This window comes from Pseudomonas sp. GW822-FHT03F08 (assembly GCF_058801265.1).
The window spans coordinates 1-55,617 of record NZ_JBXANC010000003.1 but is presented as its reverse complement, the minus strand read 5'-3'; the positions used below and the strand labels follow the sequence as shown (position 1 = coordinate 55,617).

Below are 55,617 nucleotides of genomic sequence, written 5' to 3'. Positions count from 1 at the left end.
CTGCATTCGCAGGTCAGGGCGTGGTGATGGAAACCTTCCAGATGTCGCAGACCCGCGGTTTCAAGACCGGCGGTACCGTGCACATCGTGATCAACAACCAGGTTGGTTTCACCATCAGCAACCCGCTGGACTCGCGCTCCACCGAGTACGCGACCGACGTTGCGAAAATGATCCAGGCGCCGATCCTCCATGTGAATGGTGATGATCCGGAAGCCGTATTGTTCGTGACCCAGCTGGCCATCGACTACCGCATGCAGTTCAAGCGTGACGTGGTGATCGACCTGGTCTGCTACCGTCGTCGCGGCCACAACGAAGCCGACGAGCCAAGCGGCACCCAGCCTCTGATGTATCAGCAGATCACCAAGCAGCGCACCACCCGTGAGCTGTACGCTGATCGTCTGACCCAGGGCGGTGTGCTCGACGTTGAGCGTGTTCAGGCGAAAGTCGACGAATACCGCAACGCGCTGGACAACGGTCTGCACGTAGTGAAATCGCTGGTCAAAGAGCCGAACAAAGAGCTGTTCGTGGACTGGCGTCCGTATCTGGGCCACGCCTGGACTGCGCGTCACGACACTCGCTTCGATCTGAAGACCCTGCAGGAACTGTCCGCCAAGCTGCTGGAAATTCCGGAAGGCTTCGTGGTTCAGCGCCAGGTTGCGAAGATCTACGAAGACCGTCAGAAGATGCAAGCCGGCGGCCTGCCGATCAACTGGGGTTACGCCGAAACCATGGCGTACGCGACCCTGGCGTTCGAAGGTCACCCGATTCGCATGACCGGTCAGGACATCGGCCGCGGTACGTTCTCGCACCGTCACGCTGTTCTGCACAACCAGAAAGATGCCGGCACCTACATTCCGTTGCAGAACCTGTACGACGGTCAGCCGCGCTTCGACCTGTACGATTCGTTCCTGTCGGAAGAAGCCGTACTGGCGTTCGAATACGGTTACTCGACCACCACGCCAAACGCGCTGGTGATCTGGGAAGCCCAGTTCGGCGACTTCGCCAACGGTGCGCAGGTTGTTATCGACCAGTTCATCACCAGCGGCGAGCACAAGTGGGGCCGTCTCTGCGGTCTGACCATGCTGCTGCCGCACGGCTACGAAGGTCAGGGCCCTGAGCACTCCTCGGCACGTCTTGAGCGTTACCTGCAGCTGTGCGCCGAGCACAACATTCAGGTGTGCATGCCGACCACGCCGGCCCAGATCTACCACTTGCTGCGTCGTCAGGTGATTCGCCCGCTGCGCAAGCCACTGGTAGTGCTGACTCCGAAGTCGCTGCTGCGTCACAAACTGGCAATCTCGACGCTGGAAGATCTGGCCGAAGGTTCGTTCCAGACCGTTATCCCGGAAGTCGATGCACTGGACCCGAAAAAGGTCGAGCGCGTTGTTCTGTGCAGCGGCAAGGTCTACTACGACCTGCTGGAAAAACGCCGTGCCGAAGGCCGCGAAGATATCGCCATCGTGCGTATCGAGCAGCTGTACCCATTCCCTGAGGACGACTTGAAAGAAGTCCTGGCTCCTTACACCAACGCCAAAGCGGCTGTCTGGTGCCAGGAAGAGCCGATGAACCAGGGCGCCTGGTACTGCAGTCAGCACCACCTGCGTCGCAGCATCAGCAACCTCAACAAATCTCTCGTACTTGAGTACGCGGGCCGTGAGGCTTCTGCTGCACCAGCATGTGGTTACGCATCGATGCACGCCGAGCAGCAGGAAAAACTGCTGCAAGACGCGTTTACCGTTTAACGCCTTCGCGCACCTGAAACCGAATTTAAGGAACCACAGACAATGGCTATCGAGATCAAAGCCCCCACTTTCCCGGAATCGGTTGCCGATGGCACCGTTGCCACCTGGCACAAGCAACCGGGCGACGCCGTCAAGCGTGACGAACTGATCGTCGACATCGAAACCGACAAGGTTGTCCTGGAAGTGCTGGCTACTGCCGACGGCGTGCTGGGCGCAATCGTCAAGGGCGAGGGCGACACCGTCCTGTCCGACGAAGTCCTGGGCTCCATCGTTGAAGGCGGCGCTGCTGCTGCCGCTCCGGCTGCCGCTGCTGCACCGGCCGCTGCTGCCGCTGCTCCAGCTGCCGGCGCTGATGAAGACGCTATCGCTGCTCCTGCCGCTCGCAAGCTGGCCGAAGAGAACGGCATCAACCTGGCTTCCGTAAAAGGCACTGGCAAAGACGGCCGTGTGACCAAGGAAGACGTGGTTGCCGCTGTTGAAGCCAAGAAAGCCGCTCCGGCTGCTGCACCGAAGGCTGCTGCTCCGGCCGCTGCCGCTCCTGTGTTCGCTGCTGGCGACCGCGTCGAGAAGCGCGTTCCGATGACCCGCGTTCGCGCTACCGTGGCCAAGCGTCTGGTAGAAGCTCAGTCGAACATGGCGATGCTGACCACTTTCAACGAAGTCGACATGACCGAAGTCATGGCGCTGCGTTCGAAGTACAAGGACCTGTTCGAGAAGTCCCACAACGGCGTACGCCTGGGCTTCATGTCGTTCTTCGTGAAGGCTGCCACCGAAGCGCTGAAACGCTTCCCGGCTGTCAACGCTTCGATCGACGGCGGCGACATCGTTTACCACGGCTACGCCGACGTTGGTGTTGCTGTTTCCAGCGACCGCGGTCTGGTGGTTCCGGTTCTGCGTAACGCCGAACTGATGAGCCTGGCTGAAATCGAAGGCGGCATCGCCACTTTCGGCAAGAAAGCCCGTGACGGCAAACTGTCGATGGACGAGATGACCGGCGGTACCTTCACCATCACCAACGGTGGTACCTTCGGTTCGATGATGTCGACTCCGATCGTCAACCCGCCGCAGGCAGCGATTCTGGGCATGCACAACATCATCCAGCGTCCGATGGCCATCAACGGTCAGGTCGTTATTCGTCCGATGATGTACCTGGCACTGTCCTACGATCACCGTCTGATCGATGGCAAAGAAGCTGTGACTTTCCTGGTGACCATCAAGAACCTGCTGGAAGATCCGGCTCGTCTGTTGCTGGATATCTGATAGAAGCAGTCACGCGCTGCAAGCTTCAAGCTGCAAGAGAACGCAGCCTGGCTTGCAGCGCGCGGCTTGAAGCTTTTCGCTAAAGAGGATTTTTTGAATGTCGCAGAAATTTGACGTAGTAGTGATCGGTGCGGGCCCTGGCGGCTACGTGGCTGCCATCAAGGCCGCGCAACTCGGTCTGAGCACTGCCTGCATCGAGAAGTACACCGATGCTGAAGGCAAGCAAGCCCTGGGCGGCACCTGCCTGAACGTAGGCTGCATTCCTTCCAAGGCGCTGCTGGACAGCTCCTGGAAATACAAGGAAGCGAAAGAAAGCTTCAACGTCCACGGTATCTCGACCGGCGAAGTCAAAATGGACGTCGCTGCGATGGTTGGCCGCAAGGCTGGCATCGTCAAGAACCTGACCGGCGGTGTTGCCACCCTGTTCAAGGCCAACGGCGTTACTTCGATCCAGGGCCACGGCAAACTGCTGGCCGGCAAGAAAGTCGAAGTCACCAAGCCAGACGGCTCGGTTGAAGTCATCGAAGCCGAAAACGTCATCCTGGCTCCAGGTTCGCGTCCGATCGACATTCCACCGGCTCCGGTCGATCAGAAAGTCATCGTTGATTCGACTGGCGCTCTGGAATTCCAATCCGTTCCCAAGCGTCTGGGCGTGATCGGCGCTGGCGTGATCGGTCTGGAACTGGGTTCGGTCTGGTCGCGTCTGGGTGCAGAAGTGACTGTCCTGGAAGCCCTGGACACCTTCCTGATGGCAGCGGACACCGCTGTTTCCAAGGAAGCGCTGAAAACCCTGACCAAACAAGGTCTGGACATCAAACTGGGCGCTCGCGTGACCGGCTCGAAAGTGAACGGCGACGAAGTCGTTGTGAACTACACCGATGCCAACGGCGAACAGACCATCACTTTCGACAAGCTGATCGTAGCCGTTGGTCGCCGTCCGGTGACCACTGATCTGCTGGCTGCCGACAGCGGCGTGACCCTGGACGAGCGCGGTTTCGTGCACGTTGACGATCACTGCGCTACCACCGTACCGGGCGTATTCGCCATCGGTGACGTGGTTCGCGGCATGATGCTGGCTCACAAAGCCTCGGAAGAGGGCATCATGGTTGTCGAGCGCATCAAGGGCCACAAGGCTCAGATGAACTATGACCTGATCCCTTCGGTTATTTATACTCACCCGGAAATCGCATGGGTGGGTAAAACCGAGCAGGCCTTGAAAGCTGAAGGCGTTGAAGTTAACGTCGGCACCTTCCCGTTCGCAGCATCCGGCCGTGCCATGGCCGCCAACGATACCGGTGGTTTCGTCAAGGTCATCGCCGATGCCAAGACTGACCGCGTATTGGGCGTGCACGTGATTGGCCCGAGCGCTGCAGAACTGGTTCAGCAGGGCGCGATCGGTATGGAATTCGGCACCAGCGCTGAAGACCTGGGCATGATGGTTTTCTCCCATCCGACCCTGTCTGAAGCCTTGCACGAAGCAGCTCTGGCAGTGAATGGCGGCGCCATCCACATTGCCAACCGCAAGAAGCGTTAAGACACAATAAGAAACCACGGCGGTACGGCCCGTCGTGAGCCTTGCGTGCAAGACTCACCGCGGAATGTCCGCTGGACGCAGCCTTGCGTAGCTGCACCGGGTATCCGGAAAGGCTACGCAAGCAGCAGTCACAGGTGGCGCGGCACTCATCAAGAGCGCAGCGCCGAATGCGCAGTACCTAACGAAGACGGTAAAAAGCATGAATCTTCACGAGTATCAGGGTAAGCAGCTGTTCGCTGAATACGGCCTGCCAGTTTCCACTGGTTTCGCAGTAGACACCCCGGAAGCAGCAGCAGAAGCTTGCGACAAAATCGGCGGCAGCGAGTGGGTTGTCAAAGCCCAGGTCCACGCCGGTGGTCGCGGTAAAGCGGGCGGCGTAAAGCTGGTTCGCAGCAAAGAAGACGCCAAAGCCTTCGCACAGCAGTGGCTGGGCAAGCGTCTGGTGACTTACCAGACTGACGCCAATGGCCAGCCAGTCACCAAGATCCTGGTTGAATCGTGCACTGATATCGCTAAAGAGCTGTACCTGGGCGCTGTCGTTGACCGTTCGAGCCGTCGCATCGTGTTCATGGCTTCCACCGAAGGTGGCGTGGACATCGAGAAAATCGCTCACGACACTCCAGAAAAAATTCTGAAAGCCACTATCGATCCACTGGTTGGCGCTCAGCCATTCCAGGGTCGCGAGCTGGCATTCCAGCTGGGTCTGGAAGGCAAGCAGGTTGCTCAGTTCGCCAAGATCTTCGTAGGTCTGGCCAAGCTGTTCAAGGATCACGACCTGGCTCTGCTGGAAGTGAACCCGCTGGTGATCAAGGCTGACGGCGATCTGCACTGCCTGGACGCCAAGATCAACATCGACGCCAACGCAATGTACCGTCAGCCTAAGCTGAAGACTTTCCACGATCCGTCGCAGGACGATCCGCGCGAAGCGCACGCTGCCAAGTTCGAACTGAACTACGTAGCGCTGGAAGGCAACATCGGCTGCATGGTAAACGGTGCCGGCCTGGCCATGGGTACCATGGACATCGTCAACCTGCACGGCGGCAAGCCAGCCAACTTCCTCGACGTAGGTGGTGGTGCTACCAAAGAACGCGTTACCGAAGCATTCAAAATCATTCTGTCCGACACCAACGTCGCTGCAGTACTGGTTAACATCTTCGGCGGCATCGTTCGTTGCGACATGATTGCCGAAGGCATCATCGGTGCAGTGAAAGAAGTCGGCGTGAAAATCCCGGTTGTTGTTCGTCTTGAAGGCAACAACGCTGAACTGGGCGCTAAAGTACTGGCAGAAAGCGGTTTGAACATCATCGCTGCTACCAGCCTGACCGACGCTGCTCAACAAGTCGTTAAAGCTGCGGAGGGCAAGTAATGAGCGTCCTGATCAATAAAGACACCAAAGTTATCTGCCAGGGTATTACCGGTTCGCAAGGTAGCTTCCACACCCAGCAAGCCATCGAATACGGCACCAAGATGGTTGGCGGCGTAACTCCAGGCAAAGGCGGCACCGAGCACCTGGGCCTGCCAGTGTTCAACACCGTGAAAGACGCCGTAGCTGCCACTGGCGCCACCGCCAGCGTGATCTACGTTCCGGCTCCTTTCTGCAAGGACTCGATCCTGGAAGCAGCTTTCGGCGGCATCAAGCTGATCGTCTGCATCACCGAAGGCATTCCTACCCTGGACATGCTGGACGCTAAAGTTAAGTGCGACGAGCTGGGTGTCATCCTGATCGGCCCTAACTGCCCAGGCGTGATCACCCCAGGCGAATGCAAGATCGGCATCATGCCAGGTCACATTCACTTGCCAGGCAAGGTCGGTATCGTTTCCCGTTCCGGCACCCTGACCTACGAAGCTGTTAAGCAGACTACTGACGCCGGTTTCGGTCAGTCGACTTGCGTCGGCATCGGTGGTGACCCGATCCCGGGTTCGAACTTCATCGACATCCTGAAGCTGTTCCAGGAAGACCCGAAGACCGAGGCGATCGTGATGATCGGCGAGATCGGCGGTTCGGCTGAAGAAGAAGCGGCTGCCTACATCAAGGCTCACGTGACCAAGCCGGTTGTTTCCTACATCGCTGGTGTGACTGCTCCTCCGGGCAAGCGCATGGGCCATGCTGGCGCAATCATCTCCGGCGGCAAAGGCACTGCAGACGAGAAATTCGCTGCTCTGCAAGACGCAGGCGTGAAAACCGTGCGTTCGCTGGCGGACATCGGCAAGGCCCTGGCCGAGCTGACTGGTTGGGCTGTCAAGTAAGCCTCGCGCTTAGCTGACGCTTTACCAAACAAAGGCCACCTTCGGGTGGCCTTTGTCGTTTCTGATGTTTGTTTGACGATAGCGATTTATAGGCTCTCGCCCAATAACATGCAAAAACGCGACACAGACACGTCGCGTATCGGATAGTTCGCCCTCAAACAGTGCGTTTGTCAGACAAATTCGTTAGGCTAGCAGCCATTTTTGCGTCTGCCGCCCACAAGGCATGCAACGCGCTAAACGGGTCAGTCCCATACGGATTGACAGCATTTCCCTAACCCCACAGGGAAATCCCCCTCTAAATTCCGATTCAGTAGTGTGGTATTTCCTTAATGAAAGTTTTGAAAGGTCAGGACATCCTGGCACTTGGTTTTATGACATTCGCCCTGTTCGTCGGGGCCGGCAACATCATCTTCCCGCCTATCGTCGGTTTGCAGTCCGGACCCAACGTCTGGATGGCGGCGCTGGGCTTCCTGATCACGGCGGTCGGTCTGCCGGTGATCACCGTCGTGGCGCTGGCCAAGGTCGGCGGAGCGATGGATTCCCTGAGCAGTCCGATCGGCAAGATTGCCGGTGGCGTGCTGGCAGCAGCGTGCTACCTAGCGGTCGGTCCGTTGTTCGCAACGCCGCGTACCGCGACCGTGTCGTTCGAAGTAGGCCTGGCGCCGCTGACTGGCGAAAGCCCGCTGGCGCTGTTCCTCTACAGCTCGGTGTACTTCCTGCTGGTGTTTTTCATCTCGCTCTACCCGGGCCGTTTGCTGGACACCGTAGGGCGCTTCCTTGCGCCGCTGAAGATCATCGCCCTGGCGGTACTCGGCATCGCTGCGTTTGCGCTGCCGGCGGGTGATATCGGCGTGGCCACTCCGGAATACGTCGCGGCACCGTTCTCCCAGGGCTTCATCAATGGTTACCTGACCATGGATACCCTCGGCGCTCTGGTGTTCGGCATCGTCATCGTCAACGCGATCCGCTCCCGTGGCGTCGAGTCGCCTGCGCTGATCACCCGTTACGCAATCATCGCCGGGTTGATTGCCGGCGTCGGTCTGGCGCTGGTGTATGTCAGCCTGTTCCGTCTGGGTTCCGGCAGCCATGAAGTGGCCGCTGGCGCTACCAATGGCGCGGCGGTGCTGCACGCTTACGTGCAACACACCTTCGGTTCGCTGGGTAGCGGTTTCCTTGCGGTGCTGATCTCGCTGGCCTGCCTGGTGACGGCGGTCGGTCTGACCTGCGCCTGTGCCGAGTACTTCAGCCGCGTGTTGCCACTGTCCTACAAGACACTGGTGATCATCCTGGCTGCATTCTCGCTGCTGGTGTCCAACCTGGGCCTGACCAAGCTGATCGCGTTCTCGATCCCGGTACTGACCGCGATCTACCCGCCGTGCATCGTGCTGGTGGCCCTGAGCTTCTGCGCTGCGTTCTGGCATGAACAGAGCCGCATCATGGGCCCGGTGATGTTAGTGTCGTTCGTGTTCGGCACCATCGACGCCTTGAAGGGCGCCGGTCTGGCTGACTGGTTGCCGTCGCAACTGGCCCACCTGCCGCTGAGCGAGCAGGGTCTGGCGTGGCTGGTGCCGTGCGTGATGACCCTGGTAGTTGCCGTGGTTTGCGACCGCCTGCTGGGCAAGCGCGCCGAAGCCCTGGCTTAAGATTGCCCGGCCGCCACAAGCGGCTTCCGAGCGATTAAACAGAAATGCCCCGTATCAATCGATACGGGGCATTTTTTATGGGCGTGAAGCAGTGTCTTTTTCCCTGAGCTAACGTCGAAGGGTTGCCGAAATCTTCATCACAGGGAATTGCATGTCATTCATCCAAGCCAATCAGATCCACTTGCTTGCCGCGCTCTGGTTCGTCATCTGCTGGGGCGGTTACACCCGTTATGCCACCTGGAAGGGTCGCGACACTGCGTGCCTGGCCAGCGTGTTGCACCTGTACCGCGAAGACTGGATGCGCCGCATGCTGCTGCGTGACAACCGCATCGCCGACACCAGCGTGATCGGCAACCTTGAGCGCAACGCCTCGTTCTTCGCGTCCAGCACCCTGATCATCCTGGCGGGCATTCTCACCGTGCTCGGTGCATCGGAGCGTGCGGTGTCGTTGCTGGCGGATATTCCGATGGTGCAGCAGGCTTCCCAGGGCATGTCGGAGATCAAGTTGCTGTGCCTGGCGCTGGTGTTCGTCTACGCCTTCTTCACGTTCAGCTGGTGCATGCGCCAGTACAACTTCGCGGCGATCCTGATCGGCTCGGCGCCGATGATCGGCGAGCGGCACGTGTCCGAGCAGGAGCGCAAGGCGTTCGCTTCGCGGGCGGCGCGGGTGATTTCGATGGCGGCCAACCAGTTCAACTTCGGTCTGCGCTCCTATTACTTCGGCATCAGCATGCTGGCGTGGTTCGTCAGCCCGTGGCTGTTCATGCTGATGAGTGCAGGCGTGGTGCTGGTGTTGTATCGCCGCGAGTTTCATTCCGACGTGCTCGATGTAATGGTCTATACCCCTACAGAGGCGCCATTGCCCGACACGATCAAAGAGGCTGCTTGATGAGTATTCCGTTCTGGTGTGTGTTTATCAGTGCGTTGTTGATCTACGTGGCACGCATGCCGGTGGGCAAGGCCATGAAAGAGCAGGGCGGTTACAACAACCACTTGCCGCGTCAGCAGCAGGCGCAACTCACCGGTTACGGGGCTCGCGCACTGGCAGCGCATCAGAACAGCATCGAAGCGTTCATCTTGTTTGCTGTGGGTGTGTTGATGGCGCATACCACGCAGACGGCGGGATGGCTGATCGATACGTTAGCGATCATCTTCGTGATCGCACGGATTCTCTACTTGTGGTTTTACCTGGCCGATATCCCGAAGCTGCGCAGCCTGGTCTGGCTGATCGGCTTAGTGTGTTCATTGTTGCTGATGATTAGTCCGACTTTTAGAACTGTCTTGCTCTAATTCGGTATTAGCAAAAAATGACAGGCAAAAGAAAACCCGCACTTGGCGGGTTTTCTTTTTTGCCATCGAGAAGCGGCTTATTGCTTCTTGGCCGCTTCGTCTGCAGCGGCTGCGTTCGATTCGGCCTGATCTTTGGCGGCTTCGGCGTTTTCTTTCGCCGCGTCGTTCACTTTATCCTGAGCTTCATTCATTTTCTGCTGAGCTTGTTCAGCATGTTGGTTGGCATCTTGAGCTTTGTCCTCGGATTTTTTATCGCAGGCTGCGAGACCGAGGGAAGCGGTCAACATCAAGGCAATAGCTAAAGTCTTACGCATGGGGTGTTTCTCCTTATGGAAAATAACTACTGGCCTTAAGAACGCAGCCCCGAGGGTTAAGTTCCTCATTTCTCACAGATATATAAGTTTGTTTTGCAATGGAACTTTTGCTGTTCTTTCCACTACCGGGAACAGTGACTAACAAGAGTAATTATCAAATGGCCGAAAACCCTGTTTTTGAGCGCGCGACCCGCTTTCTTTCGGCCCTGCGCCACTGCCAGGTGCTGGGCTTGAAAGTGCACAGCGCCAGCAGCGAAGGCCTGACCGTGGTCTTGCCGTACAGCCCGCAGATCGTTGGCAATCCGCTGACCGGCGTGGTCCACGGCGGGGCGATCACGTCGCTGATGGACACCGCGTGTGGCATGGCCACCCTGTGCGTGCTGCCGGAATTCGAAGTCTGCCCGACCCTGGATTTGCGCATTGACTACATGCATGCCGCCGAACCGCATAAAGATGTCTATGGCTTCGCCCAGTGCTACCGAGTGACCACCGATGTGATCTTCGCCCGGGGCTTCGCCTATCAGGATGATCCCGAACATCCCATCGCCCACGTCGTCGGCACGTTCATGCGCATGGGCAAGGGCCTCAAAGGCACAAAAGGCTTTGGTGGCGCGATCAAGGGAGACAGCCAATGAACGATGATTTCAAGCAGCAACTGCAGGAGGCTCACGCGAAGGCTGACTACGCGCCACTGCTGAAGCTGATTCCCTATGCCGGGCTGATCGGTGTCGAGTGTTCGCGAGTCGGTGATGACCTGCTGTTCAAGTTGCCGGCCAACAAGGACAACATTGGTAACCCTTTATTGCCGGCGATCCACGGCGGGGTGATTGCCGGATTCATGGAGCTGTCCGCCGCCCTGCATCTGCTGATTTTCACCGGTGCGCCCGGTGTGCCGAAGATCATCGACTTTTCCCTCGATTACCTGCGGGCCGGGCAGTTTCGCGATACCTGGGCCAGGTGCCAGGTCTGTCGTCAGGGGCGGCGGGTGGCCAACGTCGCGGTCACGGCCTGGCAAAGCACCGAGAGCGAGCCGATTGCGACTGCCCGCGCCCACTTCAAAATCGACGAGCCCTTGAAATCCTGAACGCCGCCCCCAACTCAGTGAACAACCCGCCGCAGACCATTTGGGTCGCGGCCAATGCCATCTGATTGGAGTTTGATGACCATGAGTGTGGAAACTCAAAAGGAAACCCTGGGCTTCCAGACCGAGGTGAAGCAACTGCTGCACCTCATGATCCATTCGCTGTATTCCAACAAGGAAATCTTCCTTCGCGAATTGATCTCGAACGCCTCCGACGCCGTCGACAAGTTGCGCTTCGAAGCCCTGGCCAAGCCTGAGTTGCTCGAAGGTGGCGCTGAACTGAAAATCCGTGTGAGCTTCGACAAGGACGCCAAGACCGTCACCCTCGAAGACAACGGTATCGGCATGAACCGTGACGATGTGATCACCCACCTGGGGACCATCGCCAAATCCGGCACCGCCGATTTCATGAAGAATCTCTCGGGCGATCAGAAAAAGGATTCGCACCTGATCGGCCAGTTCGGTGTGGGCTTCTACTCGGCCTTCATCGTTGCTGACAAAGTTGACGTGTACAGCCGTCGCGCCGGCACCGCTGCCAGCGAAGGTGTGCACTGGTCGTCGAAAGGCGAGGGCGAATTCGAAGTCGCCACCATCGACAAACCAGAACGCGGCACCCGCATCGTCCTGCACCTGAAATCCGGTGAAGACGAGTTCGCCGATGGCTGGCGTCTGCGCAACATCATCAAGAAGTACTCCGACCACATCGCGCTGCCGATCGAGCTGCCGAAAGAAGTGGCCGCTGCCGAAGGCGAAGAGAAGCCTGAAGTTGAATGGGAAACCGTCAACCGCGCCAGCGCCCTGTGGACCCGTCCTCGCACCGAAGTGAAGGATGAGGAATACCAGGAGTTCTACAAGCACATCGCCCATGACTTCGAAAACCCGCTGGCCTGGAGCCACAACAAGGTCGAAGGCAAGCTTGAGTACAGCTCGCTGCTGTACGTGCCGGCCCGCGCTCCGTTCGATCTGTACCAGCGTGAAGCGTCGAAAGGCCTGAAGCTGTACGTACAGCGCGTGTTCGTGATGGATCAGGCCGAGTCGTTCCTGCCGCTGTACCTGCGCTTTATCAAGGGTGTGGTTGACTCCAACGACCTGTCGCTGAACGTGTCGCGGGAAATCCTGCAGAAAGACCCGATCATCGACTCGATGAAGTCGGCGCTGACCAAGCGCGTGCTGGACATGCTGGAAAAACTGGCGAAGAACGAGCCTGAGCAATACAAGGGCTTCTGGAAAAACTTCGGTCAGGTCATGAAAGAAGGCCCGGCAGAAGATTTCGCCAACAAGGAAAAAATTGCCGGTCTGCTGCGTTTCGCATCGACCAACGGCACCGACGGCGAGCAGATCGTGGGTCTGGCCGACTACCTGGCCCGCGCCAAGGAAGGTCAGGACAAGATCTATTACCTCACCGGCGAAACCTACGCGCAGGTCAAGAACAGCCCGCACCTGGAAGTCTTCCGCAAGAAAGGCATCGAAGTGCTGCTGCTGACCGACCGCATCGACGAGTGGCTGATGAGCTACCTGAGCGAGTTCGACGGCAAGAGCTTTGTCGACGTCGCCCGTGGTGACCTGGACCTGGGCAACCTGGACTCGGAAGAGGACAAGAAGGCCGCAGAAGAAGTCGCCAAGTCGAAGGAAGGTCTGGTTGAGCGTCTGAAAACCGCGCTGGGCGAGTCCGTTGCCGAAGTCCGCGTTTCCCATCGCCTGACCGATTCGCCGGCCATTCTGGCTATCGGTGAGCAGGATCTGGGTCTGCAAATGCGTCAGATCCTCGAGGCCAGCGGGCAGAAGGTGCCGGATTCGAAGCCGATCTTCGAATTCAACCCGAGCCACCCGCTGATCGCGAAACTCGACAACGAGACCAGCGAAGAGCGTTTTGGCGACCTGTCGCACATCCTCTTCGACCAGGCCGCCCTGGCGGCTGGCGACAGCTTGAAAGACCCGGCCGCTTACGTGAGCCGTCTGAACAAGCTGCTGGTTGAGCTGTCCGCTTGATCAAACTGTAGAAAAACCCGCTTCGGCGGGTTTTTTCATTCTGGTGTTCAACCAATCAGGAGTCAGAAATGAGCCAAGTCACTGTACGTTCCGTGGTCTATCAGATTGACGGCCAGCCTTATGAGGGTCGTCTGGCGTTCGACGCCGAGCACAAAGGTGCGCGTCCGGGGCTGTTGATGGCGCCGAACTGGATGGGTGTCAGCGCTGGCGCTGAAGAGATCGCCAAATCGGTGGCGGCCAAGGGCTACGTGGTGCTGATCGCCGACGTGTACGGGCAAGCGGTGCGTCCGCAGAACGGCGACCAGGCTGGCGCGGCGATGATGCCGCTGAAAAATGACCGTGCACTGCTGCGCAAGCGTATGCAGGCTGCGTTCGAACAATTGCAGAAGCAGGGCGAAGCGGCGGTTGATACCTCGAAACTGGCGGTGTTCGGTTTCTGCTTCGGCGGTTGCTGTGCGCTGGACCTGGCCCGCACCGGTGCGGCGCTCAAGGCTGCGGTATCGTTCCACGGCACGCTGGATTCGCCGAACCCGGCGGATGCGAAAAACATCAAGGGCTCGGTGCTGGTGCTGCACGGCGCTTCTGATCCGCTGGTGCCGAAAGAGCAACTGCCGGCATTTGAAGACGAGATGAATGCGGCTGGCGTGGACTGGCAATTGCTGAGCTACGGCGGTGCGGTGCACTCGTTCACCGATCCGCACGCCAATGTGCCGGGCATGATGATGTACGACGCGAAAACCGCTGCGCGGGCGTTCAAGTCGATGCATGACTTGCTGGAAGAAGTGTTCAAGGGCTGATTCGGTTGAAAGCACTCCCACGCCTGGCGTGGGAGTGTTCGTTTACAGCGGTGTCGGCTCGTTGCGCGATTTCGGCAGCTCGATCCGCTCGACTTCCCCCGGTACCGTCGGCCAATCCCCGGCCGCCCACTTGCGCCGGGCCTCATCGATCACCGCCGGATCGCTCGCGACAAAATTCCAGTTGATCCGCCGTGGCCCATCCAGTGGCGCGCCGCCGAACAGTACGGCATGACTGTCGCTCTCGGCGAACAGGCTCATCTCTTCCCCGGCCGGCAACACCACCAGCGCATGGGGCTCGACCGCTTCGCCATTCAATTGCACATCACCGCTCAACACATACAGCGCCCGCTCTTCATGTTCGGTCGGGATCAGCAAGGTGGTCGCGGTTTGCATCTTCAATTCGGCATACAGCGTCGGAGAAAGTACCGGCACCGGCGATTCCAGACAAAAGCCTGACCCGGCAATCATGCGGATCTGCACGCCGAGGTTATCGCTCACCGGCAATGTCGACGCCGGGTGATGGCTGTAATGCCCGGGACCTTGTTCGTGATCCTTGGGCGAGGCGAGCCAGATTTGCAGCCCGTGCATCCTGAAGCTTTGTTCCCACAGCGGTTCGGGCGTGCGCTCGACATGGGCGATCGCGCTGCCCGCCGTCATCCAGCTGACATCGCCAGCGCTGACGACTTGATCGGAGCCGAGGCTGTCCTTGTGCTGGATCTGCCCCTCGAACAGATAGGTCAGGGTCGACAGGCCGATGTGCGGATGCTGTCGGATGTTCATCCCTTTGCCTGCGGGATAAACCGTTTCAAGCATGTGGTCGAAAAACACGAAGGGCCCGACGCTGCGGCATTTGGCTGACGGCAGCGGGCGCAGGATCGGCTGGCCTTCGACGTCTTCGGCGCGCGGGCGGATGATCAGGGGTTGGGTGTCCATGGTCCATTCCAGGCTGAGCGGGTGATGCATGGAGCATAACCCGCCGGTGTCGTGGTGGTGATTACTGGCTGTCGAAGCCTTGTGGGGCGTGGGTTTCGATGGTGACTTCGCTGGTGGTCATCAGTTTATGAATCGGGCAGCGATCCGCCACTCGCAACAGCTCTTCGCGTTGTGCGTCGGTGAGCACGCCTTTAAGTGTCAGGGTGACGTGCAGGGCGTATTTGCCTTTCTGCTCCTGGCTGTTGTCGCGTTTGACCTCGACACCGACACCGGTGAGCGGGATGTCTTTTTTCTTCGCGTACAGCTTCAGCGTCAGGGCCTTGCAGGCGCCGAGGGCGGCGTCGAAGTAATCGTGTGGCTCCGGCGCCGAGCCTTCGCCACCGGCAGTCGTCGGGACATCGGCAAACAGTTCGTGCTCATCGATCTGTACGGTGTGACGGAAACCTTCGGCGGAGATGGTATTGACGGTGACGGTCATGTGAACCTCGCAAGCAGTAGGAAAAGTCATTCGATCAAATAAGACCTTGCAGGTATAGAGCATTCCCGCAGGGGCGCGTTCCACTTTCTTGCGGGTGCGCGGCAGGGCGACAGGTTATGCCGCTGAGTCGAAGATTACTTGTGTCGGTGTTTCACTTGCGGGGTTGTTTCAAGATTTTCCAATAACTTCCCATTGATCTTGCAGCGAACGGCGTTCAAGTCCGGCCAATCGACGCTGAATCGTTAATGCCAAGGGTTCGAAGTATTAAGGCCTTTTGATATCACGTTTTGGTCTTACGCAAATTTTCGCCGGGCCGATACCTTCTAAAGCAGCCAGCTGCAGGGTTGATGCAGCGCTTTTGGAAGGAACCAGAGCAATGAGTATCCGTAGTCTCAATATTGCCCCCCGTGCGGGGCTGGGCTTCGGCCTGTTGGCGCTAATGGTGTTCGGCCTTGGCGCATTCGCCTTGCTGCAAATGTCGAACATGCGCGCTCAGTCCGATGAGGTCGACAACAACTGGCTGCCGAGCGTGATGGCGGTGGGTGAAATGAGTCAGGACATGCTACGCCTGCGCGCCCTGACCATGCGCCTGTTGCTCAATCGCGATCCTCAGGCGCTCGATCAGAATGTCGCCAAGCTCAACGAGTTGCGCGGTGTGTTGAGCGAAGCCCAGCAGCGTTACGACGTATTGATCGTGTTGCCCGAGGAGCGGGCGCTGTTCGACCGCTTCAAGGTGGCCGAACACAAGTATCTGGAGCTTCAGGCCCAGGTGATGGCGCTGTCGGCCCAGAATCGGGTGGAAGAGGCGGCGAGCATTCTCAATGCGCAGATGAGTCCGTTGGCCGATGACATCGCGGTCACCCTGAAAGAACTGGTGGAGCTGAACAAGCACAATGCCAACCTCGCCACAGAGGCGGCGCGGCTGGTGTTCATCAATTCGCGGGTCTGGGTCGGGGTAATGATCGGCATCACTGCGCTGATCACCATTGGCCTCGCGCTGCTGTTGACCCGCAGTATCGTGGTGCCGCTCTCGCAATCGCTGGGGGTTGCCGAAGTGGTGGCCGGCGGCGATCTGACCGGTGACATCAGCATCATCGGCAAGGATGAGCCGGCGCGGCTGCTGCACGCGCTCAAGAGCATGCAGCACAGCCTGCGCGACACCATCCGGCAGATCTCGGAGTCTTCCAGTCAATTGGCCTCGGCGTCGGAAGAGCTGAGCTGCGTCACTGAAGATGCCACGCGAGGGCTGCATCAGCAGAGCCTGGAGATCGAGCAGGCTGCAACGGCAGTGAATCAGATGACCGCTGCGGTGGAGGAGGTCGCCAGCAACGCCGTGGCGACCTCCGAGGCGTCGCGCGAGTCGGACCGCATCGCCCAGCATGGCCGTGAGCAAGTGCAGCAGACCGTGTCGTCCATCGAGTTGCTGGCGGACGATGTCACTGCCAACGCCACGCAGGTGGAGGATCTGGCGCAGAAGGTCTACAGCATCAGCAAAGTGCTGGAGGTGATCCGCTCGATTGCCGAGCAGACCAATCTCCTGGCATTGAACGCGGCGATCGAAGCGGCCCGCGCCGGTGACGCCGGGCGTGGTTTCGCGGTGGTGGCCGACGAAGTCCGGGCGTTGGCCCATCGCACCCAGCAATCGACCCAGGAAATCGAGCAGATGATCGGCGGTATCCAGCAGGGCACCGATTCGGCGGTCAGTTCGATGCAGCAGAGCAATGTCCGCGCGCGCTCGACCCTCGATCTGGCGAAAGCTGCCGGGGTGGCGCTGGAGGAAATCGCTTCGGCGTTCACCTTGATCAACGAGCGCAATCTGGTGATTGCCAGTGCGTCGGAAGAGCAGGCTGCCGTGGCGCGGGAAGTGGATCGCAACCTGATGAATATCCGCGATCTGGCGATGCAGACCTCGGCCGGGGCCAATCAGACCAGCGCCGCGAGCCAGGAGTTGTCACGGCTGGCGGTGGATCTGAACAATATGGTGGCCAAATTCTCGGTTTGATCACTGAATGACAGGCGAAAAAAAGCCCCGCAATTGCGGGGCTTTTCGTTGAATCAGCTGCCTTTGACAGGCTTGCCGTTGACCGTGCCGTCGAGGAGCATGATGTTGTACTCCTTGCCGTCGGTTTCGACCTGTTGCAGGCGGACCAGCAGGTAATCCCAGTCCTTGGCGAACCACATCACGGTGGTGCGCTTGCTTTGTGTCGGGTCGCGCACGCGCTCGACCTTGATCGCGTCGATCTTGCCGGCCTTGGTCTCGACTTTCTCGGAGCCCAATACGCGGAAGTCATAGGTATCGACTTCACCGCCGTCGACCACTTGATAGCTCATGGTCTTCTTGCCGGAGGCGACGTCATGCTGCAGTGCCAGCTGGTAAGTGGATTTGTCGACCATGCCACGGTTCAACGGGACTTTTACCGCGTCGCCGCGATCGGTGCCGGTGACCATCTTGGTGGTCCAGTCGAAGTCCAGGTCAGCCTTTTTCGCTTTGCCCAGGCCGCCACGTTCGAAGTGGTAGGACTGCGGGAGCAGGGTGTCCTTGTCCAGGGTCAGGGTGCTTTCTTCGGACAGGCTGGCGATCATCATCGAAGCCTTGAAGGTGAGCTTCCAGACGCCGTTGGCTTCCTTGGTCAGGCTGCGTTCGGCAGTGCCGCTCATGGGCAACTGTTTCCAGTCGGCGGTGTAGCTGGCGGAGAACGGTTGAAGGTCTGCCGCCTGGGCGAATGGCAGGGCGAGCAGAGCGCAAGCGAAGAGCAGGGCGCGACGCATAAAATCTCCTAGTTTCGAATCAAGTGACCGCTGGCCCCAAGTAACTGGCCATCCAGTAAAGCACCTTGCTCGCCGAGGGTCAGCCGTCCTTCGGCAAACCAGCGTACGGCCATCGGGTAGATCAGGTGTTCCTGAACGTGAACCCGTTGCGCCAGACTCTGCGGCGAATCGTGCAACTCTACCGGTATTACTGCCTGTACGACCAGTGGTCCGCCATCGAGTTCCTCGGTGACGAAGTGCACGGAGCAGCCGTGTTCGGCGTCGCCGGCCTCCAGCGCGCGCTGATGAGTGTGTAACCCTTTGTATTTGGGTAGCAGCGACGGGTGGATGTTGAGCAGGCGACCCTGGTAATGACGGACGAAGTCAGCGCTGAGAATGCGCATGAACCCGGCCAGTACCACGAGTTTGGGCTTGAAGGCGTCGATCAGTTCGATCAGGGCGGCATCGAAGGCCTCGCGGCCTTCGAACCCCTTGTGATCCAGCGAGCGGGTGGCGATACCCGCGTCACTGGCGCGTTGCAGGCCGTAAGCGTCGGCGCGGTTGGAAATCACCGCAGCGATGCGGACCGGGCTGTCGCCGGTCCGCGTGCTGTCGATCAGAGCCTGCAAGTTACTGCCGGTGCCGGACAGCAGCACCACGACATCACAGGTTGCGGACATTAATGAGCCTTAAGGTTCTGCAGATCAACCTGGGCAGCGCCTTCGGCGGCAGCAGCGATCTGGCCGATGACCCAAGGCTGCTCGCCAGCGTCACGCAGGGTGTTCAAGGCAACTTCAACGTGCTCCTGAGCCACGCAGATCACCATGCCCACGCCGCAGTTCAGCACGCGGTGCATCTCGGTTTCGTCAACGTTGCCTTTCTCTTGCAGCCAGTCGAAGACGGCCGGGCGAGTCCAGCTGGCCACGTCGACCACCGCTTGAGCGCCTTTCGGCAGAACGCGCGGGATGTTGTCCAGCAGGCCGCCACCGGTGATGTGGGCCATGGCTTTGACGGCGCCGGTGTCCTTGATCAGCTTGAGCAGCGGCTTCACGTAGATGCGGGTCGGGGCCATCAGCAGTTCGGTCAGCGGCTTGCCGTCGAGCTGAACGGTTTCGATGTCGGCGCCGGACACTTCGATGATCTTGCGGATCAGCGAGTAGCCGTTGGAGTGCGGGCCGGACGATGGCAGAGCGATCAGGGCATCACCGGTGGCGACTTTCGAGCCGTCGATGATTTCCGCTTTTTCCACGACGCCGACGCAGAAGCCGGCCAGGTCGTAGTCTTCGCCTTCGTACATGCCAGGCATTTCAGCGGTTTCGCCGCCGACCAGGGAGCAGCCAGCCAGTTCGCAGCCTGCACCGATACCGGTGACGACGGTGGCGGCAACATCAACGTTCAGCTTGCCGGTGGCGTAGTAGTCGAGGAAGAACAGCGGCTCGGCGCCGCACACCACCAGATCGTTGACGCACATGGCGACCAGATCCTGGCCGATGCTGTCGTGCTTGTTCAGGTTCAGCGCCAGGCGCAGCTTGGTGCCGACGCCGTCGGTGCCGGAAACCAGTACTGGCTGTTTGTAGCCGGCCGGGATTTCGCAGAGGGCGCCGAAACCGCCCAGGCCGCCCATGACTTCCGGGCGCGCAGTGCGCTTGGCGACGCTCTTGATGCGTTCGACCAATGCTTCACCGGCGTCGATGTCTACACCGGCGTCCTTGTAGCTCAGGGAGGGTTGCTTGCTCATGATCCAGGCCTTTAGGGGAGGGGATTCAGGGGTAACGACCGAGTCCAGCGGGAACGCCGAAAACGACAGAGGCGATTGCCTCACGCGAAATCGATGTGCCCGGCTGTTGCCGGTCTGCGAAGGCGCGCGATTTTATCAGGCTTGAGGGGCAGCGGCCATCCTCACGCCGACGGGCAGGGGCATATCGACCGAAAAATTTTGCAATTGATGCTTCGGGTGACATCACAGGTGCCTGTATAAGGAACCGTCTATCGTTAGGGCTGTGCAAAAACTTATCGCCAGCGTGTGAATGTTTTGCAACGGCCAGTGGTCACAGGCTTGCTCAATCCGGTTCACGCGGCCTGTTCCAGCCGCTCTTGTCGACAGGAATTCTCCATGCGTTTGTGTAAATTGCTGTTAGTGGGTTGCTTGTCTCTGGTCAGCCTGGCGAGCCAGGCCGAAAACGTCAAAGGTCTTTATCAGGTGCGCGAACCGGTCAACGGCCAGTCGCCGGAGGAGCGTGATCGCGCCACTCAGTCCGCGCTCGACACACTGGTGCTGCGTCTCACCGGCGACCCGAAGGCGCCGCAGAACCCCGGGCTGGCGCCGATTCGCAAAGACCCGCAGCAGATCATCAGTCAGTTCGGCTTCGATGCCGGGCCGCCGGAGGTATTGAAAGTTGATTTCGACCCGGCCGCCACCGAGCAGGCATTGCGCCGTGCCGGGCTGGCGCTGTGGGGGGCGAGTCGGCCGTCGATCCTAAGCTGGTGGCTGAACGACTCCGCCGAAGGCTCAAGCCTGGTGGGCGACGGTCAGGCCAGTGCCGCGCCATTGCGGCGTGCGGCCCAGCACCGAGGGTTGCCGTTGCGCCTGCCGCTGGCGGATCTGAGCGAACAATTGGTCGCGACCGCGCCGACGCTCGAAGGCACCGATCCCGCGCCGTTGCATGCAGCCTCGGAACGCTACAACGCTGATGCCTTGCTCGCCGTGCATGCCCGCGAAGAAGGCGGTCAGTGGCAAGCCAAATGGCATTTGTGGCTGGGCGATCAAAAAGAAGCGGGCAGCGTGCAAGGGGCAGATCAAGCCGCTGTCGCCGATGCTGTGATGCTGGCGGTCGCCGAGCGTCTGGCGCCTCGTTTTGTCGCCAAACCGGGCGCTTCGGGTCAGCAGACTCTGGAAGTGCAAGGCATGAATCTGGAGCATTACGCGACGTTGCTGCGGATGCTCGAACCCTTTGGTGTGCGTCTGCAGAGTGTCGATGCCGATCGCATTTTGTATCGGGTGAACGGCAGTGCCGATCAGTTGCGGGCGCAGTTGTCGCTGGCGAAGTTGCAGGAAATGCCGGCCGAGGCACCGGCTCCGGTGGCTCCGCAACCCGCAGTGCCGGGTGGTGCGCCTGTCGTTGCGCCGGCACCGGCACCTGCGGCGCCGTCGTTGCGGTTTCGCTGGTAGGTTTTTCTTTCATATATAGAAGCAATGGAGTGTTACATGGCCGATACGCGGCGTTGGTTCTGGCTCGGTGGGGTGCTCCTGCTTTGCGCGTTTGTCTGGTTGCTGCATCCGATCCTCACGCCGTTTCTGGTGGCGCTGTTACTCGCTTATCTGTTCGACCCTTTGGTGGATCGTCTTGAGCGACTTGGCTTGTCCCGTACCTGGGGCGTGATTGCGGTGTTTGCCTTGTTCACCCTGATCGTCACCACGTTGCTGCTGGTGCTGGTGCCGATGCTCGCCAAGCAGTTGCTGCGACTGTATGAGCTGGCACCGCAGATGCTCGACTGGCTGCAGCACACGGCGCTGCCATGGGCGCAGTCGAAGCTGGGGCTGTCGGAGGGTTTCTGGAAGTTCGACAAGGTCAAGGCGGCGATCACCGAACACATGGGCCAGACCACCGACATCGTCGGTGTGGTGCTGAGTCAGGCCACGGCCTCAAGTCTGGCGCTGATCGGCTGGTTGGCGAATCTGGTGCTGATCCCGGTGGTGAGTTTCTACTTGCTGCGCGACTGGGACGTGATGATGGCCAAGATCCGCAGCCTGTTGCCGCGTGACCGCGAAGAGCGTGTGGTGGCGTTGGCCGGCGAATGTCACGAGGTGCTTGGCGCTTTCGTGCGCGGCCAGTTGCTGGTGATGCTGGCGTTGGGCGTGATCTATGCGGCGGGCCTGATGATTGTCGGCCTGGAACTGGGCCTGTTGATCGGCCTGATCGCCGGTCTGGCGGCCATCGTGCCATATATGGGGTTTGTGATCGGGATCGGTGCGGCGTTGATTGCCGGGCTGTTCCAGTTCGGTGGTGATCTGTATCCGATGATCGGGATCGTGGCGGTGTTCATGGTCGGTCAGGCGCTGGAAGGCATGGTGCTGACCCCATTGCTGGTGGGTGATCGAATCGGTTTGCATCCGGTGGCGGTGATCTTTGCGATCCTGGCCGGCGGCGAGTTGTTTGGTTTCACCGGTGTGCTGCTGGCGTTGCCGGTGGCGGCGGTGATCATGGTGTTGGTGCGTCACGTCCATGACTTGTACAAAGACTCCGACATTTATAGCGGAGTGGATGATCCGAAGCTGTAAGGCGAGGGAGGGTCGCCCGGTGTATTGCCGGGTTGGCCCGTCTCATGCAGGCAATGCTGGCACTCGTGCGCCAAAGAAACTGTCATAAAACCAGCGTGTTAACGCAAACCTTTGATTTTGCTTGGGGTCTGTCGCATTGTGCGCTCCGCTTCACGGGTATAAACTTCGCACACTTTACACAGAGGCCACTAACGGTTCCTTGGGAACTGTTCAGTCAGCATGAAACCGATTCAGCTGCCCCTAGGTGTGCGTCTGCGTGACGACGCCACCTTCATCAACTACTACCCAGGCGCCAATGCCGCTGCACTCGGCTATGTCGAGCGTCTATGCGAAGCCGACGCCGGCTGGACCGAAAGCCTCATCTATCTGTGGGGCAAGCACGGGGTAGGGCGTACGCATCTGTTGCAGGCCGCGTGCCTGCGTTTCGAACAGATGGGCGAGCCGGCGGTGTACCTGCCGCTGGCCGAGTTGATGGATCGCGGCATCGAAATCCTCGACAACCTCGAACAGTACGAACTGGTCTGTCTGGACGACTTGCAGGTGATCGCCGGCAAGCCCGACTGGGAAGAGGCGATGTTTCACCTGTTCAACCGTCTGCGCGACAGCGGTCGCCGCTTGTTGATCGCCGCTTCAACCTCGCCACGTGAATTGCCGGTAAAACTGGCGGACTTGAAATCGCGCCTGACCCTGGCGCTGATTTTCCAGATGCGTCCTCTCTCCGATGAAGACAAATTGCGTGCCCTGCAATTGCGTGCATCCCGTCGCGGTCTGCATCTGACCGATGAAGTCGGGCATTTTATTTTGACTCGCGGGACCCGCAGCATGAGCGCGCTTTTTGACCTGCTCGAGCAGCTCGATCAGGCCTCTTTGCAGGCTCAGCGCAAGCTGACCATTCCCTTCCTGAAAGAAACCCTGGGCTGGTAAAACCGGGGCTTTCAGCGGGTTTCGGCATATTTCAGGCGCCAGAAAATTCGCTTTCCTGTGCACTGCGCAGGCCGCGTCTCGATTCAAATAGGCTTAAGCGCTTAGATGTAAACGAGAAACCGAGAAGTCACAAAAAGATCGATTGAATTTGCAAATGAGGCTGATAGCGGGCATAGTCTCGGCTTCTTTACAACTATCAGCCACGGTCGTGCCCATGCTAAAGCGCTTCGCACCCCTCGTGCCTCTCGCACTCGTCACCCTGTTGTTCGGTTGCGCTGCTCATTCACCTGTTAATCAAGAGCAGCAACAGGCTAAAAATTCTGCCACCGCTCAGTCTTCCGTTATTTATCAGGAAGAGCTGGACACCGAGAAAGAACTCGCCGCTTTCAACGGCAAGAAGCCTTATCAGCTTCCGGTTCTGGCAGACAGTATTCTTGAACGCGGCATGTCCCTGATCGGTACCCGTTACCGTTTCGGCGGTACCTCTGAAGCCGGGTTCGATTGCAGTGGTTTCATCGGCTATCTGTTCCGCGAAGAGGCCGGCATGAACCTGCCGCGCTCCACCCGCGAAATGATCAACGTGGATGCTCCGCTGGTATCGCGCAGCAACCTCGAACCGGGCGACCTGCTGTTTTTCGCCACCAATGGTCGTCGCGGTCGTGTAAGCCACGCCGGGATCTACCTGGGCGACAACCAGTTCATTCACTCCAGCAGTCGTCGCAGTGGCGGTGTCCGCATCGACAGCCTGGGTGACAGCTACTGGAGCAAGACCTTCATCGAAGCCAAACGCGCTTTGGCGAACGCTCCAACCGTGGTTACCGCTCGCAAGTAATCACGCCTTTGTCGCCACGCTCGTGGCGACAAGCGGTCCTTCAGGGGCAATAGACTTAAACTTTACAAGGTGAAGTTAAAGTCTTACTTGAAGTTTGCCGCGTAGCCGCTAGAATCCTGATCTATATTGATGGCAAACCGCCTGCGTCCCAACGCAGGCGGTTTTGTTTTCTGTCGAATCGGCAGTAAAAGCCGCAGCCAGATCAGGATGTTCTGCTTATGACGATGCCGGCCCGCCTCGCCCTGATGTTCTTCGCAGCGCTGCTCAGCGCTTGCGCCAGTCGCACTCCGCCGCCAGCCCCTGTGGTTCGCGCGCCGATTGTGTTCGGATCCTCCCAGGCTTTTTCTCCCGCTGCCGAAGACGTGCTGTTCCGTGCGCTCGGGCTGGTGGGTACGCCTTATCGCTGGGGCGGCAACACGCCGGACTCGGGCTTCGATTGCAGTGGCCTGATCGGTTTCGTTTACCGCGATGCCGCCGGCATCAGCCTGCCGCGCTCGACGCGCGAGTTGATCGTCATGCAGGCGCCGAATGTCGGCAAGGAAGGGTTGCAGACCGGCGACCTGATCTTCTTCGCCACCAATGGCGGCTCTCAGGTCAGTCATGCGGGGATTTACGTCGGGGAAGGGCGCTTCGTTCATGCGCCGGCCACCGGTGGCACGGTGAAGCTGGACAGCCTGTCGAAGGCGTATTGGCAGAAGGCCTACCTGAGTGCCAAGCGCGTTCTGCAGCCGGAGCATCTGGCGCATAACCCTTAGTCATTCGAAGCACTAAAATTCCTGTGGGAGCACATTGGCTCCCACAGGTTTTTTTGTTTCAGGGTCGGGCTACTTGGCCGCTGACACTCGCCATACCTTGTTCCCCACATCATCCGCCACCAGCAGAGCACCTTGCGGGTCGATCACCACGCCGACCGGGCGACCCAAGGCGTTTTCATCTTTATCGAGGAAGCCAGTCAGCACATCCACCGGCGTTCCGCTCGGTTTGCCTGCGGCAAACGGGACGAAGATTACCTTGTAGCCACTGTGCGGCTTGCGATTCCACGACCCATGCTGGCCGATGAACGCGCCCTCCTTGAATTGCGCTGGCAACGCGTTGCCCTCGGCGAACGTCAGCCCCAGTGAGGCGGTATGCGGCCCGACGGCGTAGTCGGGAGCGATGGCCTTGGCCACCATCTCCGGGTTCTGCGGTTCGACGCGGACATCGACATGCTGGCCGTAATAGCTGAACGGCCAGCCATAAAATCCGCCGTCCTTGACCGAGGTGATGTAGTCCGGCACCAGGTCGCTGCCGATCTCGTCCCGTTCGTTCACTGCTGTCCACAGCGCGCCGCTTTTGGGTTCCCAGGCCAGACCGTTGGGATTGCGGATGCCCGAGGCGAAGATCCGGTGATTGCCGGTCGCACGGTCCACTTCCCAGATTGCCGCGCGGCCTTCTTCCTGATCCAGGCCGTTTTCGCCGACGTTACTGTTCGAGCCGACTGTGACGTACAGCTTGCTGCCGTCCTTGCTGGCGATGACGTTCTTGGTCCAGTGATGGTTGAGCGGGCCGCCCGGCAGATCCACGACCTTGATCGGCTGGTTCTTGATCTCGGTTGCGCCGGGCTCGTAGTGAAAGCGCAGCAAGCGGTCGGTGTCGGCGACGTACAGATCGTTGCCGACCAGGGTCATACCGAACGGAGAATTCAGATTTTGTAGAAATACCGTGCGGGTTTCGGCCACGCCATCGTGATCAGCGTCGCGCAACAGGGTGATGCGATTCGGGCTGGGAACCCCGGCGCCGGCACGGCCCATGATTTTCTTCGTCACCCAGCCACGTATCCCGTTGCCATCGTCCGGTTTCGACGGGGCATTGGTTTCCGCCACCAGCACATCGCCGTTCGGCAGCACGTAGAGCCAGCGCGGGTGATCGAGGTTTTCGGCGAATGCGGCCACTTGGGTGCCTGCGGCTGGCGTTGGTTTCGCACCCGCCGGCCAGCCGATCGCCGGGGCGATGTTCACCGTCGGGATCAGGGTCTTGTTCGGTTCGGGCAGTTTGGGGGACGGGCCGGTGCCGTCCGAGACTTGCAGGCTGGAGGATTCACCACAGGCGGTGAGCCCTCCGGCGAGTGCGATGACGAAAACGAGGTGGGGCTTGCGCATTACTGATCTTCCCTATGAATGCATTCCTAATCATAGAGAAGTACACAAGCCCGATGGTTCAACCGCTCAGCCGCGTGCCTCCTTGAACAGTACGGCAATGCCGGGGTGGTAGTTGCCGGCCTCGCTGCGCAATTTGCGATAGGCGTAGGGGAAATACCAGGCGACGGCGCAGGTGTGTTCCTTTTGCAGGTCGTCGACCATGTCCTGCAGTTCCTCGGGGCTGGCGCTGTGCTGGGCTTTCTGTGGGGCGACGAACAGGCAGCCGAGCTTGAGATCGCTGGCGTAGCTGATGCGCTTGGCGTCGCTGGTGATATCGGCCAGGGCCTGGGTCAGATTCAGGCTGTTGACGCGCGGCCAGCGTTGCGTCGCCTGGATGTAGGCGCGATCTTCGGCGCCGGCCAGGAACAGGTCGGCGCGGGCATTGCGCTCGCCTTCCTCGTTCTGCTTGCGGGTGGCGGTGTCGCGCAGGGTGACCAGTTCGGCCATCCACGCGGCGGCGGACAACAGGCCGAGGTTGGCTTTTTCGTCATGCCAGTACGGCGTGTCGTTGTCGCCGCGCACGGCGTTGTAGCGGTCGATACAGTCAAACCAGCGTTCCAGCACCGGGCGCAGGAATTCCAGCCGCGGATTGCTGATGATCATGCCTTGCATGGTGCTCTCCCTTGTTATTGTGATGTGCTCTCTGCATTCAAAAAGCATGGCTCTTTGATATCACTGCTGACAGTGTGGCACAAGATTGGCGTCAGATAATTGATCGACGGCAGTTATTCGCTTTCAGGGGGCCTCTTCATTTGACGCTCCACCCCCAACCCTCTAACCTTCGCGGCTTGTTTCAGGTGCTCTGTGACCGCTGTCGACAGAGTGAAACAGGGAAGCCGGTGAGGATGGTCTTCAAGCGAAGAACCATCACGATCCCGGCGCTGCCCCCGCAACGGTAAATGAGTAAAAGCTGCGTCCGATGCCACTGCTGCAAAGCGGGAAGGCGCGCAGCCAGGTCAAGGCCGCTCATGAGCCCGGAGACCGGCCTGATCCATCCAGCGGCATCACGGTGGGCGATGCCAGGCTTGTTGCCGTCTATTCTTGTGCCTGCCCGCCGTTATCCAGCCTCAACGGAGAGCTCCCCCATGACTGATTCCCCCGAACGCGACGAGCGCCACCTGGCGCGCATGCAGCGCAAAAAAGCCGTGATCGACGAGCGCATCGCCAATTCGCCAGACGAATGCGGCCTGGTGCTGGTGCTGACCGGCAATGGCAAAGGCAAAAGCAGCTCGGCGTTCGGCATGCTCGCCCGCGCCATGGGTCACGGCATGCAGTGCGGCGTGGTGCAGTTCATCAAGGGCCGCAACAGCACCGGGGAAGAGCTGTTCTTCCGCCGCTTCCCCGAGCAGGTACGTTTTCATGTGATGGGCGAAGGTTTCACCTGGGAAACCCAGGATCGCCAGCGCGACATCGCCGCTGCCGAAGCTGCATGGGAAGTGTCCCGCGAACTGCTGCGTGATCCGTCGATCGGTCTGGTGGTGCTCGATGAGCTGAACATCGCTCTCAAGCACGGTTACCTCGATCTGGATCAGGTGCTCAGCGATCTGCAGGCCCGTCCGCCGATGCAGCATGTGATCGTCACCGGCCGCGCTGCCAAGCCGGAAATGATCGAGATGGGCGACACCGTCACCGAAATGGGCATGATCAAACACGCCTTCCAGGCCGGTATCAAAGCGCAGAAAGGCGTCGAACTTTGAATCAACCACGTCACTGCCCGGCGGTATTGATCGCCGCGCCGGCCTCCGGCCAGGGCAAGACCACTGTCACCGCCGCGCTGGCCCGTCTGCACCGCAATCAGGGGCGCAAGGTTCGCGTATTCAAATGCGGCCCGGACTTTCTCGACCCGATGATCCTCGAGCGCGCCAGCGGTGCGCCGGTCTATCAACTGGACATGTGGATGGTCGGCGAGCAGGAAAGTCGACGTCTGTTGTGGGAAGCCGCCGCTGAAGCCGATCTGATCCTGATCGAAGGCGTGATGGGCTTGTTCGACGGCACACCGTCGAGCGCCGACCTGGCGCGGCATTTCGGCGTGCCGGTACTCGGCGTGATCGACGGCACGGCCATGGCCCAGACGTTCGGCGCGCTGGCGCTGGGTCTGGCGCGCTATCAGCCGGACTTGCCGTTCGCCGGCGTGCTGGCCAACCGCGTCGGCACCGTGCGCCATGCGCAGTTGCTCGAAGGCAGTCTCACCGAGGGCTTGCGCTGGTATGGCGCGTTGTCCCGGGAAACCGGGATCGAACTGCCAAGCCGCCATCTCGGTCTGGTGCAGGCCAGCGAACTCAATGACCTCGATGTGCGCCTCGACGCCGCCGCAGAAGCGCTGGCCAGCACTTGCGAGGTAGCGCTGCCACCGGCCGTCGAATTCGCCGCGCCTGAAATCGTCAAGACCGAAAGGCTGCTCGACGGCGTGCGGATTGCCGTCGCCCGAGACGAGGCGTTTGCCTTCACCTATGGCGCCAGTCTTGATCTGTTGCGGGCGATGGGTGCGGAGCTGAGTTTCTTCTCGCCGATCCGCGATACGCAATTGCCTGAGGCCGACAGCTTGTACCTGCCTGGCGGTTATCCGGAATTGCATCACGTGGCCTTGTCGCAGAACACCGACATGCTCAAAGCGATCCGTGCGCATCACGCCGCCGGCAAACCGCTGCTCGCCGAATGTGGCGGCATGTTGTATTTGCTGGATTCGTTGACCGATGTCGAAGGCACCCGCGCTGATTTGGTCGGCCTGCTGAGTGGCGATGCCGTGATGCAGAAACGTCTGGCCGCGCTGGCCTTGCAAGAGGTCGACATGCCGGAAGGCCTGTTGCGCGGCCACACCTATCACCATTCCCTGACCACCACCGAACTGACACCCATTGCCCGTGGCCACAGCCCCAATGGCGGGCGCGGTGCCGAAGCGGTGTATCGGGAAGGGCGGATGACCGCCTCGTACGTGCACTTTTACTTCCCGTCGAATCCGTCCGCGATTGCCGCACTGTTGGTGCCATGACCGACAACGCATTCACTGAAACCGAGCGCGAAGCGGTCTATCGCGCCATCGCCGAACGCCGCGACATGCGCCACTTCAGCGGCGGCACGGTCGAGCCTGAATTGCTGCGCCGATTGCTTGAAGCCGCACATCAGGCGCCGAGCGTCGGTCTGATGCAGCCGTGGCGCTTCATCCGTATCAGCGACCGCGCGCTGCGTGGCCAGATCCAGAACCTTGTTGAAGAAGAACGTGTACGCACCGCCGAAGCCCTCGGCGAGCGCAGCGACGAGTTCATGAAACTCAAGGTTGAGGGCATCAACGACTGTGCGGAAGTGTTGGTCGCAGCCTTGATGGACGATCGCGAACGGCACATTTTCGGCCGTCGCACGCTGCCGGAAATGGACATGGCCTCATTGTCCTGCGCGATCCAGAACCTGTGGCTGGCGGCGCGCGCCGAAGGTCTGGGCATGGGCTGGGTGTCGCTGTTCGAACCACAGGCGCTGGCCGATCTGCTGAAACTGCCGGCCGGGGCCAAGCCGCTGGCGGTTCTTTGTCTGGGCCCGGTCAAGGAATTCTATCCGGCGCCGATGCTGGTACTCGAAGGGTGGGCGCAGGCGCGTCCGCTCAATGAGCTGCTGTATGAAAATTTCTGGGGAGTGAGTCAATGAGTGTGGCGTTGTTGAGTGTCGCCGCGGTCGCGCTGGATGCGCTGCTGGGTGAACCGAAACGCTGGCATCCGCTGGTGGCGTTCGGCAATTTCGCCGGGCGCATCGAGCAACGTTTCAATAGCGGTGGTCGCGGCTGGCGCAGCCATGGCGTCACCGCGTGGGTGATCGCGGTGCTGCCGCTGACCCTGCTCGCCACGGCATTGTCCTGGGCGCCGTACGTGGGCTGGGTGGTCGAGATTCTCGCGCTGTATTGCGCCCTCGGCATGCGCAGTCTCGGCGAGCACGTCGAGCCGGTGGCCAAGGCCCTGCGCAGCGATGATCTGGAAGAGGCGCGCAAACGCGTGGGTTATCTGGTCAGCCGTCAGACCAGTGAGCTGGACAGCACCGCTGTCGCCCGCGCCGCCACTGAATCGGTACTGGAGAACGGCAGCGATGCAGTGTTCGCCGCACTGTTCTGGTTTGCCGTGGCCGGTGCGCCGGGCGTGGTGCTCTATCGTCTGAGCAATACGCTCGACGCGATGTGGGGCTATCGCAACGAACGTTTCGAGCGTTTCGGCTGGGCGGCGGCGAAGATCGACGACGTCCTCAACTACATTCCTGCGCGGCTGGTGGCGTTGACCTACGCGCTGCTGGGCAAGACCCGACTGGCGCTGAAATGCTGGCGCACCCAGGCGCCGAAATGGGACAGCCCGAACGCAGGTCCAGTGATGGCCGCCGGCGCGGGTGCGCTGGGCGTCGAGTTGGGCGGGCCGGCGATCTATCACGGCGAGCTGCACGAGCGTCCGCAACTGGGCGAAGGCACGCCAGCCGACGCCGATTCCATCGATCGCGGCTGGCAATTGGTCCAGCGCGGGGTATGGTTATGGCTGCTGATTCTCTGCGTGGGGGCTGAATTCTATGCTTGAGCACGGTGGCCGGCTGCGCAGGGCGGCGCTCGAATACGGCATCGCTGAAGAAGACTGGCTCGACTTGTCCACTGGCCTCGCGCCATGGCCGTTTCCGGTTCCGGACATTCCGCTGCGTGCCTGGGCGCGCTTGCCGGAAACCGATGACGGCCTGGAGCAGGCGGCGTGCGACTACTACGGTGCCGCGCAAGTGTTGCCGGTGGCCGGTTCGCAGATGGCCATTCAGTTGCTGCCGCGTTTGCGTCGGGCTGGCAAGGTCGGTGTGCTGTCGCCGTGTTATGCCGAACATGCCGAAGCCTGGCGGCGCAGTGGTTACATCGTGCGCGAGGTGCTGGAGCAGGAAGTCGATTTTTTCCTCGACAGCCTCGACGTGCTGGTGGTGGTCAATCCGAACAATCCCACGGGCCTGAGCCTGACCCCGGCGCGCTTGCTCGACTGGCATGCGCGGCTGGCCCAGCGCGGTGGCTGGCTGGTGGTCGACGAAGCGTTCATGGACAACACGCCGCAGTTGAGCCTGGCTCCGCATGCACATCAGGTTGGTCTGATCGTGTTGCGTTCGTTCGGCAAGTTTTTCGGTCTGGCCGGTGTGCGGCTTGGGTTTGTGCTGGCCGAGCGCAAGTTGCTCCGGTTGCTGGCCGAGCAGGTCGGGCCCTGGGCCGTCAGCGGGCCGACCCGCGTGTTGGGTCAAACCTGCCTGCAAGACACCGAAGGTCATACCCGCCAGCGGATCCGCAGTGACGAGGTCAGTGAACGGCTGGCTGCGCTGCTCGAACGCTACGGCTTCAAACCTCAGGGTGGTTGCGCGCTGTTTCAGTGGCTGATAACCGAACACGCTGCCGCGCTGCACGAGTTCATGGCCCGCCGGGGCATTCTCCTGCGCCTCTTCGCGCACAACAGCAGCCTGCGTTTCGGCCTGCCCGCCAACGCCGCCGATGAAGTGCGCCTTGAGCAAGCCCTGCAAGCCTTCGCCCTGGACCGCTCTATGGAAAATCAACCAGCATGACCACATTAATGGTGCAGGGCACCACCTCCGACGCCGGCAAAAGCACGCTGGTGACGGCGCTGTGCCGCTGGGCAACCCGCCAGGGCGTTGCCGTGGTGCCATTCAAACCGCAGAACATGGCGCTCAACAGCGCGGTGACTGCTGACGGCGGCGAGATCGGCCGGGCACAAGCGGTACAGGCGCAAGCCGCGCACCTTGAGCCACACACCGACATGAATCCCGTGCTGCTCAAGCCGAATAGTGACACTGGCGCCCAGGTCATCATCCACGGTCGCGCGGTTACCAGCATGAACGCTGTCGCCTATCACGACTACAAAGCCATCGCCATGCAGGCCGTGCTCGCCTCTCACGAGCGCTTGAGCACTGCTTATCCGTTGGTGATGGTCGAAGGCGCGGGCTCGCCGGCAGAGATCAATCTGCGCGCCGGCGACATCGCCAACATGGGTTTCGCCGAAGCGGTGGATTGCCCGGTTTTGTTGATTGCCGACATCAACCGTGGCGGCGTTTTTGCCCATCTGGTGGGCACGCTGGAGCTGCTGTCGCCGAGTGAGCAGGCGCGAGTCAAAGGCTTCATCATCAACCGTTTTCGCGGTGACATCGCCTTGCTGCAACCGGGCCTCGACTGGCTGGAGCAGCGCACCGGCAAACCAGTGGTGGGCGTGCTGCCGTACGTGATGGACCTGCATCTGGAGGCCGAGGACGGCATCGATCAGCGCCAGACCGACAAGGCCGAGCAAGTCTTGAAAGTGGTGGTGCCGGTGCTGCCGCGCATCAGCAACCACACCGATTTCGATCCTCTGCGACTGCATCCTCAGGTGGATCTGCAATTCATCGGCCCGGGGAAAGCGATTCCGCCGGCCGATCTGATCATCCTGCCGGGCTCGAAAAGCGTGCGCAGCGACCTTGCGTATCTGCGCGCCAATGGCTGGGAAACCGCCATCAGCCGACATCTGCGTTACGGCGGCAAGCTGCTGGGAATCTGCGGCGGTCTGCAAATGCTCGGGGAGCAGGTCCATGATCCGTTGGGCCTTGAAGGCGCGCCGGGTTCCAGCGCCGGTCTGGGCTTGCTGGCGTTTGAAACGCAGCTCGAAGCCGAGAAGCAATTGCGCAATGTGCGCGGGCGTCTGGCGCTGGAAGATGCCGAGGTTAGCGGTTATGAAATTCATGCCGGCGTGACCACGGGAGCTGCGCTGGAAAACGCCGCTGTGCATCTGGATGACGGCCGCTGTGATGGTGCGCAAAGTCTCGATGGACAGATTTTCGGCACCTACCTGCATGGCCTGTTCGAATCGCCGGCGGCCAGTGCGGCGCTGTTGCGCTGGGCCGGTCTGAACGATGTGCAGGAAGTGGATTACCACGGCCTGCGCGAACGCGACATCGAGCGGTTGGCGGATCTGGTGGAGAAGCATCTGGATACCGGGCTGTTACGTGAACTCTGTGGAATGTCCCTATGCTCCAACTGATCCTCGGCGGCGCCCGCTCCGGCAAAAGTCGCCTGGCTGAAAAACTCGCCACTGACAGCGCGCTGGCAGTGACGTACATCGCTACCAGCCAACCGCTGGACGGTGAAATGAATGAGCGCGTCGCTCATCACCGCGCGCGCCGTCCCGCCGAATGGGCGCTGATCGAAGAACCGCTGGAACTGGCCCGGGTCCTGCGCGAAACCGCCAGTGCCGAACGTTGCCTGCTGGTGGATTGCCTGACCCTGTGGCTGACCAATCTGCTGATGCTCGAAGACGCCGAACGTCTCGCTGCCGAACGCGAAGCCCTGCTCGAATGCCTGGCGTCGCTGCCGGGTGAAATCATTTTTGTCAGCAACGAGACCGGAATGGGTGTCGTGCCGCTGGGCGAATTGACTCGCCGCTACGTCGATGAAGCCGGTTGGCTGCATCAAGCTCTGGCCGAGCGTTGTCAGCGAGTCGTCCTGACGGTTGCCGGCCTGCCCCTGACTTTGAAAGGACCTGCGTTATGACCCAAGCCTGGTGGCTGAACCCGTGCAAACCGGTGGATACGGACGCCGTTGAAAACGCGGCGGCGCGTCAGCAGCAATTGACCAAACCTGCGGGCTCCCTCGGGCAGCTCGAATCGGTGGCGGTGCAACTGGCCGGGTTGCAGGGCCGGATCAAGCCGCGCCTCGATCAGGTCTGGATCGCGATTTTTGCCGGTGATCACGGCGTCGTAGCCGAAGGGGTTTCCGCGTTTCCGCAGGAAGTCACCGGACAGATGCTGCTGAATTTCGTCAGCGGCGGCGCGGCGATCAGCGTGCTGGCGCGGCAACTGAGTGCGCAGCTGGAAGTGGTGGATCTCGGCACCGTGACCCCGTCGCTGAATCTGCCGGGCGTGCGCCATTTGAATATCGGCCCGGGCACGGCGAATTTCGCCAAGGGCCCGGCGATGACCTCGGCCCAAGGCGAGTTGGCCCTGCAGGCCGGCCGCGACAGCGTGCTGCGCGCGAAGGCGGCGGGTGCGCAACTGTTCATCGGTGGCGAAATGGGCATCGGCAACACCACGGCTGCCAGTGCGCTGGCCTGTGCGCTGCTCGATTGCCCGGTGGTTCATCTGACCGGTCCCGGCACCGGGTTGAATGCCGAAGGCGTCAGCCACAAGGCGCAGGTGATCGAGCGGGCGCTGGCGCTGCACTCAGCGCAGCGCGGCGATGCGTTGCAGACTCTGTTCAATCTCGGTGGCTTCGAGATTGCGGCGCTGGTGGGCGCGTATCTGGCCTGTGCTCAGGAAGGTGTGGCGGTGTTGGTGGACGGATTCATCTGCACGGTTGCGGCGTTGGTGGCGGTGCGGCTGAATCCGGCCTGTCGTGAATGGCTGCTGTTCGGGCATCGCGGTGCGGAACCGGGTCATCGTCATGTGCTGGAAACCCTCAGTGCCGAACCGCTGCTCGAATTGGGCCTGCGTCTGGGCGAGGGCAGTGGCGCGGCGCTGGCGGTGCCGTTGCTGCGTCTGGCCTGCGATCTGCACGGCCAGATGGCGACCTTCGCCGAAGCCGCGGTAGCGGATCGCCCGGCATGACCTTGCATCTGGACCTGCTGCGCCATGGTGAAACCGAACTCGGCGGTGGCCTGCGCGGCAGTCTCGACGATGCACTGACCGAAAAGGGCTGGGCACAGATGCGCGAGGCGGTGATCGGGCAGGGGCCGTGGGATCGGCTGGTCAGTTCGCCGTTGCAGCGTTGCGCGCAATTCGCTGAAGAGTTGGGTGCGCAACGGGATCTGTCGGTATCTCTGGACAAGGATCTGCAAGAGCTGCATTTCGGTGCCTGGGAAGGGCAGAGCGCGGCGGCGTTGATGGAAACCGATGCCGAAGCGCTTGGGCTGTTTTGGGCAGATCCGTATGGGTTTACCCCGCCGCAGGGGGAGCCGGTCAGCGATTTTTCTGCGCGGGTGTTGGCGGCGGTCATGCGCTTGCACGCGGCTCATGCGGGGGAACGGGTGTTGCTGGTCAGTCATGGCGGCGTCATGCGTCTGTTGCTGGCTCGTGCCCGTGGGTTGCCCCGTGAGCAGTTGCTCAATGTCGAAGTCGGTCATGGCGCGTTGTTTTCGCTGATCGTCGAGGCTGATGGTTCGCTCAAGGAAGTACGCTGACATGCTGCCCCTGTGGATTGCCCTGCAATTTCTCAGCAGCCTGCCGATTCGTCTGCCGGGCATGCCGGCACCTGAACAACTCGGCCGCTCGCTGCTGTTTTATCCGCTGGTGGGATTGCTGTTCGGCGTAATTCTCTGGGCGCTGAACATTGCTCTGGCCGGCGCGCCCTTGTTGCTGCACGCGGCGCTGTTGCTGACGGTGTGGGTGCTGCTCAGCGGCGCGCTGCACCTTGATGGATTGGCGGACAGCGCCGATGCGTGGCTCGGCGGTTTCGGTGATCGCGAGCGTACGCTGACGATCATGAAGGATCCGCGCAGCGGGCCGATCGCGGTGGTGACGCTGGTGCTGGTGTTGCTGCTCAAGTACGCCGCGTTGCTGGCGTTGATCGAGCAAAAACAAGGCCTGGCGTTGATCATTGTGCCGCTACTTGGGCGGGCAGCACTGCTCGGACTGTTCCTCACGACAACCTATGTGCGGGCCGGCGGGTTGGGGCAGGCGCTGGCCGATCATCTGCCGCGCAAAACGGGTTGGCAGGTGCTGGCGATGAGTGCGGCGGCGTGCGTGTTGATTGCCGGGTTCAATGCTGTCGTGGCGCTGCTGCTTTCGGTCGTCGTATTCATCTGGCTGCGGCATTTGATGGTGCGGCGACTGGGCGGAACCACGGGCGATACGGCCGGCGCACTGCTGGAATTGCTGGAGATGTCAGTGCTGGTCGGGCTGGCCTTGTTTTGATAAGTAACTTTGATCTGTAACTTGATTTAACACAGTCGCGGGTATATACACGCATCATGCTTCCTTCTCAGTGTTTGTGCACCAACCTGCGTCGCGCCGCGCGTGGCGTCAGCAGGCATTACGACGGCGCTCTCGACGGCTTCGGGATCAACGTTGCCCAGTATTCTCTGCTGTGCAACCTGCAGCGTCTGGATCAACCGAGCATTTCCGAACTGGCCGAGGCCATGGGCCTGGATCGCAGCACCCTCGGACGCAATCTGCGGGTGCTGGAAGGCGAAGGTCTCGTGGCGCTGGCCGAAGGCGAAGACATGCGCAACCGCATCGTCCGGCTCACCGAAACCGGCGCACAACGCCTGGCAGCGGCCCTGCCGGCCTGGGAAGCGGCGCAACAGCGGTTGATCGACCGACTGGGTGCCGAGAAGCGTGAAACCTTGCTGCGGCTATTGGATGAACTGGCCTGAGGGCCGGTTTTTTCCGAATCTAAGCGGGTATATACCCGCGACTGGAGAATAACAATGAGTTCGATGTGGCGTACGTGCGGTTGGGTGTTGCTGGGGAGTGCGCTGATTCTGGCGTTGTCATTGGGCGTGCGGCACGGCTTCGGGCTGTTCCTGTCGCCGATGAGCGCCCAGTTCGGCTGGGGCCGTGAAGTGTTCGCCTTCGCCATCGCCTTGCAGAACCTGATCTGGGGTCTGGCGCAACCGTTCACTGGCGCACTGGCTGACCGTTTTGGCGCAGCGAAAGTGGTGCTGATCGGTGGCGTGCTCTACGCCTTGGGGCTGGTGTTCATGGGCCTGTCGGAAACAGCGTTGGGCCTGTCCCTGAGCGCCGGTTTGCTGATCGGTATCGGCCTGTCCGGCACGTCGTTCTCGGTGATCCTCGGTGTGGTCGGCCGCGCCGTACCGCCGGAGAAGCGCAGCATGGGCATGGGCATTGCCAGCGCCGCCGGCTCCTTTGGCCAGTTCGCCATGCTGCCCGGCACTCTCGGGCTGATCGGCTGGCTGGGCTGGTCTGCCGCGTTGCTGGTACTGGGTTTGCTGGTGGCGCTGATCGTGCCGCTGGTGAGCATGCTCAAGGACAAGCCACTGCCGGTGCTCGGACATGAACAAACCCTGTCCGAAGCCCTGCGCGAGGCCTGCTCGCACTCCGGGTTCTGGCTGCTGGCGTTCGGCTTCTTCGTCTGCGGTTTCCAGGTGGTGTTCATCGGCGTGCACCTGCCGGCCTATCTGGTCGACCAGCATCTGCCGGCGACCGTCGGCACTACCGTGCTGGCGTTGATCGGGTTGTTCAACATCTTCGGCACCTACACTGCCGGCTGGCTGGGCGGGCGCATGTCCAAGCCGCGTCTGCTGACCGGTTTGTACCTGCTGCGAGCGGTGGTGATCGGGCTGTTCCTGTGGCTGCCGGTGACGACGACCACGGCGTATCTGTTCGGCATGGCCATGGGTTTCCTGTGGCTGTCGACCGTGCCGTTGACCAACGGTACGGTGGCGACCTTGTTTGGCGTGCGAAACCTGTCCATGCTCGGTGGGATCGTGTTCCTGTTCCATCAGCTCGGCTCGTTCCTCGGCGGCTGGCTGGGCGGGGTGGTGTATGACCGTACCGGGAGTTATGACTTGATCTGGCAAGTGGCGATTCTCTTGAGCCTGTTGGCGGCTGCGCTGAACTGGCCGGTGCGCGAGCGCCCGGTCGAGCGTCTGCAAACCCACGCGAGCGCTGCATGAACGGCTACTGGCCTCGAATGCTGGCCATCGCAGTCGGTGCCGCGTTGCTGGCGCTGGTGTGGTGGGGCTGGCACCAGGGCGGCCTGGCGCTGATGCAGTTGGGCTTGGGCGCTTGCTTGTAGGCTTTGAGGGCGAGTAACGTCGGGTTCTGACGAATGCATCAAGGAAGCCCGACATGCTCAAGCGCTGGTGTGCTGTTCCCGCGTTGCTGATGGCGTTGACCGGACTGGCCCAGGCCGCGGACTGTCCGGAGCTGCTGCAAGGCTCGTTGCCCAAGTTGCGGGCCAAGGAATCCATCGACCTGTGCCAGCACTACGCCGACAAACCGCTGGTGGTGATCAATACTGCCAGCTTCTGTGGTTTCGCTCCGCAGTTCGAAGGCCTTGAAGCGCTCAATCAGCGCTACAAGGCGCAAGGGTTGGAGATGCTTGGCGTGCCCTCCAATGACTTCAAGCAGGAGTCCAAGGACAGTGCCGAGACTGCCAAGGTCTGCTACGCCAACTACGGCGTGACCTTCACTATGACCGAGCCACAGAAAGTCCGCGGTGACGGTGCCACCCACCTGTTCCAGGTACTGGCCGCGCAAAGCAGCGCGCCGAAGTGGAATTTCTACAAATACGTGGTCGACCGCCAGGGCAAGGTGATTGCCAATTTCTCCAGCCTGACCAAGCCTGACGATCCGGAGTTTTTGGCGGCCATCGAGAAAGCCATCGCGTCGAAGCCCCTGAAACCCTGATCGACGCCCACTAAAAAGCCCCGCCTCTGTCGAGAGAGCGGGGCTTTTTAGTGGGCGAGGGGTTAGCCTCGCCGTACAGCATCAGAAGCGGTAGGTTGCGCCAACACCGAAACCGTTTGCCGAGTTTTCATACTTGGAATCGTAGGTCTGACCGCGATCGTTCTCGTTGCGGATGCTGACTTTCTCTTCCTGCAGGTACGAGTAAGCGACGTCGATGGTCAGGTCTTCGGTCGGGCTCCAGCCGGCACCGATGCTGAAGATCGTACGGTCGCCGGTAGGGATGCGTGGCGAACGGTCGACGTTGTTGGTCGGCGACTGGTCGAAGGTCAGACCGGTGCGCAGTACCCATTCCTTGTTCAGCTGGTAGGACGTACCGATGGCGTATGCCCAGGTGTCATGCCAGTTCTGCTCTTCGGTGATCTCGCCGAACTGGCCAGCCAGTGCAGGTTGAACGCCGGAGTTCTTGACGGTGATCTTTTCCAGCTGGCTCCAACGGGTCCAGGTAGTACCGGCGTAGACGTTCCAGCGGTCGTTGATCGCCTGAGTGACCGAGAAGTCGACGGATTCAGGTGTGGTGATCTTCAGCGAAGCGTCGTACTTCTGGCTGGAGCTGAGGCCGGCCAGGGCCAGAGCGCCGTAGTTGACCTTGGTGTTGCCTTCGAGCTTGTAGTCGACTTTCGAGTGGTAAGTCAGACCCAGGCGAGTGGTGTCGGTCGCTTGTACCAGCACACCGATGTTGTAGCCCAGTGCAGTGTCGTCACCCTTGATCTTGACCTTGCCGTCCGGCAGGGCCTGAGTGATCGACAGGTTGGATTCCAGGGTGCCGTCGATACGGTTGATGGTCGGACCGAAGCCGATCGACACGACGTCGTTGAACTTGTAGCTGACAGTCGGCTGGAAGGTGATGACTTGTACTTCGGACTTGCTGCCGAAGTAACGGCCGGCAAAGCCTTTTTCATAGTCGGTAATCAGGCCGAAAGGTACGTAGACACCCAGGCCGAATGCCCAATGCTCGTCGATCGGCTTGACGTAGTAGCCCATAGGTACGGAGGTAAAGGGCACCATGTCGCCTTTGTTGCTGCCGCCGTTAGGGCTGGAGCGACCATCGCTGATATCGGTCTTGGCGTCGAGGAATGCAACACCACCGGTGACTTGTTCGCGCGTGATGCGCGACATGCCGGCAGGGTTGCCATAAACAGTGCTTGCGTCGTCGGCAGAAGAAGATCGCCCGGCGTACCCAGTCCCCATCCCGCTGATGCTGTGTTCGTTGATGGCAAAGCCAGCTGCGAAAATCTGGGTGGATGCCAAGGAAACGGCAAGGCTAAGGGTGGTTTTGAGCATTACTTTTTTCATTATTAGAACTCCTGGTGATCACCGGGGCGAAAATTACCAACATTTTCGTCCCAGCGCTATAGTCCGTATGGCTTGAGTTAGAGCGGTTTTGTAGGACAATCCGACCAGATTCGCGACCCGTTGGACGATCTTGCGAAACTGGCGAGTCAGCACGCGACCTGATTCAGCGGTGAAACACAGGTCTGCCATGCACAGGTGAAGTCACGCAGACGACCCTGGGGCTGAAAGGTCTGACGCCAGATACGCGCCATTCCCAGCAGGTCGTCCGGGTCGGGGAGGGTGGGATTCTGTTCTTCGACCAGCAGCCATGCGATGGCGGTGGCGTAACGCAGGTTGACGGTGAGTTCGAGGTGCGGGCCGCTGAGAAAGGCATGCTGGCTGGCGAGGCCGCGAACCAGGCTGGCGCGCTCCGGATCGAGCGCCAGATAATGATCCCAGAGCGCCTGGTGGCGATGCTCGGCAATCCGGTACAGGCCGTGGCCACGGCGGTCATGCAAGGCGGAACCCAGGGCGGACTGGCTGGCGGCGATGCCCAGCAGCAGGGATTCGGCGGTGGCGCAGTGACGTCCCAGATAAATCAGCGTTGGACGGATCACATAGCGGCACAGTTCGCTGGCAGCGATACCCATAAAACCCTCGGATCTTGTTATTGGGCGGCGAGACCTGAAGGGGAGCTTGGCAGCTGTGAATCGACTCAGGCCCGCCGGAAGCGGATCACGCCGCTTGAGTTGAAGTGTAGTGTCATATTCGCGACGTAAAGGCCTGTTTTTAAAATATTTCCGGCGAGCAGTTATAACCGTTATATCGGTTGGTGCTTAACCGTGAGCGGCAAAAAGAGAAACATCGGGCAATAAAAAGCCCCGCGTTTCAGGCGGGGCTTTTGCTTTTGCAGCCATTTCGGCCTCTCAGGCGATCAATGCCTGACGGGTGCGATCAATCACGGCCTGCAGCGGTTCGGCGCTGGAGTACTGATCGGGGTACAGACGCTCGCTGTGGCGGGCGATCCCGTGTTCATTGACCACGGTGAAGCTGAAGCAGCCTTTGCGAGCGGCCATGATCAGGCAGTTCATTGGAGCAAAAGCGTTGGTTAGGGTGCGAATGGCATCCTGAGTCTGGATTTGAGTAGACATAGTTATTAGGTGTTCCTACAAATGACACGGATAAGAACCGTGCAACGTTAAAACGTTCCAGTAACGTCGACCACCATTGGTCGAACGAAGAACCCGACTGGAACAAAGCAGCCAGTTTGAAGCGCTGATAAGTTGGCGCGCTTGGGCTGGCAGGTAGGTACTTAGGAGGGCAGGCAACACATCGAGGGCAAAGGTTCTGGGCCCGGGGTGAAGATCCTGATCAATTTGCAGGTTGGTTCGGTCAGAGTAAGTGGTCTTCGCAACACCCTTTGCATTCGATTCAAAGGCTGTGTCGTCGCAAGATTTACCTGGAAACCATCGAGGGGTCGGTCCCGCTTTGTCGGAGGAGGCTTCTCGGGGAGAAGGCTGACCGTGGGGTTTGTTCGACCGGAATTGACTTTCAGCTTGGTACTAACGCCGCGGATACTAACGGAACACTTCGAGGAAGGCAAACCTGATTTTTAAAAAGAACCAACAGACGGTGCCTCGAGCCCCGGCCCCGCCCCGATTTGGCTCACATTCCGACCGTCGGTCGTCGCAGAGGGCAAGCCGAACCCGCGAAGCGCAAGGGCTTATCCCCAACCCGGCTGCCAAAACGACCCGAAAAAGCGCACCGATATAACCGCGTAACAGGTACTTGTGCACATTAGTTGCGCGGACGGTAACGACGCTGTCACATCGATCCTGACCCCGGTGGCTGCCTGTAACGAAAGTTTAAGTCAATGAAAAACATCGCTTTTTTTTACTGGTGAAAAAATCGTCAGTTTGACTGCGGGCCCCATTCCACAAGGCTTTGCGGCGAGTCAGGGACGGTTGTCCACTGAGTTATCCACAGCTTCTGTGGATTGTCCCGAGCGCTTGCTCTAGCACGGGCGTGCCGGGTTTTTTTCGACTTTACCTGTGCGAAAAAAAGAGTAGAGTGGCGCGCCTTCCGATCTGTCCCACAGTGCTTTATGAAGTTTCGCTCAGCTCCAGATTCTGTTACCTCCCAACCCTCTCGTGTTACCGCTCCCAAGCGATTTTCCGTGCGCGTGGCCGAATGGCTGCTGGACAGCCCGCGCCTGGGCGACAGCCAGAACGCCAAGCACCTCGCCGGCCGCCTGCTCAAGCAACCGGCCCGGGAAGGCGTGGTCGCTGCACAAAGTCGCCTTGGCCAGTTGATGTGCCGTGAGTGCGGCAATGCCCGGGATCGTCGTATCGGCCAGGACCTGCTGCGTCAGGCTGCCCGTGCGGGTGATCGACGTGCGCAACAGGAACTCGGCCTGATCGAAGACTGAGCTGTCCAAGACCTGACGCCTTGGTTAACCTTCAGACTTTATCGGATCGGCGGGAATGACTATGGCGATGGACTTGACCAGCATCTTGCTCGGGTTGGCGGGCGCGGCCGTGCCGCTGCTGGCGCTGGCCTGGCAACTGCAGCGCCGGGCCAGTCATGGCGAGTCCGAAGTCGCGTTGCTCGAAGAACGACTGGCCATGGCACAAATGGCCCAGGACGGCCTCAACGCCCAGCTCGAAGCCAGTCGCGACGAAGTCGCCGACCTCGGCCAGGCCAATGCCTCCAAACAAGCGGATCTTGCGGCCGTGCGCCGGGAAGTCGAACTGTTGCAGATCGAGCGCGACGACGCCCGTGACGCCGCTCATGCCTGGAACCTCGAGCGCGCCAACAAGGAAGCCGAGCTGCGGCGCCTGGACGCTCAGGCGGCTTCACTGAGTGCCGAGTTGCGTGAGCAGCAGGAAAGCCATCAGCAGCGTCTCGATGACCTGCAAGGTTCCCGTGACGAGTTGCGCGCCCAGTTCGCCGAACTGGCCGGCAAGATCTTTGATGAACGTGAACAGCGTTTCGCCGAAACCAGCCAGCAGCGTCTCGGGCAGTTGCTCGACCCGCTGAAAGAACGCATCCAGTCCTTCGAAAAGCGTGTCGAGGAAAGCTATCAGGCTGAGGCCCGCGAGCGCTTCTCGCTGGCCAAGGAGCTTGAGCGCCTGCAGCAACTGAACCTGCGCTTGAGCGATGAAGCGACCAACCTGACCCGTGCCCTGAAAGGCCAGAAAACCCAGGGCAACTGGGGCGAGCTGATTCTGGAACGGGTGCTGGAACATGCCGGGCTGGAGAAGGGCCGCGAGTACCAGACCCAGGTCAACCTCAAGGGCCCGGACGGCGAGCGCTTTCAGCCGGATGTGATCATTTACCTGCCGGGCGATAAACAAGTGGTGGTCGACTCCAAGGTCAGCCTCACGGCGTACCAGCAATACGTGGCGGCCGATGACGATGCGATTGGCCAGATCGCCATGAAGCAGCACGTGCTGTCGCTGCGCAGCCACGTCAAAGGCCTGGCCGGCAAGGACTACAAGCGTCTGGAAGGGCTGCACAGCCTCGATTTCGTCTTGCTGTTCGTGCCCATCGAAGCGGCGTTTTCTGCGGCGTTGCAAGCCGAGCCGACGCTGTTCCAGGAAGCCTTCGACCGCAACATCGTGATCGTCAGCCCGACCACGCTGCTCGCCACCCTGCGGGTCATCGACAGCCTGTGGAAGCAGGAGCGCCAGAGCCAGAACGCCCGGGAAATCGCCGAGCGTGCCGGATGGCTGTACGACAAGTTCGTGTTGTTCATTCAGGATCTGGACGAAGTCGGTAATCGTCTGCAACAGCTGGACAAAGCCTACAGCGCAGCGCGAAACAAGCTGACAGAAGGGCGCGGCAACCTTGTCAGCCGCAGCGAGCAGCTCAAACTGCTCGGCGCACGGGCCAGCAAGAGCCTGCCGGCAGATCTGCTGGAACGCGCAATGACCGATGCCGACGGCTTGGTCGAGCTGCCTGAATAAGCGGCGTTGTCAGAGCGGCGCTTTTAGAGAGGCAAATAGCGACTCAACAACGCCCGCAACGCCGCCGGTTTCACCGGTTTGGCCAGGTAATCCAGCCCCGCCGCGTGCACCTGCGCCACGGTTTCCGGATGTCCGTCAGCGCTGATCACCACGCCGGGCACCGGTTCGCCCAGGCTCGTACGCAACCAGGCCATCAGATCGGTGCCGGTCTCACCGTGGTCGAGGTGGAAATCCACCAGCGCCAGTTGCGGCCGCACCCCATCGTTGAGCAGGGCCGCGCATTCCTCGCGGTTGCGCGCCGTCCACACCTGACAACCCCAGCGCGTGAGCAGGCTGTTCATGCCGATCAGAATGCTGTCTTCGTTGTCGATGCACAGCACCTGCGCGCCGCTGTGCAACTTGCCGTTGAGTTCGACCGCAGCGCTCGGCTGGGCAGTCTGCGTGCGGGCCAGCGGCACCCGCACACTGAACACGCTGCCGCGCCCCGGCCATGAACGCACACGCAAGGTATGCCCGAGCACCCGGCACAAGCCGTCGGCAATCGCCAGGCCCAGGCCCAGGCCTTTCTCGGCGCGGGTCTGATGGCTGTCGAGGCGTTTGAATTCCTCGAAAATCACTTGTTGCTTGTCTTCCGGAATCCCCGGCCCGCGATCCCAGACCTCCAGGCAAACCTCGCCCTGACGCCGACGCACGCCCAGCAACACCGGACCTTTGGCGTAGCGGAAGGCATTGGTGAGGAAGTTTTGCAGGATCCGCCGTAGCAGTTTGATGTCGCTGTCGATGCGCAAATGACTGCCGCGCACCCGGAAATTCAGGCCCTGTTCCTGCGCCAGCGCCTTGAACTCCGCGCCGAGAATATCGAACAGCTCATTGACCGCGAACGGCTTGCGATCCGGGTTGATCTTGCCGTTTTCCAAGCGGGAAATGTCCAGCAGGTCGCTGATCAGGTCTTCGGCCGAACGCAGCGAACTGTCCAGGTGCTGCACCAGTTTCTGCGCTTCGCCGCTCAAGCCGTCGTCCTGATGGGAGAGGGCGGCGGAGAACAGCCGCGCGGCGTTCAATGGCTGCATCAAGTCGTGGCTGACTGCCGCTAGGAAGCGGGTTTTTGACTGGTTGGCCGCTTCGGCATTGCCCTTGGCTTCGGTCAGCGCGACGTTGAGTTGTGACAGTTCCTGAGTCCGTTCGCTGACCCGTTGTTCCAGCCCTTCGTTGGCCTCGGTCAGCGCCTGCTCGGCTTCGCGGAACGCGGTGATGTCGGTGAAGCTCATGACGAAACCGCCACCGGGCATCGGGTTGCCGATCAGCTCGATCACCCGGCCGTTGGGGAACAGTCGTTCAGACGTGTGGGCGCGGCCCTGACGCATCCAGTGCAGGCGGCGGGCGACGTGGACTTCCGCTTCGCCGGGGCCACACAAGCCGCGTTCGGCGTTGTAGCGAATGATGTCGGCGATCGGCCGGCCGACGCTGATCAAACCGTCCGGGTAGTTGAACAGCTCCAGATAGCGCCGGTTCCAGGCCACCAGTTTCAGCGACTGATCGACCACGCTGATGCCCTGCGTGATGTTCTCGATGGCGCCTTGCAGCAGCGCGCGGTTGAACTGCAACACTTCCGAGGCTTCGTCGGCGATCCGGACGACGTCCTCCAGCTGCATTTCCCGACCTTCGATGGCGGCTTTTACTACAGCCCGTGTCGAAGACGCGCCGAGGACACCGGCCAGCAATCGCTCGGTGTGAGCGATCCATTCACCGTCGGCGTTCTGGTTCGGGTTGAAGCCCTTGCCTTGGCGATAAGCGAAGCGGATGAAGCTCTGCCGCGCACGTTCTTCACCGACAAACCGTGCCGCCAGTTGCAGCAAGTCGTCGATCTGCACCGCCAGCATCGAGCGTGCGCTCGGCCTGGCACTGATTTCCTGACCGATGAAACGCCCGGCCTGCCAGTGTTCCGACACCCGGGTGCGCGACAACACCGAGACCCAGGCGAACAACGTGAAGTTACCCGCCAACGACAGCACCACGCCTTGGGTCAGCGGGGTGATCGGCAGGTTCAGCGGGTTGCTGTGCAGCCAGGCCAGGCCGGGGAACGTGTCCAGCGACCAACCGAGACTGCGGGCGGCAATCGGCAAGATCAGGGTGTAGAACCACAGGAATGTGCCGGCGGCGAGACCGGCGAACACGCCTCGGCGGTTGGCCTGTTTCCAGTACAGCGCGCCGAGCATGGCCGGTGCCAGTTGGGTCACGGCGGCGAAGGCAATCTGGCCGATGGTTGCCAGGCTCGCGGTGGAGCCAAGCAGGCGGTAGCTGACGTAAGCCAGCAACAGAATGACCACGATGCTGACCCGGCGCACCGAGAGCATCCACTGACGGAACACTTCGAACGGCCGCTCGGCATTGTTACGCCGCAACAGCCACGGCAACAGCATGTCGTTGGAGACCATAGTCGACAGCGCCACACTCGCCACGATCACCATGCCGGTGGCCGCCGAGGCGCCGCCAATGAACGCCAGCATCGCCAGCGCCGGGTGGGCCTGGGCCAATGGAAGGCTGATGACGAAAGAGTCCGGGATGACGGAGCTGGGCAACATCATCTGACCGGCCAGGGCGATAGGGACTACAAACAGCGCTGCCAACGCGAGATAGGCCGGGAACACCCATTTGGCCAGACGCAGGTCCTGCGGATCGATGTTTTCCACCACGGTGACGTGGAATTGCCGGGGCAGGCAGATGATCGCCATCATCGCCACGCCGGTCTGCACCACCATCGACGGCCAGTTGATCGTTTCTTTCCAGTATTCCTCAAGGCGCGGGGCGAGCATTGCCTGATTGAACAGGTCGTCGAAGCCGTCATACAGGCCATAAGTGACGAAGGCGCCGACGGCGAGGAAGGCGAACAACTTCACCAGCGACTCGAACGCAATCGCCAGCACCATGCCCCGGTGGTGCTCGGTGGCGTCGAGGTTGCGCGTGCCGAAAACAATGGTGAACAGCGCCAGCACCAGAGACACGATCAGCGCCGTGTCCTGGGCGCGGGTGCCCATGGCGTCGGCACCGGCACCGATCAGCAGGTTTACGCCGAGGACAATGCCTTTGAGTTGCAAGGCTATATAAGGGAGAACGCCGACCAGACAGATCAGCGCAACCACCACCGCCAGCGATTGGGATTTGCCATAACGGGCGGCGATGAAGTCGGCAATGGAGGTGATGTTCTCCTGCTTGCTGATCATCACCATTTTTTGCAGGACCCACGGCGCGCCCAGCAACAGCAGGATCGGCCCGAGGTAGATCGGCAGAAATGACCACAACTGTTCGGCCGCCTGACCGACCGCGCCGAAGAACGTCCAGCTGGTGCAGTAGACCGCCAGCGACAGGCTGTACACCCAGGCACGCATCCGCGGCGGCAACGGCGCGCTGCGACGGTCGCCGTAGAAGGCGATGGCGAACATGATGGCCATATAGGCCAGGGCGACGGCGGCGATCAGCCCGCTGGACAACGACATGGAGCACTCCCGACAAAATACGACCGGACTCGCGCCCGGCCAGACAGTCTCGCATGTGCGCGGCGGTTAGTCAGTGTCGACCAAGGTCGTGGCGTGGCGGGGTGTCGCAGGCGCAGAACCGGGCGGTTCTGCGCTGTCAGTCCTGGCGCAGCGCGATGTCGATCAGCCGGTGCAGTTCTTCGACTTCCAGCGGCGCCACGGCAAACAGGATGCGGAACACCGTTGGCGAAACCACCAGGTTGATCAGGTGATCCACGCTCGGTGGCGACTGATCCGGGAAGCGATCGACAATGGTCTGCAACTGATCGGCAATGATCGCGATGCAGAATCCCGGTGTCGCGCTGGCCTGCACGTCGCGCATGACATTGCGCCCCGGCTCGGAACTCATTTCGTCCAGATACTGCTCGGCCCAAGCGCGGATATCGCCGCGCAGGCTGCCGGTTTCCAGCGGATCGCTTTCAGGACGCAGGCGGGCGAGGGCGACGTCGGCGAGCAGCGCCGACAGATCGCCCCAGCGCCGATAAATGGTCGAGGGCGTGACCCCGGCCCGCGCGGCAATCTGCGGAACGGTCACGGTGGAGCGCTCCTGCTCTTCGAGGAGTGCGCGCACGGCGCCGTGAATCGATTCCTGTACCCGGGCGCTTCGGCCGCCGGGACGGCTACTTTCTTTAATAGGCATGTGCCAGACCTTAACACAAAGAATTTGCTTTAAGCGCAAGTCGGGAGCACACTCCGCAAAAGCAAAAAAATAGCTTTTAAGGAGTATGTCCATGACCCGCCTTGCTTCCAACCGTTCCAGCCTGTGGTTTCTGGCGATCACCTTACTCAGTTTTCTCGCCGCTTCCACCGTGCCGACGCCGTTGTATCACCTGTACCAGGATCACCTGCATTTCTCGGCGGCGGTGCTGACCCTGATTTTCGGCGTTTACGCGCTGAGTCTGCTGGCCGCGCTGCTGACGGTCGGTTCGCTGTCGGATCACCTGGGCCGCAAACCGGTGATTTTCACCGCCGTGGTCCTGAATGCCGTGGCGATGCTGCTGTTTGTCTACGCCGACAGCGTGGGCTGGCTGATCGGCGCGCGGGTGCTGCAAGGGTTTGCCACTGGCATGGCCACTGCCGTGTTGAGCGCGACACTGCTGGACACCGATCGCCAGCAAGGGCCGCTGATCAACAGCGTCGCGCCGTTGCTCGGCATGGCGCTCGGTGCGATGGGTTGCGGTTTGCTGGCGGAATTCGCGCCCGCGCCACTGCAACTGACCTATTGGCTGCTGCTCGTGCTGTTTGTGTTGCAGGGGATCTATGTCTGGCGCTTGCCGGAAAGCGTCTCGCCGCAAGCGGGGGCCTGGGCCTCGTTGCGGCCGACCCTGCATGTGCCGGTTCAGGCGCGTTCGACGCTGTGGCGAGTGTTGCCGCTGAACACCGCGACCTGGGCGCTCGGCGGATTTTATGCCTCGCTGGCCCCGTCACTGGTGCGCACGGCGACCGGTTCCACCTCCAATCTGATCGGCGGCGCGACTGTGGCGGCGTTGACCGTGACCGGTGCGCTGATGATTTTCACCTTGCGTAACCGTCCAGCCTCCCGGGCACTGCAACTTGGCGCAAGCCTGTTGCCGGCCGGCATCGTGCTGATTCTGTTGGGGGTGCACAGCGCCAGTCTGTCACTGTTCTTTTTCGGCACGCTGGTCGCCGGTTGTGGATTTGGCTCCGGTTTTCTCGGTGCGGTGCGCAGTCTGGTGCCGCTGGCGTTGCCCCATGAACGGGCCGGGTTGATGTCGGCATTTTATGTGCTGAGTTACCTGGCGTTCTGCCTGCCGGCATTGCTGGCCGGGCACTTCACCCACAGCCTGGGCCTGCTGGCCACCACCGATGTGTATGGTGCGGTGCTGATCGTGCTGGCAGTCGGCGCGCTGCTGATGAGTTTCCGTCCACAAGCGGCCAAGACCTGTAGCGCGCCATAAGCCGGCGGATTCGGTTAGCCTTGGCCAGCCCATTCTTCTCACGGATCGATTCATGAAGATTATCCGCAGCAAGACCTTCACTGCCGAGCGTGCCTGGGGCGCGCTCGACATCGCCAACATGAACGGCATCACCACGCGATTGCACTGGACTGATCAGCCGTACAAATGGCACGTCAACGATGGCGAGGAAGTGTTCGTGGTGCTCGACGGTCAGGTGCTCATGCACTACCGCGAAGCAGGCGAGGAAAAGCAGGTGCAGCTCGATGTCGGTGACATCTTCTACGCGTCCATCGGCACGGAGCATGTTGCTCATCCGCAAGGCGCTGCGCGGATTCTGGTGATTGAAACCGAAGGCAGCGTCTGACTGCATATCTACAAAACAGATAACAGTTAGAGATATTACCCGTTATATAGATATTCGATTCGGTTCTACCATGGGCTCAACCTCACCTGAGGACAGGAGTTCATGATGACTTGCCCCAACAGTGCCAAACCCGGCATCAAGCCTTTCAGCCAGCTTCAGCATCCGCGTGAAGTGATCCGTCAATTCACACCGAACTGGTTCGCCGCGACCATGGGTACCGGCGTGCTGGCGTTGGCGCTGGCACAACTGCCTTTCGCCATCCCGGGGCTGCACGCCGTGGCCGAAGGGTTGTGGATGTTCAACATTCTGTTGTTCGTGCTGTTTACCGCTGCCTACACCGCGCGCTGGATTCTGTTCTTCGACGAAGCGCGGCGGATTTTCGGGCACTCCACGGTTTCGATGTTCTTCGGCACCATTCCCATGGGCCTGGCGACCATCATCAACGGTTTTCTGTTGTTCGGTCTGCCGCGCTGGGGCGACGGTGTGATTCACCTCGCCGAAGTGCTGTGGTGGCTGGACGTGGCGATGTCGCTGGCCTGCGGTGTGCTGATTCCCTACATGATGTTCACCCGCCAGGAACACAGCATCGATCAGATGACCGCTGTCTGGCTGTTGCCGGTGGTGGCGGCAGAAGTGGCGGCAGCCAGCGGCGGACTGCTGGCGCCGCATCTGGCCGACGCGCACTTGCAACTGGTGGTGCTGGCGACGAGCTACGTGCTCTGGGCCTTTTCCCTACCCGTGGCGTTCAGCATTCTGACCATCCTGCTGTTGCGCATGGCCCTGCACAAACTGCCCCACGAAAACATGGCGGCTTCGAGCTGGCTCGCTCTGGGGCCGATCGGCACCGGTGCCCTGGGCATGTTGCTGCTGGGCGGGGATGCGCCGGCGATCTTCGCGGCCAATGGCATGCCGGGCATCGGTGAAATCGCTTCGGGCCTGGGCCTGATAGCAGGGATCACGCTCTGGGGCTTTGGCTTGTGGTGGATGTTGATGGCGCTGCTGATCACCGTGCGTTACCTGCGCGACGGCATCCCGTTCAACCTTGGCTGGTGGGGATTTACCTTCCCGTTGGGCGTGTATTCGCTGGCGACCCTGAAATTGAGCAGCACCTTGAACCTGACGTTCTTCAGCGTGGCCGGTTGTGTGCTGGTGACGTTGCTGGCAGTGATGTGGCTGATCGTCGGCAAGCGCACGCTGCAAGGCGCATGGCGCGGCGAGCTGTTTGTTTCACCGTGCATTGCAGGTTTGAAGAAATAACCTGAAAAGTTTAGGTAAGGTGTGGCCTGGATCGCGGATCGACATTCCAATAAGCGTATCCAGGCCACTCGCTACCCAACATCAGGGACACACGGAAGATGAGTCACCCCTCACAGTTCAACCTGCTGCGTACCCGGCGCTTCCTGCCGTTTTTCATCACCCAGTCGCTGGGCGCGTTCAACGACAACGTGTTCAAGCAGTCGCTGATCCTCGCCATTCTCTATCGGCTGACCATCGAAGGTGACCGTTCGATCTGGGTCAACCTGTGTGCGTTGCTGTTTATTCTGCCGTTCTTCCTGTTTTCGGCGCTGGCCGGACAGTTCGGAGAAAAGTTCGCCAAGGATGCGCTGATCCGTCTGATCAAACTGGCGGAAATCGCCATCATGGCGGTGGGATCGGTCGGCTTCCTGTTCGACCACTTGTCGCTGATGCTGGTGGCGCTGTTCGCCATGGGCACACACTCGGCGCTGTTCGGGCCAGTGAAGTACTCGATCCTGCCGCAGGCCTTGCACGAGGATGAACTGGTCGGCGGCAACGGTCTGGTGGAAATGGGCACGTTCCTGGCGATCCTGGCCGGCACCATTGGTGCCGGGGTCATCATGTCCTCGTCGCACTATGCGCCACTGGTGTCGACCGCAATTGTCGGTATCGCCGTACTCGGTTACCTCGCCAGCCGCAGCATTCCCCGCGCGGCGGCCGCTTCTCCGGAAATGCGCCTGAACTGGAACATTTTCAGCCAGTCCTGGGCCACGCTGAAACTCGGGTTGGGCCAGACGCCGGCGGTGTCGCGCTCGATTGTCGGCAACTCGTGGTTCTGGTTTGTCGGGGCGATTTATCTGACACAGATCCCGGCCTACGCCAAGGAATGGATGCACGGCGATGAAACCGTGGTCACCTTGATTCTCACGGTGTTTTCGGTCGGCATCGCCCTCGGCTCCATGCTTTGCGAGAAACTTTCCGGGCGCAAGGTCGAGATCGGTCTGGTGCCGTTCGGTTCGTTTGGCCTGACGGTTTTCGGGCTGTTGCTGTGGTGGCATTCCGGTGGTATTCCGGAGAGCGCCGTTGGCCATAGCTGGACTGAAGTGCTGGGCTTCGGCCACGCCTGGGCGGTACTGGTCGACATCCTCGGCCTTGGCATCTTTGGCGGTTTCTACATTGTGCCGCTGTATGCGTTGATCCAGTCGCGCACCGCCGAGAACGAGCGGGCGCGGGTGATTGCGGCCAACAACATTCTCAACGCGCTGTTCATGGTGATTTCGGCCATCGTTTCCATCGTGTTGTTGAGTGTGGTCAAACTGTCGATTCCACAGCTGTTCCTGGTGGTGTCGCTGCTCAACATCGGCGTCAACGCCTACATCTTCAAGATCGTCCCCGAGTTCAGCATGCGTTTCATGATCTGGCTGCTCAGCCATTCCATGTACCGCGTCGAGCATCGCAACCTTGAAGCGATTCCCGATGAGGGCGCGGCGTTGCTGGTGTGCAACCACGTTTCGTTCGTCGATGCGTTGCTGATTGGCGGCGCGGTGCGTCGGCCGATTCGCTTTGTCATGTACTACAAGATCTACAACCTGCCGGTGCTGAACTTTATCTTCCGTACGGCGGGCACCATTCCTATCGCCGGACGCCAGGAAGACATCCAGATCTACGAAAAGGCTTTCACCCGGATAGCCCAGTATCTGAAGGACGGTGAGCTTGTCTGCATCTTCCCCGAAGGCAAGTTGACTGCCGATGGCGAGATCAACGAGTTCAAGGGCGGGCTGACGCGGATTCTCGAAGAGACACCGGTGCCGGTGATTCCGCTGGCGTTGCAGGGGTTGTGGGGGAGTTTCTTCAGCCGCGATCCCAAGAAAGGGCTTTTTCACCGTTTGTGGTCGCGGGTAACGCTGGTCGCGGGTTCGCCGGTGGCGGTCGAGGCGGCGCAGCCTGCCGAGTTGCAGGCGTTGGTGGGAGAGTTGCGCGGGACCGTCAGATAGTTGTTTGTGAAGCCGCCATCACCGATACATCGGTGATGGCGGCAACAGCTCAGGCGCTGACCTTGAGCCCGATCAATCCGGTGATGATCAGTGCAACGCTGGCCAGCCGAATCAATGCCATCGACTCGCCAAACAGAATGATCCCGGCAATCACTGTGCCCACGGCGCCAACGCCAGTCCAGATCGCATAAGCCGTGCCCAGCGGCAGTTCTTTCATCGCCAGACCCAGCAGGCCAAGACTGACAGCCATGGCCGCGACGGTGAGAACAGTGGGCAGCGGACGGCTGAAACCATCGGTGTATTTGAGGCCGACGGCCCAGCCGACTTCGAACAGGCCGGCGAAAAACAGAATGATCCAGGACATGAAAGACCTCCATCGATTGACGGGGCCGTCCCCAGATTGAAAACTCGATTGAGCCGCAGGGTCGTCCCCGCGTGGCGCACATACTACCTAAAATTGTGCGCCGCGCATTGATCCGGGCTCAGTCGGCTGCCTGTTGGGCCAACGTTTCACGGTCTTCCTTTTCGCTCATTCGGCGGAAGTACGTCGACAGCAGCGCCCCGGAAATGTTGTGCCACACGCTGAACAGCGCGCTCGGCACCGCCGCCAGTGGCGAAAAGTGCGCACTGGCCAACGCAGCGCCGAGCCCGGAGTTCTGCATGCCGACCTCCAGCGCCAGGGACTTGCGCTGAGCCAGCGGCAAACCGAACAGACGCCCGGTGAAGTAACCCAGCAAATAGCCGAAGCTGTTGTGCAGCATCACCACCGCCATGATCAGCAGGCCGGATTCGGCGATTTTTGCCTGACTGGCGGCAACCACGGCGGCGACGATGATCACGATGCTGACCACTGACACCAGCGGCAATACTTCCACCGCATGCCGAACCTTGTCGCCAAGCAGTCGCTGCGCCACCACGCCGAGGATGATCGGCAGCAGCACTACTTGCAGGATCGACCAGAACAATTCCATGAACGAAACCGGCAACCACGCGGAGGCCAGCAGCCAGATCAGCGCCGGTGTCAGCAGCGGGGCGAGGAGGGTGGTGACGGCGGCGATGGCCACTGACAATGCCAGATCGCCCCGGGCCAGCCAGGTCATGACGTTCGAGGACGTGCCGCTCGGGCAGCAACCGACCAGAATCACCCCGACGGCGATTTCCGGCGGCAGGTGAAAAACCTGGCAAAGCAACCATGCCATCCCCGGCATGATCACGAAATGCGCAACCACGCCCAGCGCCACGCGCCATGGGTGGCGGGCGACGGCGGCGAAGTCGTCGAGTTTGAGGGTCAGGCCCATGCCGAACATCACCAGCCCTAGCAGCGGCACGATTGCGCCTTTCAGACCGAGGAACCAGGCCGGTTGCAGAAACGCGACCACGGCGAAAATCAGAACCCAGTAAGCGAAGGTGTTGCCGACAAAACGACTCAGTGCAGCCAGTGCGCGCATGGCCTATTCCTTATTATGTGAAAACGCCACCGAAGCGGTGGCGTTTGAAGATAACTCAAAGACTGCGCAGAGGCTTAGATCCCCTGCGGCGTCTCTTCACCACCCAGCGCTTCGACCAGCGCCGGCAGGAAGTCGCCGAACGTCAGCATCATCAGGGTGAAGCTGGCGTCCAGTTGACCGAGGGCTTCGTCGCCGCCGTCCTGTTCCGCCTGATCCTGCAACAGATCTTCGAACTTCAGGCGTTTGACGGTCATCTTGTCGTCGAGCATGAATGACAGTTTGTCCTGCCAGGCCAGCGACAGTTGAGTCACCACTTTGCCGGTGCTCAGGTGCAGCTGGATTTCTTCGCTGGTCAGGTCCTGACGCTTGCAACGCACGATGCCGCCATCTTCGTGGGTGTCGCGCAGTTCGCACTCGTCCAGGACGAAGAAGTCCGGAGCGGCTTGCTGGGTGGTGACCCATTCGGTCATCACGGCAGTCGGTGCGGTTTTCACGGTCAGCGGACGAACCGGCAGGGTGCCGATCACTTCACGCAGGGTGGAAAGCAGGTCTTCGGCGCGTTTCGGGCTCGCCGAGTTGACCAGAATCAGGCCTTGCTTCGGCGCGATGGCGGCGAAGGTCGACGAGCGGCGGATGAAGGCGCGCGGCAGGAACGCCTGGATGATTTCATCCTTGATCTGATCGCGTTCCTTCTTATAGACCTTGCGCATCTGCTCGGCTTCGATCTCTTCGACCTTTTCCTTGACCGCGTCGCGCACGACGCTGCCCGGCAGAATGCGTTCTTCCTTACGGGCGGAGATCAGCAGGAAGTCACCGCTGACGTGCACCAGTGGTGCATCTTCGCCCTTGCCGAACGGCGCGACGAAACCGTAGGTGGTCAACTCCTGGCTTGCACATGGACGCGCCAGTTTGGTGGCCAGTGCAGTTTCCAGCGCCTCGGCATCGACAGGCAGGTCTTGGGTCAGGCGATAGATAAGCAGGTTCTTGAACCACATGGGGTGAGTCTCTCCTTTATACAAAGGGGGGCATTATTGTCTTCGCCGGGTCATAGGCCAACCCTTCTCTAAGCCTTTGGAAGGCCTGAGAAAATTAATTAAAAAAGTGCTTGCCAGAGGTTGGGTCGCTCCGTAGAATGCGCGCCACACCGAAGCGAAGGGTGATTAGCTCAGCTGGGAGAGCGTCTGCCTTACAAGCAGAATGTCGGCGGTTCGATCCCGTCATC

General features: G+C 60.7%; 54 protein-coding genes and 1 riboswitch (1 of these 55 only partly in view). Of the genes, 38 read left to right on the top strand and 16 right to left on the bottom strand.

The features are described 5' to 3' along the window. The 8 genes from AC1RME_RS07455 to AC1RME_RS07420 form a co-directional block, all read left to right on the top strand. On the top strand, positions 1-1,742 hold the 3' portion of the coding sequence (locus AC1RME_RS07455; protein WP_096822973.1) for a 2-oxoglutarate dehydrogenase E1 component. Its footprint begins 1,090 nt before the window's first position; 1,742 of the gene's 2,832 nt are visible here — the last part of the coding sequence; the start codon falls outside the window, past its left edge; the stop codon is at positions 1,740-1,742. A 42-nt stretch (positions 1,743-1,784) separates the two neighbouring features. Beyond that, entirely contained in the window at positions 1,785-3,002 is a 1,218-nt protein-coding gene (gene odhB / locus AC1RME_RS07450) for a 2-oxoglutarate dehydrogenase complex dihydrolipoyllysine-residue succinyltransferase (RefSeq protein WP_096822974.1), read from the top strand. 97 nt (positions 3,003-3,099) lie between these two features. Continuing rightward, the gene (lpdA, locus tag AC1RME_RS07445) at positions 3,100-4,536 is read left to right on the top strand and encodes a dihydrolipoyl dehydrogenase (protein ID WP_085732276.1); all 1,437 of its coding nucleotides are present in this window, start codon (positions 3,100-3,102) and stop codon (positions 4,534-4,536) included. Between the two features lie 199 nt (positions 4,537-4,735). Next, positions 4,736-5,902, top strand: coding sequence for an ADP-forming succinate--CoA ligase subunit beta (gene sucC, locus AC1RME_RS07440; protein ID WP_493073865.1), 1,167 nt, complete (start codon positions 4,736-4,738; stop codon positions 5,900-5,902). Continuing rightward, positions 5,902-6,783, top strand: coding sequence for a succinate--CoA ligase subunit alpha (gene sucD / locus AC1RME_RS07435; RefSeq protein WP_017127973.1), 882 nt, complete (start codon positions 5,902-5,904; stop codon positions 6,781-6,783). The genes sucC and sucD overlap by 1 nt, the downstream gene beginning before the upstream one ends. A gap of 329 nt (positions 6,784-7,112) precedes the next feature. Next, positions 7,113-8,426 carry a branched-chain amino acid transport system II carrier protein gene (gene brnQ, locus AC1RME_RS07430; RefSeq protein ID WP_102620367.1) on the top strand — a complete coding sequence of 438 codons (1,314 nt, stop codon included), beginning with the start codon at positions 7,113-7,115 and terminating at the stop codon, positions 8,424-8,426. Between the two features lie 151 nt (positions 8,427-8,577). Then, the gene (locus AC1RME_RS07425) at positions 8,578-9,315 is read left to right on the top strand and encodes a DUF599 domain-containing protein (RefSeq protein ID WP_096822976.1); all 738 of its coding nucleotides are present in this window, start codon (positions 8,578-8,580) and stop codon (positions 9,313-9,315) included. Next, the gene (locus AC1RME_RS07420; RefSeq protein ID WP_096822977.1) at positions 9,315-9,716 is read left to right on the top strand and encodes an MAPEG family protein; all 402 of its coding nucleotides are present in this window, start codon (positions 9,315-9,317) and stop codon (positions 9,714-9,716) included. Before AC1RME_RS07425 ends, AC1RME_RS07420 begins: the two co-directional genes overlap by 1 nt. Before the next feature lie 77 nt (positions 9,717-9,793). Here AC1RME_RS07420 and AC1RME_RS07415 read toward each other — a convergent pair whose 3' ends face one another. Beyond that, entirely contained in the window at positions 9,794-10,030 is a 237-nt protein-coding gene (locus AC1RME_RS07415) for a hypothetical protein (RefSeq protein ID WP_085682944.1), read from the bottom strand. 158 nt (positions 10,031-10,188) lie between these two features. Between AC1RME_RS07415 and AC1RME_RS07410 the strand changes: the two genes are divergently transcribed. The 4 genes from AC1RME_RS07410 (at position 10,189) to AC1RME_RS07395 (ending at position 13,897) form a co-directional block, all read left to right on the top strand. Beyond that, positions 10,189-10,665: a PaaI family thioesterase gene (locus AC1RME_RS07410; RefSeq protein WP_096822978.1), complete on the top strand. Its 477-nt coding sequence runs from the start codon at positions 10,189-10,191 to the stop codon at positions 10,663-10,665. Beyond that, positions 10,662-11,114, top strand: coding sequence for a PaaI family thioesterase (locus AC1RME_RS07405; RefSeq protein ID WP_102620368.1), 453 nt, complete (start codon positions 10,662-10,664; stop codon positions 11,112-11,114). The genes AC1RME_RS07410 and AC1RME_RS07405 overlap by 4 nt, the downstream gene beginning before the upstream one ends. Before the next feature lie 81 nt (positions 11,115-11,195). Further along, on the top strand, positions 11,196-13,100 hold the full coding sequence (gene htpG, locus AC1RME_RS07400) for a molecular chaperone HtpG (protein ID WP_493090898.1): 1,905 nt from the start codon (positions 11,196-11,198) through the stop codon (positions 13,098-13,100). Between the two features lie 68 nt (positions 13,101-13,168). Further along, positions 13,169-13,897, top strand: coding sequence for a dienelactone hydrolase family protein (locus tag AC1RME_RS07395; protein WP_096822980.1), 729 nt, complete (start codon positions 13,169-13,171; stop codon positions 13,895-13,897). A 42-nt stretch (positions 13,898-13,939) separates the two neighbouring features. Here AC1RME_RS07395 and AC1RME_RS07390 read toward each other — a convergent pair whose 3' ends face one another. Further along, complete coding sequence (locus tag AC1RME_RS07390) at positions 13,940-14,830, bottom strand: pirin family protein (protein ID WP_493090897.1); 891 nt, start codon at positions 14,828-14,830, stop codon at positions 13,940-13,942. 61 nt (positions 14,831-14,891) lie between these two features. Continuing rightward, complete coding sequence (locus tag AC1RME_RS07385; protein WP_096822982.1) at positions 14,892-15,308, bottom strand: OsmC family protein; 417 nt, start codon at positions 15,306-15,308, stop codon at positions 14,892-14,894. 376 nt (positions 15,309-15,684) lie between these two features. Between AC1RME_RS07385 and AC1RME_RS07380 the strand changes: the two genes are divergently transcribed. Further along, a complete protein-coding gene (locus AC1RME_RS07380) occupies positions 15,685-17,310 on the top strand; it encodes a methyl-accepting chemotaxis protein (protein ID WP_096822983.1) in 1,626 nt (541 codons plus the stop codon). 53 nt (positions 17,311-17,363) lie between these two features. Here AC1RME_RS07380 and AC1RME_RS07375 read toward each other — a convergent pair whose 3' ends face one another. Genes AC1RME_RS07375 through purM form a run of 3 tightly spaced genes read right to left on the bottom strand, consistent with a single transcriptional unit; the run spans position 17,364 to position 19,794 of the window. Further along, complete coding sequence (locus AC1RME_RS07375) at positions 17,364-18,077, bottom strand: DUF3108 domain-containing protein (protein ID WP_096822984.1); 714 nt, start codon at positions 18,075-18,077, stop codon at positions 17,364-17,366. 8 nt (positions 18,078-18,085) lie between these two features. After that, positions 18,086-18,736 (bottom strand): phosphoribosylglycinamide formyltransferase, encoded by a 651-nt coding sequence (gene purN, locus AC1RME_RS07370; protein ID WP_273537039.1) that lies wholly within the window; start codon positions 18,734-18,736, stop codon positions 18,086-18,088. Further along, a complete protein-coding gene (gene purM, locus AC1RME_RS07365; RefSeq protein WP_027614051.1) occupies positions 18,736-19,794 on the bottom strand; it encodes a phosphoribosylformylglycinamidine cyclo-ligase in 1,059 nt (352 codons plus the stop codon). The genes purN and purM overlap by 1 nt, the downstream gene beginning before the upstream one ends. Positions 19,795-20,169: 375 nt before the next feature. Between purM and AC1RME_RS07360 the strand changes: the two genes are divergently transcribed. The 5 genes from AC1RME_RS07360 (at position 20,170) to AC1RME_RS07340 (ending at position 24,846) form a co-directional block, all read left to right on the top strand. Beyond that, positions 20,170-21,225 carry a DUF2066 domain-containing protein gene (locus AC1RME_RS07360; RefSeq protein WP_493090894.1) on the top strand — a complete coding sequence of 352 codons (1,056 nt, stop codon included), beginning with the start codon at positions 20,170-20,172 and terminating at the stop codon, positions 21,223-21,225. Between the two features lie 36 nt (positions 21,226-21,261). Continuing rightward, positions 21,262-22,335, top strand: a complete 1,074-nt coding sequence (locus AC1RME_RS07355; protein WP_096822987.1) for an AI-2E family transporter — start codon at positions 21,262-21,264, stop codon at positions 22,333-22,335. A 219-nt stretch (positions 22,336-22,554) separates the two neighbouring features. Continuing rightward, the gene (gene hda / locus AC1RME_RS07350) at positions 22,555-23,259 is read left to right on the top strand and encodes a DnaA regulatory inactivator Hda (RefSeq protein ID WP_025111852.1); all 705 of its coding nucleotides are present in this window, start codon (positions 22,555-22,557) and stop codon (positions 23,257-23,259) included. A gap of 214 nt (positions 23,260-23,473) precedes the next feature. After that, complete coding sequence (locus AC1RME_RS07345) at positions 23,474-24,091, top strand: C40 family peptidase (RefSeq protein ID WP_096822988.1); 618 nt, start codon at positions 23,474-23,476, stop codon at positions 24,089-24,091. Positions 24,092-24,309: 218 nt separating this feature from the next. Next, positions 24,310-24,846, top strand: coding sequence for a C40 family peptidase (locus AC1RME_RS07340; RefSeq protein ID WP_096822989.1), 537 nt, complete (start codon positions 24,310-24,312; stop codon positions 24,844-24,846). Positions 24,847-24,915: 69 nt separating this feature from the next. On the opposite strand, the gene AC1RME_RS07335 is transcribed toward AC1RME_RS07340, so the two are convergent. Both AC1RME_RS07335 and AC1RME_RS07330 read right to left on the bottom strand, forming a co-directional pair. After that, positions 24,916-26,229: a PQQ-dependent sugar dehydrogenase gene (locus AC1RME_RS07335; RefSeq protein WP_493090890.1), complete on the bottom strand. Its 1,314-nt coding sequence runs from the start codon at positions 26,227-26,229 to the stop codon at positions 24,916-24,918. Between the two features lie 66 nt (positions 26,230-26,295). Then, positions 26,296-26,880 carry a hypothetical protein gene (locus AC1RME_RS07330; protein ID WP_085710581.1) on the bottom strand — a complete coding sequence of 195 codons (585 nt, stop codon included), beginning with the start codon at positions 26,878-26,880 and terminating at the stop codon, positions 26,296-26,298. Positions 26,881-27,046: 166 nt separating this feature from the next. Further along, positions 27,047-27,272: riboswitch (cobalamin riboswitch) on the top strand. A gap of 81 nt (positions 27,273-27,353) precedes the next feature. Here AC1RME_RS07330 and cobO point away from each other — a divergent pair. Genes cobO through AC1RME_RS07260 form a run of 14 tightly spaced genes read left to right on the top strand, consistent with a single transcriptional unit; the run spans position 27,354 to position 38,601 of the window. Continuing rightward, a complete protein-coding gene (cobO, locus tag AC1RME_RS07325) occupies positions 27,354-27,965 on the top strand; it encodes a cob(I)yrinic acid a,c-diamide adenosyltransferase (protein WP_007950401.1) in 612 nt (203 codons plus the stop codon). Beyond that, the gene (locus tag AC1RME_RS07320) at positions 27,962-29,257 is read left to right on the top strand and encodes a cobyrinic acid a,c-diamide synthase CobB (RefSeq protein ID WP_493090886.1); all 1,296 of its coding nucleotides are present in this window, start codon (positions 27,962-27,964) and stop codon (positions 29,255-29,257) included. The genes cobO and AC1RME_RS07320 overlap by 4 nt, the downstream gene beginning before the upstream one ends. Continuing rightward, positions 29,254-29,904: a 5,6-dimethylbenzimidazole synthase gene (gene bluB / locus AC1RME_RS07315; RefSeq protein WP_102620380.1), complete on the top strand. Its 651-nt coding sequence runs from the start codon at positions 29,254-29,256 to the stop codon at positions 29,902-29,904. Before AC1RME_RS07320 ends, bluB begins: the two co-directional genes overlap by 4 nt. Then, on the top strand, positions 29,901-30,809 hold the full coding sequence (gene cbiB, locus AC1RME_RS07310; protein ID WP_102620381.1) for an adenosylcobinamide-phosphate synthase CbiB: 909 nt from the start codon (positions 29,901-29,903) through the stop codon (positions 30,807-30,809). Before bluB ends, cbiB begins: the two co-directional genes overlap by 4 nt. After that, a complete protein-coding gene (gene cobD / locus AC1RME_RS07305) occupies positions 30,802-31,812 on the top strand; it encodes a threonine-phosphate decarboxylase CobD (RefSeq protein WP_096822995.1) in 1,011 nt (336 codons plus the stop codon). Before cbiB ends, cobD begins: the two co-directional genes overlap by 8 nt. Beyond that, complete coding sequence (locus AC1RME_RS07300; RefSeq protein WP_493090880.1) at positions 31,809-33,275, top strand: cobyric acid synthase; 1,467 nt, start codon at positions 31,809-31,811, stop codon at positions 33,273-33,275. The genes cobD and AC1RME_RS07300 overlap by 4 nt, the downstream gene beginning before the upstream one ends. Continuing rightward, positions 33,263-33,784: a bifunctional adenosylcobinamide kinase/adenosylcobinamide-phosphate guanylyltransferase gene (gene cobU / locus AC1RME_RS07295; RefSeq protein ID WP_096822997.1), complete on the top strand. Its 522-nt coding sequence runs from the start codon at positions 33,263-33,265 to the stop codon at positions 33,782-33,784. Before AC1RME_RS07300 ends, cobU begins: the two co-directional genes overlap by 13 nt. Then, positions 33,781-34,836 (top strand): nicotinate-nucleotide--dimethylbenzimidazole phosphoribosyltransferase, encoded by a 1,056-nt coding sequence (gene cobT, locus AC1RME_RS07290; protein WP_493090878.1) that lies wholly within the window; start codon positions 33,781-33,783, stop codon positions 34,834-34,836. The genes cobU and cobT overlap by 4 nt, the downstream gene beginning before the upstream one ends. Beyond that, entirely contained in the window at positions 34,833-35,408 is a 576-nt protein-coding gene (gene cobC / locus AC1RME_RS07285) for an alpha-ribazole phosphatase family protein (RefSeq protein WP_493090876.1), read from the top strand. The genes cobT and cobC overlap by 4 nt, the downstream gene beginning before the upstream one ends. 1 nt (position 35,409) lies before the next feature. Beyond that, positions 35,410-36,141 carry an adenosylcobinamide-GDP ribazoletransferase gene (locus tag AC1RME_RS07280; protein WP_493090874.1) on the top strand — a complete coding sequence of 244 codons (732 nt, stop codon included), beginning with the start codon at positions 35,410-35,412 and terminating at the stop codon, positions 36,139-36,141. 56 nt (positions 36,142-36,197) lie between these two features. After that, positions 36,198-36,602, top strand: coding sequence for a MarR family winged helix-turn-helix transcriptional regulator (locus AC1RME_RS07275; protein WP_007950413.1), 405 nt, complete (start codon positions 36,198-36,200; stop codon positions 36,600-36,602). Between the two features lie 54 nt (positions 36,603-36,656). Beyond that, on the top strand, positions 36,657-37,865 hold the full coding sequence (locus AC1RME_RS07270) for an MFS transporter (RefSeq protein WP_096823001.1): 1,209 nt from the start codon (positions 36,657-36,659) through the stop codon (positions 37,863-37,865). After that, positions 37,862-37,987, top strand: coding sequence for a hypothetical protein (locus AC1RME_RS07265; RefSeq protein ID WP_255261977.1), 126 nt, complete (start codon positions 37,862-37,864; stop codon positions 37,985-37,987). The genes AC1RME_RS07270 and AC1RME_RS07265 overlap by 4 nt, the downstream gene beginning before the upstream one ends. Before the next feature lie 53 nt (positions 37,988-38,040). Further along, positions 38,041-38,601, top strand: a complete 561-nt coding sequence (locus AC1RME_RS07260) for a glutathione peroxidase (RefSeq protein WP_096823002.1) — start codon at positions 38,041-38,043, stop codon at positions 38,599-38,601. Positions 38,602-38,682: 81 nt separating this feature from the next. Here the strand turns inward: AC1RME_RS07260 and AC1RME_RS07255 are convergent, their stop codons facing one another. From AC1RME_RS07255 to AC1RME_RS07245, 3 genes are all read right to left on the bottom strand, one after another. Next, the gene (locus AC1RME_RS07255; RefSeq protein WP_096823003.1) at positions 38,683-39,954 is read right to left on the bottom strand and encodes an OmpP1/FadL family transporter; all 1,272 of its coding nucleotides are present in this window, start codon (positions 39,952-39,954) and stop codon (positions 38,683-38,685) included. 146 nt (positions 39,955-40,100) lie between these two features. Further along, complete coding sequence (locus tag AC1RME_RS07250; RefSeq protein ID WP_085732306.1) at positions 40,101-40,583, bottom strand: hypothetical protein; 483 nt, start codon at positions 40,581-40,583, stop codon at positions 40,101-40,103. A gap of 276 nt (positions 40,584-40,859) precedes the next feature. Continuing rightward, positions 40,860-41,084, bottom strand: coding sequence for a hypothetical protein (locus AC1RME_RS07245; protein ID WP_007950419.1), 225 nt, complete (start codon positions 41,082-41,084; stop codon positions 40,860-40,862). Between the two features lie 953 nt (positions 41,085-42,037). On the opposite strand from AC1RME_RS07245, the gene AC1RME_RS07240 reads away from it, so the two are divergent. After that, complete coding sequence (locus AC1RME_RS07240) at positions 42,038-42,361, top strand: SEL1-like repeat protein (protein WP_096823004.1); 324 nt, start codon at positions 42,038-42,040, stop codon at positions 42,359-42,361. Positions 42,362-42,536: 175 nt separating this feature from the next. Continuing rightward, positions 42,537-43,901 (top strand): DNA recombination protein RmuC, encoded by a 1,365-nt coding sequence (locus AC1RME_RS07235; protein ID WP_176504913.1) that lies wholly within the window; start codon positions 42,537-42,539, stop codon positions 43,899-43,901. A gap of 23 nt (positions 43,902-43,924) precedes the next feature. Here AC1RME_RS07235 and AC1RME_RS07230 read toward each other — a convergent pair whose 3' ends face one another. Continuing rightward, positions 43,925-47,395: a hybrid sensor histidine kinase/response regulator gene (locus AC1RME_RS07230; protein ID WP_096823006.1), complete on the bottom strand. Its 3,471-nt coding sequence runs from the start codon at positions 47,393-47,395 to the stop codon at positions 43,925-43,927. Positions 47,396-47,531: 136 nt separating this feature from the next. Next, positions 47,532-48,074: a TetR/AcrR family transcriptional regulator gene (locus AC1RME_RS07225; RefSeq protein ID WP_096823007.1), complete on the bottom strand. Its 543-nt coding sequence runs from the start codon at positions 48,072-48,074 to the stop codon at positions 47,532-47,534. A gap of 91 nt (positions 48,075-48,165) precedes the next feature. Here AC1RME_RS07225 and AC1RME_RS07220 point away from each other — a divergent pair, with 91 nt between their 5' ends. The 4 genes from AC1RME_RS07220 to AC1RME_RS07205 all read left to right on the top strand — a co-directional run bounded on the left by AC1RME_RS07220 (position 48,166) and on the right by AC1RME_RS07205 (position 52,947). Beyond that, positions 48,166-49,353: an MFS transporter gene (locus AC1RME_RS07220; protein ID WP_493090871.1), complete on the top strand. Its 1,188-nt coding sequence runs from the start codon at positions 48,166-48,168 to the stop codon at positions 49,351-49,353. Between the two features lie 52 nt (positions 49,354-49,405). Next, the gene (locus tag AC1RME_RS07215) at positions 49,406-49,717 is read left to right on the top strand and encodes a cupin domain-containing protein (protein ID WP_249484214.1); all 312 of its coding nucleotides are present in this window, start codon (positions 49,406-49,408) and stop codon (positions 49,715-49,717) included. Between the two features lie 105 nt (positions 49,718-49,822). Then, positions 49,823-50,974 (top strand): TDT family transporter, encoded by a 1,152-nt coding sequence (locus tag AC1RME_RS07210; protein ID WP_493090869.1) that lies wholly within the window; start codon positions 49,823-49,825, stop codon positions 50,972-50,974. Positions 50,975-51,072: 98 nt separating this feature from the next. Then, on the top strand, positions 51,073-52,947 hold the full coding sequence (locus AC1RME_RS07205) for an MFS transporter (protein WP_192560132.1): 1,875 nt from the start codon (positions 51,073-51,075) through the stop codon (positions 52,945-52,947). A gap of 49 nt (positions 52,948-52,996) precedes the next feature. On the opposite strand, the gene sugE is transcribed toward AC1RME_RS07205, so the two are convergent. The 3 genes from sugE to rdgC form a co-directional block, all read right to left on the bottom strand. Beyond that, complete coding sequence (gene sugE, locus AC1RME_RS07200; protein ID WP_085732315.1) at positions 52,997-53,311, bottom strand: quaternary ammonium compound efflux SMR transporter SugE; 315 nt, start codon at positions 53,309-53,311, stop codon at positions 52,997-52,999. Positions 53,312-53,429: 118 nt separating this feature from the next. Next, a complete protein-coding gene (locus AC1RME_RS07195) occupies positions 53,430-54,395 on the bottom strand; it encodes a bile acid:sodium symporter family protein (RefSeq protein ID WP_493090867.1) in 966 nt (321 codons plus the stop codon). A 74-nt stretch (positions 54,396-54,469) separates the two neighbouring features. After that, entirely contained in the window at positions 54,470-55,390 is a 921-nt protein-coding gene (rdgC, locus tag AC1RME_RS07190) for a recombination-associated protein RdgC (RefSeq protein ID WP_007950430.1), read from the bottom strand. Positions 55,391-55,617: the final 227 nt, after the last annotated feature.

What these genes read in the sequence shown, in the direction of transcription:
- odhB (WP_096822974.1), top strand. Translation starts at nt 1,785, where the DNA reads ATGGCTATCGAGATCAAAGCCCCCACTTTCCCGGAATCGGTTGCCGAT.
- lpdA (WP_085732276.1), top strand. Translation starts at nt 3,100, where the DNA reads ATGTCGCAGAAATTTGACGTAGTAGTGATCGGTGCGGGCCCTGGCGGC.
- sucC (WP_493073865.1), top strand. Translation starts at nt 4,736, where the DNA reads ATGAATCTTCACGAGTATCAGGGTAAGCAGCTGTTCGCTGAATACGGC.
- sucD (WP_017127973.1), top strand. Translation starts at nt 5,902, where the DNA reads ATGAGCGTCCTGATCAATAAAGACACCAAAGTTATCTGCCAGGGTATT.
- brnQ (WP_102620367.1), top strand. Translation starts at nt 7,113, where the DNA reads ATGAAAGTTTTGAAAGGTCAGGACATCCTGGCACTTGGTTTTATGACA.
- AC1RME_RS07425 (WP_096822976.1), top strand. Translation starts at nt 8,578, where the DNA reads ATGTCATTCATCCAAGCCAATCAGATCCACTTGCTTGCCGCGCTCTGG.
- AC1RME_RS07420 (WP_096822977.1), top strand. Translation starts at nt 9,315, where the DNA reads ATGAGTATTCCGTTCTGGTGTGTGTTTATCAGTGCGTTGTTGATCTAC.
- AC1RME_RS07415 (WP_085682944.1), bottom strand. Translation starts at nt 10,030, where the DNA reads ATGCGTAAGACTTTAGCTATTGCCTTGATGTTGACCGCTTCCCTCGGT.
- AC1RME_RS07410 (WP_096822978.1), top strand. Translation starts at nt 10,189, where the DNA reads ATGGCCGAAAACCCTGTTTTTGAGCGCGCGACCCGCTTTCTTTCGGCC.
- AC1RME_RS07405 (WP_102620368.1), top strand. Translation starts at nt 10,662, where the DNA reads ATGAACGATGATTTCAAGCAGCAACTGCAGGAGGCTCACGCGAAGGCT.
- htpG (WP_493090898.1), top strand. Translation starts at nt 11,196, where the DNA reads ATGAGTGTGGAAACTCAAAAGGAAACCCTGGGCTTCCAGACCGAGGTG.
- AC1RME_RS07395 (WP_096822980.1), top strand. Translation starts at nt 13,169, where the DNA reads ATGAGCCAAGTCACTGTACGTTCCGTGGTCTATCAGATTGACGGCCAG.
- AC1RME_RS07390 (WP_493090897.1), bottom strand. Translation starts at nt 14,830, where the DNA reads ATGGACACCCAACCCCTGATCATCCGCCCGCGCGCCGAAGACGTCGAA.
- AC1RME_RS07385 (WP_096822982.1), bottom strand. Translation starts at nt 15,308, where the DNA reads ATGACCGTCACCGTCAATACCATCTCCGCCGAAGGTTTCCGTCACACC.
- AC1RME_RS07380 (WP_096822983.1), top strand. Translation starts at nt 15,685, where the DNA reads ATGAGTATCCGTAGTCTCAATATTGCCCCCCGTGCGGGGCTGGGCTTC.
- AC1RME_RS07375 (WP_096822984.1), bottom strand. Translation starts at nt 18,077, where the DNA reads ATGCGTCGCGCCCTGCTCTTCGCTTGCGCTCTGCTCGCCCTGCCATTC.
- purN (WP_273537039.1), bottom strand. Translation starts at nt 18,736, where the DNA reads ATGTCCGCAACCTGTGATGTCGTGGTGCTGCTGTCCGGCACCGGCAGT.
- purM (WP_027614051.1), bottom strand. Translation starts at nt 19,794, where the DNA reads ATGAGCAAGCAACCCTCCCTGAGCTACAAGGACGCCGGTGTAGACATC.
- AC1RME_RS07360 (WP_493090894.1), top strand. Translation starts at nt 20,170, where the DNA reads ATGCGTTTGTGTAAATTGCTGTTAGTGGGTTGCTTGTCTCTGGTCAGC.
- AC1RME_RS07355 (WP_096822987.1), top strand. Translation starts at nt 21,262, where the DNA reads ATGGCCGATACGCGGCGTTGGTTCTGGCTCGGTGGGGTGCTCCTGCTT.
- hda (WP_025111852.1), top strand. Translation starts at nt 22,555, where the DNA reads ATGAAACCGATTCAGCTGCCCCTAGGTGTGCGTCTGCGTGACGACGCC.
- AC1RME_RS07345 (WP_096822988.1), top strand. Translation starts at nt 23,474, where the DNA reads ATGCTAAAGCGCTTCGCACCCCTCGTGCCTCTCGCACTCGTCACCCTG.
- AC1RME_RS07340 (WP_096822989.1), top strand. Translation starts at nt 24,310, where the DNA reads ATGACGATGCCGGCCCGCCTCGCCCTGATGTTCTTCGCAGCGCTGCTC.
- AC1RME_RS07335 (WP_493090890.1), bottom strand. Translation starts at nt 26,229, where the DNA reads ATGCGCAAGCCCCACCTCGTTTTCGTCATCGCACTCGCCGGAGGGCTC.
- AC1RME_RS07330 (WP_085710581.1), bottom strand. Translation starts at nt 26,880, where the DNA reads ATGCAAGGCATGATCATCAGCAATCCGCGGCTGGAATTCCTGCGCCCG.
- cobO (WP_007950401.1), top strand. Translation starts at nt 27,354, where the DNA reads ATGACTGATTCCCCCGAACGCGACGAGCGCCACCTGGCGCGCATGCAG.
- bluB (WP_102620380.1), top strand. Translation starts at nt 29,254, where the DNA reads ATGACCGACAACGCATTCACTGAAACCGAGCGCGAAGCGGTCTATCGC.
- cbiB (WP_102620381.1), top strand. Translation starts at nt 29,901, where the DNA reads ATGAGTGTGGCGTTGTTGAGTGTCGCCGCGGTCGCGCTGGATGCGCTG.
- cobD (WP_096822995.1), top strand. Translation starts at nt 30,802, where the DNA reads ATGCTTGAGCACGGTGGCCGGCTGCGCAGGGCGGCGCTCGAATACGGC.
- AC1RME_RS07300 (WP_493090880.1), top strand. Translation starts at nt 31,809, where the DNA reads ATGACCACATTAATGGTGCAGGGCACCACCTCCGACGCCGGCAAAAGC.
- cobU (WP_096822997.1), top strand. Translation starts at nt 33,263, where the DNA reads ATGCTCCAACTGATCCTCGGCGGCGCCCGCTCCGGCAAAAGTCGCCTG.
- cobT (WP_493090878.1), top strand. Translation starts at nt 33,781, where the DNA reads ATGACCCAAGCCTGGTGGCTGAACCCGTGCAAACCGGTGGATACGGAC.
- cobC (WP_493090876.1), top strand. Translation starts at nt 34,833, where the DNA reads ATGACCTTGCATCTGGACCTGCTGCGCCATGGTGAAACCGAACTCGGC.
- AC1RME_RS07280 (WP_493090874.1), top strand. Translation starts at nt 35,410, where the DNA reads ATGCTGCCCCTGTGGATTGCCCTGCAATTTCTCAGCAGCCTGCCGATT.
- AC1RME_RS07275 (WP_007950413.1), top strand. Translation starts at nt 36,198, where the DNA reads ATGCTTCCTTCTCAGTGTTTGTGCACCAACCTGCGTCGCGCCGCGCGT.
- AC1RME_RS07270 (WP_096823001.1), top strand. Translation starts at nt 36,657, where the DNA reads ATGAGTTCGATGTGGCGTACGTGCGGTTGGGTGTTGCTGGGGAGTGCG.
- AC1RME_RS07265 (WP_255261977.1), top strand. Translation starts at nt 37,862, where the DNA reads ATGAACGGCTACTGGCCTCGAATGCTGGCCATCGCAGTCGGTGCCGCG.
- AC1RME_RS07260 (WP_096823002.1), top strand. Translation starts at nt 38,041, where the DNA reads ATGCTCAAGCGCTGGTGTGCTGTTCCCGCGTTGCTGATGGCGTTGACC.
- AC1RME_RS07255 (WP_096823003.1), bottom strand. Translation starts at nt 39,954, where the DNA reads ATGAAAAAAGTAATGCTCAAAACCACCCTTAGCCTTGCCGTTTCCTTG.
- AC1RME_RS07250 (WP_085732306.1), bottom strand. Translation starts at nt 40,583, where the DNA reads ATGGGTATCGCTGCCAGCGAACTGTGCCGCTATGTGATCCGTCCAACG.
- AC1RME_RS07245 (WP_007950419.1), bottom strand. Translation starts at nt 41,084, where the DNA reads ATGTCTACTCAAATCCAGACTCAGGATGCCATTCGCACCCTAACCAAC.
- AC1RME_RS07240 (WP_096823004.1), top strand. Translation starts at nt 42,038, where the DNA reads ATGAAGTTTCGCTCAGCTCCAGATTCTGTTACCTCCCAACCCTCTCGT.
- AC1RME_RS07230 (WP_096823006.1), bottom strand. Translation starts at nt 47,395, where the DNA reads ATGTCGTTGTCCAGCGGGCTGATCGCCGCCGTCGCCCTGGCCTATATG.
- AC1RME_RS07225 (WP_096823007.1), bottom strand. Translation starts at nt 48,074, where the DNA reads ATGCCTATTAAAGAAAGTAGCCGTCCCGGCGGCCGAAGCGCCCGGGTA.
- AC1RME_RS07220 (WP_493090871.1), top strand. Translation starts at nt 48,166, where the DNA reads ATGACCCGCCTTGCTTCCAACCGTTCCAGCCTGTGGTTTCTGGCGATC.
- AC1RME_RS07215 (WP_249484214.1), top strand. Translation starts at nt 49,406, where the DNA reads ATGAAGATTATCCGCAGCAAGACCTTCACTGCCGAGCGTGCCTGGGGC.
- AC1RME_RS07210 (WP_493090869.1), top strand. Translation starts at nt 49,823, where the DNA reads ATGACTTGCCCCAACAGTGCCAAACCCGGCATCAAGCCTTTCAGCCAG.
- AC1RME_RS07205 (WP_192560132.1), top strand. Translation starts at nt 51,073, where the DNA reads ATGAGTCACCCCTCACAGTTCAACCTGCTGCGTACCCGGCGCTTCCTG.
- sugE (WP_085732315.1), bottom strand. Translation starts at nt 53,311, where the DNA reads ATGTCCTGGATCATTCTGTTTTTCGCCGGCCTGTTCGAAGTCGGCTGG.
- AC1RME_RS07195 (WP_493090867.1), bottom strand. Translation starts at nt 54,395, where the DNA reads ATGCGCGCACTGGCTGCACTGAGTCGTTTTGTCGGCAACACCTTCGCT.
- rdgC (WP_007950430.1), bottom strand. Translation starts at nt 55,390, where the DNA reads ATGTGGTTCAAGAACCTGCTTATCTATCGCCTGACCCAAGACCTGCCT.